Below are 57,090 nucleotides of genomic sequence, written 5' to 3'. Positions count from 1 at the left end.
CTTCATCAACCAGTTGCGTGAGAAGATCGGCGTGTTCTTTGGATCCCCGGAAACCACTACGGGTGGTAAGGCGCTGAAGTTCTATGCGTCAGTGCGCATCGACGTTCGCCGTATTCAGACCTTGAAGGAAGGCGCGGACTCCGTAGGTAACCGCACCAAGGCAAAGATCGTCAAGAACAAGATGGCTCCGCCCTTCAAGATCGCCGAGTTCGACATCATCTACGGTCAGGGGATCTCCCGCGAGGGCGGCATCATTGACATGGGTGTGGAACACGGCATCATCAAGAAATCGGGTTCGTGGTTCACCTACGATGGCGATCAACTGGGCCAGGGCATGGAGAACTCGCGTCGCTTCCTGCGCGACAACCCCGAGCTCGCCCAGGAACTGGAGCGCCTGATCAAGGAAAAGCTCGGCGTGGGCGTTGCCAAAGTTGAGGAAGACTCCCCGAAGCTGAAGGCCGTTGACGGCTAGACGAGGGCCGGATCCGGATTCTTCCGTAGCGGCTGATCCAGAACCTGATCCCGAATCCGTGGCGCGTGCCATCGTCTTGAGGCAGTTGACGATGGCGCCGCGGAGCCGGCTGCAGTTGTCTCGGAAGCTCGCGGAGCGGAATGTTCCCGAGCACGTGGCTGAAGCAGTCTTGGATCGCTTCGAAGAAGTTCAGCTGATCGATGATGCCGAGTTTGCCAGAATGTGGGTCCGAAGCCGCTCGCAAAGCAAAAAGCTTGCAAAGGGCGCCATCCGTCGCGAGCTGGCAGACAAAGGCATTGAGCTGGATGCGGCTGAAGATGCACTCTCGCAGCTCAGCGACCAAGATGAGGAATTGGCTGCTCGGGAGCTGGTTCAGCGCAAGCTGAGGCCCAGCATGGATCTCAACGACCGGGCAGAGCGGGACAAGTACACCCGCCGGCTGGCCTCCATGCTTGCCCGCAAAGGCTACGCCCCCTCCATGGCGTTCAGAATCGTCGGTGAGGTGCTGGCTGAAGCCGGTACCCTTGAGTAGTGAGTTTGACCATTCCTTCCCCATCAGCTGCCATCTCTCCTTTCGTGGAGCCCAGTACTGGTACAGAGCCCAGGACCTATCAGGTCCGGACTTTCGGCTGCCAGATGAACGTCCATGATTCAGAGCGCATGGCGGGACTTCTAGAAGAAGCCGGTTACGTGCCCGCTGACGGCGAGGTAGCGGATGTAGTGGTCTTTAACACCTGTGCTGTCCGTGAGAACGCAGACAATAAGCTCTACGGGAACCTCGGCCAGCTGCGGCAGGTCAAAGAGGCGAACCCCTCCATGCAGATTGCTGTTGGCGGTTGCCTGGCCCAGAAGGACCGCGAAACCATCGTGAAGAAGGCGCCGTGGGTTGACGCCGTGTTTGGAACCCACAACGTGGGGGCGTTGCCGGCATTGCTCAAGCGTGCACGGCACAACAATGAGGCACAACTGGAGATTCTCGAATCTTTGGACGTCTTTCCGTCAACGCTGCCCACCAAACGTGACTCCGTTTATGCAGGGTGGGTTTCCATCTCCGTAGGGTGCAATAACACCTGCACCTTCTGCATTGTGCCGTCTCTTCGCGGCAAGGAGAAAGATCGGCGCCCAGGGGAAATTCTGGCCGAGATCCAGGCACTCGTTGATGACGGCGCTGTTGAAGTCACGCTGCTCGGCCAGAACGTGAATTCGTACGGCGTGGAATTCGGAGACCGCCAGGCATTCTCCAAACTCCTGCGTGCCTGCGGTGAAATCGAAGGATTGGAACGCGTTCGTTTCACCAGCCCACATCCCGCAGCATTCACCGACGATGTCATCGATGCCATGGCTGAGACACATAACGCCATGCCTCAACTGCACATGCCGCTGCAATCCGGCTCGGACAAGGTGCTGAAGGACATGCGCCGTTCCTACCGTTCCAGCAAGTTCCTGGGCATCCTGGACAAGGTGCGTGAACGCATCCCCCACGCCGCCATCACCACGGACATCATCGTTGGCTTCCCGGGCGAAACCGAGGAGGATTTCCAGGCAACCCTGGATGTGGTGGAGAAATCGCGGTTTGCCTCCGCCTTCACATTCCAGTATTCAAAGCGGCCAGGCACGCCCGCTGCTGACCTTCCGGAGCAACTTCCCAAGGCTGTGGTGCAAGAGCGCTACGAGCGCCTCACGGCGTTGCAGGACCGTGTAGCTGCTGAGGAGAACGCCAAGCAGTTGGGCCGCCAAGTGGAGGTCTTGGTCACGGCACAGTCAGGTCGTAAAGCAGGCGAGACACATAGGCTGTCAGGTCGATCCAAGGACCAAAGGCTGGTGCACTTCTCAGTGCCAGCGGGTGCCGGGACTCCGCGGCCTGGTGACTTCGTCACAGTGACCATTACAGAGGCCGCTGCATTCCACCTCGTCGCCGATCCGGCACGTCCGGAGGATTACCTTCTGCGCCGCTCCCGTGCAGGCGACGCCTGGGATCGTTCACAGGCTGATTCCTGCGGAGTCCCTGCAGCAGGAGCGGCGTCAGGCAAGACGGGTGTGTCGTTGGGCATGCCGTCGCTGCCTGTTCGGCGCGCGTAGGCGGACCACAGGATCGTATGTCGTTCTCCAGCCAGGAACTTTCGCAGCCTGTCATTGCAGTTGTCGGTCCCACGGGTTCAGGTAAGTCGGATCTGGGGGTCAACCTGGCGTTGGCCTTGAACGGTGAAGTCATCAATGCCGATGCCTTGCAGTTCTACCGTGGCATGGACATTGGAACCGCCAAGATCAGCATGGATGAGCGCAGGGGTGTTCCGCACCATTTGCTGGACATCATGGAGGTCACCCAGGAAGCCAGCGTGGCGGACTTCCAACGTGCATGCCGCTCCGCCATTAGTGATATTCACTCGCGGGGAAAGCGTGCCATCCTTGTGGGCGGCTCCGGCTTGTATGTGCGCGCCGCCCTGGACGTCCTGGAGTTCCCTGGCACAGATCCCGAACTCCGAAAGCGCCTGGAAGAAGAGCTCGAAGCGCAAGGGCTTGCGCCGTTGCGTGCCCGGCTTGAGGAAGTGGATCCTGTGTCCGCGGCTCGCCTTGGCGACGCCCGGCGCGTGATCCGGGCGCTGGAGGTGCACGGTCTCACCGGCCGTCCCTTTAGCTCGTTCATGCCACAGCGCCAGTATTTCCAGCCCGCCCTACAGATCGGGCTGGAGGTGGATCGCGAGCAACTGAGGCAACGTCTGGCACTGAGGGTGCACCGCATGGTGGAGGAAGGACTCCAAGAGGAAGTTCGACGGCTCGACGCCAGTGGCTTGCGAAGGGGCAAGACGGCTTCGCGCGCTTTGGGTTACGCCCAGTTCCTGAAAGTCCTGGACGGCGGGATGACCGTCGATGCTGCCGCCGAGGAAACCATCGTGGCTACCCGGCAGTTCGCGAGGCGCCAGCTGACGTGGTTCAGGGCAGACCCTCGGATCACCTGGCTCGATTGGCAGGATCCGGCGCTCGTGGCTAAGGCGGTCGAAGCAGCACTGGCGGCCGGAAAGTAACCCACGCAATTTCTGGCCGAAGACGCGTGGCGGGTAGCCTAGGTCCATGGATGAAACCGCCGCAGTTCCCGCCCGGCAGCCCGCAACTGCGGATGCTCCGGTAACACTTTCCAGCCTTGCCGGTCTGGCGTTCTCGAAGGGCCACGGAACGGGCAACGACTTTGTCCTGATTGCTGATCCCGGTGACGCCCATGAAATAACCGCCGAGCACGTGGCACAGTTGTGCGACCGCCATGTGGGCATCGGTGGCGACGGACTCATTCGGGCGGTGCCATCCCGTTTTCTCCCCGAAGGCCGCGTTGCGCTGGAACAGGATCCCGGGGCTGAGTGGTTCATGGACTACCGCAACGGTGACGGTTCACTCTCGGAAATGTGTGGCAACGGAGTGCGTGTCTTCGTCCATTTCCTCATTGCCGAGGGTTTGGTGGACTTGGGCCCCGGGCAGACACTTGCCATCGGCACTCGCGGTGGAGTCAAGAAGGTGGTGCGGACAGCCAACGGCTACGCCGTGGATATGGGGCCGTGGGAGTTCATCTTCCCGGACGAGGCCAAGAGCAAGGCCATGGATGCGCTGGTCAGCGCGGACGGCTTGGAAGTGGCCAGGCCCGGTCTCTCCGTCAGCATGGGCAATCCTCACACGGTGGTTGCACTCGCCGAACTCAGCGAGCTCGCTGCCACGCAGCTTTTCAAAGTCCCCGTGGTGGATCCCAAGCCCGTCAACGGAACCAACGTCGAGTTCGTGGTTCCCGCTGAGCCATTGGTGGCGGACGGCGTCGGAACCATCACCATGCGCGTTCACGAGCGCGGTGTGGGGGAGACACAGTCCTGTGGCACCGGCGCGTGCGCCGCCGCCGTCGCCATTCGTCACTGGGCCGGTGACTCGGCTCCCAACGACTGGCACGTCAACGTACCGGGCGGCGTCGTGGCCGTGAAGTTCATCCCCGGTGCAGGCGGACGCGAGCATGTGGAACTCAGTGGTCCCGCAGTCATCGTGGCTACAGGGACGCTTTCCTGACCCGGATGATCCTGAACGTTTTGGAGGTACTTTCGCGGGAGACCGTGTAAGTACTGTCCAGCTCGGTAGCGAGCCACCGTTGGAGCGAGTCCGAGCCCAGGTTCTTCTGAACTACCAACCAGGCACTGCCACCTGCCGCCAGCCGGGGCAGCCACGTCAGCAGCAGCGTGTGAAGTTCGTCCTTGCCGATGCGGATGGGCGGGTTGGACCAGATGGTGTCGAACTCGACGGCGGGATCCACCTCGTGCGGGAGGCTGGCGGTGACGTTGGTCAGGCCGAGCGCCGCAGCGTTCTCGTTGGTCAACGTGATGCATCGGTCATTGACGTCAACGGCATGAACATGGGCATGGGGTGCCATCAAGCCCAAAGTGAGGGCAATCGGACCCCATCCGCAGCCGATGTCCAGCAAGTGCCCCTTCGGTGATGGCGGGGGAACTTCGGCGAAGAGAACCGCGGTACCTTTGTCCACGCCGTCGGGGCTGAAGATACCCGACGAGGTCTGCAGCCGGCGCGTTGCTCCAGCAAGTTCCACTGTCAGTGGCTTGCGGGTGAACGGTCCGGCCGGTTGGGCGGTGAAATAATGTGCAGACTCCATAATTTGCCAGATTAGTTGGCTATCGTCAGCAAGGGAAACCGCCTCCTTCCCCTCCTTGCTTGACAGCGGCTGCTAAAGTTGAGCCCATGTTCTTGATCTTTGAGTAATCAGCCGAAATGCCTGAGTCATCAGGCGTTTAATGGCACCGCCCGCGACGCAGGCCCGGTTTGGCATATTGCCCGTCCCCGCCCTTCCGCCCGGCAGGTCCCCAAGGCTAGGTCCGTAGTTCCTCTCCGAGGAGCTGGACACTCTGAAGATCCCGAACCGCTCCTTCGCAGTGAACCGCCATGGTGTACGTGGCCCCTGCGTTGTCACCGGAACAGCATCCTCACCTTGGCCCAAGGACCCTCCCGCGGAGTCCAACACGCCATCGTTTACAGCAGCCGCCTCCCTGACGAGAGGTTGCCGTTCAGCCCATAGGAGGCCCTTTTGGCCGATGCCCGTCAGCCCAGCGCGAATAGCGCCCCATCGAGCAGCAAACAGCACTATTCTGGAATTGCCGAACAGTCTAAGGAGACCATGACCACCCAGAAGCACTCCGGATCCGATTCCGACGCCCAGGACATGAGTCCTGAACAAATCCAGGCCGTCATCGACCGGATTCTTTCCAAGGATGTACCTGCGCAGGCATCCGACGACAACGACGCCAATGGTGTGTTCGGCAAGGCGCAGGCGATTTCCACGCTGGACCAGGAACACAGCATTTACGACGGCGACCAGGAAGACCTGGCTGAACGCCGCGCCCTTCGGCGTACCGCGGGACTGTCCACGGAGCTTGAGGACGTCACAGAGGTCGAATACAGGCAGCTGCGCCTTGAGCGCGTTGTGCTGGCGGGCTTGTGGACCGAGGGGACCCTGGCTGATGCGGAGAACTCCCTCCGTGAGCTCGCCGCACTTGCCGAGACGGCTGGATCCGAGGTGCTCGACGGCCTGGTTCAGCGGCGTCAGAAGCCGGACCCCGGGACGTTCCTTGGTTCCGGCAAGGCCCAGGAGCTCAAGGACATCGTCGCCGCCACGGGCGCAGACACCGTGGTGGTTGATACCGAGCTCGCGCCCTCTCAGCGACGTGGACTTGAGGACATCGTGAAGGTCAAGGTAGTTGACCGCACCACACTGATCCTTGACATCTTTGCCCAGCATGCCAAGAGCCGTGAAGGTAAGGCACAGGTTGAGCTCGCGCAGCTCGAGTACCTGCTCCCGAGGCTTCGTGGTTGGGGTGACTCCATGTCCCGCCAGGCTGGTGGCCAGGTGGGTGGCGCAGGCGCTGGTATGGGCTCCCGTGGTCCCGGTGAAACCAAGATCGAACTTGATCGGCGGCGGATCCGTACCCGTATGGCAAAGCTGCGTCGCGAAATCGCCGCAATGAAGCCTGCACGGGAGACCAAGCGGGCCAACCGCCGTCGTAACGCTGTTCCCTCAGTAGCTATCGCCGGGTACACGAACGCCGGCAAGTCCTCCCTCCTGAACCGCCTCACCGACGCCGGTGTCCTGGTGGAGAACGCCCTGTTCGCCACCCTTGATCCCACGGTCCGTAAGGCACAAACGCCGGACGGCATCGGGTACACCCTCGCAGACACTGTCGGCTTCGTTCGCTCGTTGCCGACCCAATTGATTGAGGCCTTCCGGTCGACGTTGGAAGAAGTTGCGGATGCGGACCTGATCCTTCACGTCGTGGATGCATCGCACCCCGATCCTGAGGGCCAGATTGCAGCAGTCAGGTCAGTTTTCACCGAAGTGGATGCCCGCAAGGTTCCCGAGATCATCGTCCTCAACAAAGTTGATGTAGCTGATCCCTTTGTGGTGGAGCGTCTTAAGCAGAAAGAACCCCGCCATGCTGTGGTGTCCACCCGTACGGGGCAGGGCATCGCGGAACTGCTCGAAGACATCAGCCGGTCCATTCCCCGGCCTGGGGTGCGCCTTGAACTGCTCATTCCCTACGAGCGCGGAGAAATGATCAACAAGTTGCACAACTCCGACTCGGAAATCCTCAGCCTTGAGCATGAGGAGAACGGGACCCGTGTAGTTGTCATGGTGCGCGAAGGCCTGGCCGCCGAGCTGGAGTCATTCGTCAGTAATGGTTGAGAAGGTGGCGGCGGACGCCGTCAAGTCGGAGGGGGAGAAAGCCACCCTCGAGTTGTTGGACCGGGCTGTTGCCGGCATGGGCGGACAAAGCCGTGCCGGCCAGCACGAGATGGCCAAGCATGTCACCCGGGCCATCGAGACCGGGGAACATCTGCTGGTTCAAGCGGGAACCGGAACGGGTAAGTCTCTGGCGTACCTGATTCCCTTGATCGCTCATTCCATGGACAGCAACAAACCGACCCTGGTGTCCACCGCCACCTTGGCACTCCAGACCCAGATTGTGGGCAGGGACCTTCCCCGCCTGCTGGAGACCATCAACCCTGCCCTTGAGCGGCCCGTTAATGTGGCGCTGGTCAAAGGCCGGGCCAATTACGTGTGCCTGCAGAAACTCGAAGGCGGGTTCCCCAGTGAGGAGCCCTCCGAAGGACAGCTGTTCTCCTTGGGGGAGGACACCAGCGTCCCTCACTTCGCCGCGTCCATGGGCGGACCACAATCGCAGCTGGGTAAGGAAGTGGTCCGTCTCCGGGAATGGGCGGAGAAGACCACCACCGGAGACCGCGACGAACTCATGCCTGGCGTGACGGACAGAGCCTGGCGGCAAGTATCCGTGACGTCCATGGAGTGCCTGGGTGCCCAGAAGTGCCCCGTGGCGGAAGAGTGCTTCAGCGAGCTGGCCCGCTCAAGGGCCGGCGAGGCCGACGTCGTGGTCACCAACCATGCCATGCTGGCTGTTAGTGCCTTCGAAGGCCTGGCTGTATTGCCCGAGTATGACGTGGTGGTGGTTGATGAGGCGCACGAGCTTCAGGATCGGGTCACCGGTGCCGTTTCAGGGCAGTTGTCAGTTGCCATGGTCCACGCGGCAGCATCCAGTGCCCGCAAGCACACGGCCATCCCCGTGGACGCCCTCAACGCCGCTGCGGACAGCTTGGACATGGCAATAGCCGGAGTACCCAACGGTTTGTTGCCCAACGGACTCAACGACGAACAGCTCGATTGTCTGGACCAATTGCGGGACGCCACACGCGCGGCGCTCTCGGATTCGAAGACCGATTCCTCCAACGCCGTGGACGGCGGACGCCAGCTCGCCCGTTCACGGCTCATGCTCATCCTGGAACTGTGCGAGCGGATGCTGGCCGCCAAGGAGAACCGCGAAGTGGTCTGGTTCTCGCGGAACAGCACGTTCGACCCCCAGCAGGGTTACTCGCCACCGGACGAGACGGCTCCGGCCCTGATTAACATCGCCCCGCTCAGTGTTGCAGGGCGGCTTCGTGAGGGACTCTTTGCCGGACACACCGTAGTGCTGACCTCCGCCACGCTGGCCATCGGCTCGGCCTTTGAGCCAGCCGCGGGTGGTCTGGGCCTGATTGGCGAAGGCGCACCGAGCTGGACCGGGATCGATGTCGGATCGCCCTTTGATTACCCCAAACAAGGGGTCTTATACGTCGCAAAACACCTGCCCAAGCCAGGCCGTGGTACCTCGCCTGAGGCGCTGGACGAGTTGGAAGACCTCATCCGCGCCTCCGGGGGCGGAGCGCTCTGCCTGTTCTCTTCACGGCGTGCAGCCGAAGAAGCCGCCGATGCCATGCGGCTCCGGCTGGACGTGGATATCCTCTGCCAAGGCGAATCCACCATGGCGGCCTTGGTGAAGCAATTCGCGGACGAACCTGACACGTGCCTCTTCGGAACGATGTCACTATGGCAAGGTGTCGACGTACCGGGTGGTTCCTGCCGTCTGGTGGTCATTGACCGCATACCCTTCCCACGTCCTGATGATCCCCTGATGACCGCCCGTTCCCGGGCAGTGGCCCAATCGGGCGGTAACGGGTTCATGGCCGTGTCAGCCACCCACGCTGCCATTCGATTGGCTCAAGGCGCAGGCCGGCTGATCCGCTCTACAGGAGACAAAGGGGTTGTGGCCGTACTGGACTCCCGGCTGTCAACAGAGCGCTATGGGGGCTTCCTGCGTGCTGCCCTGCCGCCGTTCTGGGCTACGACGGACCGGACAGTGGTGCGTGGTGTCCTGGAGCGTCTGGGGTCAGCCAAGGCCCCCTAGGAAGGGCAGCAGTGAAGCCCCGCAGGGAAACCCTGCGGGGAAAGTTCTGAGGCGAAGCCCCGTAGGGCGCCTAGAGGGAACGCAGTACGGAAACGACCTTGCCCATGATGGTGGCCTGATCTCCGAGGATGGGCTCGTACTGGGTATTTTGTGGGAGCAGCCACGTGTGGCCATCCCGCTGGCGGAAGGTCTTCACCGTTGCTTCGTCATCCAACAAGGCGGCAACGATGTCGCCGTTGATGGCATCGTTCTGGCGCCGGACCACTACCCAGTCGCCATCACAGATAGCGGCATCAATCATGGAATCGCCGGCCACCTTCAGCATGAACAGTTCGCCATGTCCCACAAGTTGGCGGGGGAGTGCAAGTACGTCTTCAACCGTCTGGTCAGCCAGGATGGGGCCACCGGCCGCGATGCGGCCCACCAACGGGACCATGGCGGTATCACTGGCGCTGGCGAGTTCGGTAACGGCAAGACCGCCCGCGCTTCGAAGGGTGGTAGGAGCTTCCACGCCGGGAATGGATCCGCCATCAAGGGTCAAGGGCATCAGTACTTCCATGGCGCGTGGACGCTTGGGATCCCTGCGGAGGTACCCAAGCTTCTCCAGTTGGGACAACTGATGCGTGACGCTGGACAAACTGGCTAGACCCACGGTGTCGCCGATTTCACGCATGCTGGGCGGGTAGCCGTTGTCATTGACCGATCGCTGGATGGTCTCCAGGATCTTTTTCTGCCGGACAGTCAGGCTTTTGGGACTCTTTTGAGGCTGTTGGCTCCGCAGGGGTGCCCCGCCGCCTGTGGCTTTCGCTGCCATGTTCGCCAATGCCTTTCATTCCGCCCGGATGAGTGCCCGGGGTTGTCGGGTCTGCAAAAAATGTCAGACCCTCCTGTTCCACTGAAACAGTGCTGTTTCTTCCCTCAAACGTAGGGCAGGCACAGGCGTTTATCAAACATTTGTTCTAGCGAGTCTCGACACCGTTCGTTGATAAGTGCTAAAAATGTCATAGCAAGGTTCGAATATGTGTTCTATAAACCTGATGCTGAAGTCCGATGTTCGAACAAAGCGTTCGAACATCGGGGGTCAGGGGACGGGAACACCAAGAATTGGCAGCCGAGCACCGGTACTCCGGAGCCTGGCAATAGCTCAGAAGGGCTCAGCTCATGTCCGCAGTCACTACGTTCGCTGATTTTCGTACTACTCAGGCGCCTGCCCGCCTGCGTCTCACCCGGCGGGGACGGATCGTCTTCTTCGGCATCCCGGCCATGCTGTTGGTGGCGGCGTTGCTGAGTCTCGCCGGTTTCATCAACTCCCCGGCAAAGGCCGCGGACTCGCAGTCCCAACTGCGTCCGCCTGTTGCGGTCACGGTCACGGTGCAGCCGGGCCAGTCACTGTGGGGCATCGCCGGTGCAGCTGCTCCGGAGCGGGACCCCCGTGATGTCATCGCCGAGATCATCCAGCTGAACGACCTCCGGGGCGGCCGCATTCTGCCCGGCCAGCAGCTGTTCGTCCCTGCAAACTGATCCGTTCAGCATCCGCGAAAGCCGATGGTCGGGCGTCACAGTTAGTCGCCAGTCCCGGCCGCCCCTTAAACTGGGTTGGTGAGTGACCAGCTTGAGCGACTTGACCGACTTCCCCTTAGGACCAACCTGCGTGGATTGAGCCCTTACGGCGCACCGCAGCTTGATGTCCCCATCCTGCTCAACGTCAACGAGAACACTCATGGTGTCCCTGCCGATGTCCAGGCCGCTATTACGGAGGCGGTGGCCGCCGCAGCCACGGGTCTGAACCGCTACCCGGATCGAGAGTTCACTGAACTCCGTCAAGCCCTTGCCGAGTACCTGGGCCACGGGCTTTCTCCGGATAACATCTGGGCCGCCAACGGCTCCAACGAAGTTCTGCAGCAGATCCTCCAGGCTTTTGGTGGACCAGGCCGCAAAGCCCTGGGTTTCCCTCCCACGTACTCCATGTACCCACTGCTCGCCAGTGGCACTGACACCGAGTATGTCCGCGGAGTCCGCGCGGACGACTACGGGCTGGACGCCGAATCGGCCGCTGCTCAGGTCCGGGAAACGGGCGCCAACATTGTTTTCCTGTGCTCGCCCAACAACCCCACAGGTACGGGCTTGGGATTGGACGTCGTCGAGGCTGTGTACGAGGCCGGCGAAGCCAGCCAGGCCATAGTGATCGTGGACGAGGCTTATCACGAGTTTGCGCACGACAATACTCCAAGCGCCCTGACCCTGTTGCCCGGCCGTGAGCGGCTGATTGTCTCGCGCACCATGAGCAAGGCCTTCGCTCTTGCCGGTGCCAGGCTCGGGTACATGGCGGCGGCTCCTGAAGTCACCGACGCCATCCGTTTGGTTCGCCTTCCGTACCACCTGTCTGCTGTTACTCAGGCAACCGCCCTTGCGGCGCTGAACCACCGCGAAGCCCTCATGGCCGACGTCGAAGACATCAAGGTCCAACGCGACCGGATTGTGACTGAACTGCTCCGCATGGGCCTGAAGCCTGCCGCTTCAGACTCCAACTACGTATTCTTCGGCGGGCTGGAGGAGCCGCACGCGATTTGGCAGGGCCTGCTCGACGCCGGTGTGCTGATTCGTGATGTCGGTATCCCCGGGCACTTGCGTGTCACTGCAGGAACCGAGCCGGAAACCACTGCCTTCCTGGAAGCTTTGGAAGCCCTGCTGGACGGCGCCGCGCCACACCGCGCCTAAACTTGTTCCTAGACCCAACCCACCCTTCGTGTATAAGGACGTCCCAATGAGCGAAACCGGCGCTACGCCGACCGCTGCCCGCACCGCGCGCATGGAGCGCACCACCAGTGAATCGTCGGTTCTGGTGGAGATTAACCTGGACGGTTCAGGTATCTCGGATATCAGCACCTCGGTTCCGTTCTATGACCACATGCTGACGGCCCTGTGCAAGCACTCCCTGATTGACATGACCGTCAAGGCCACTGGCGACACCCACATTGACGCGCACCACACCGTGGAAGACGTTGCCATCACGTTTGGCGAGGTCCTGCGCACGGCCCTGGGCAACAAAGCCGGCATTCGTCGCTTCGGTGAAGCAACGGTTCCTTTGGACGAAGCCTTGGCGCACGCCGTCGTGGATGTCTCCGGACGTCCCTACCTGGTACACGGTGGCGAGCCGGCCGGACAGGAATACCACCTGATCGGCGGACACTTCACGGGATCGTTGACGCGCCACGTCTTTGAAGCCATTACGCTGCACGCCGGAATCTGCCTCCACATGAACGTGCTGGCCGGCCGCGACCCCCACCACATCGTTGAGGCCCAGTTCAAGGCCTTTGCGCGCGCATTGCGTGCAGCTGTTGAGTCTGATCCCCGTGTGGAGGGCATTCCCTCCACTAAAGGCGCACTATGAGCGGCCAGATTCTGAATAACGGGGCTGTGGCTGACGCCATAGCGTCCGTCAAGCCGGAGTCGCCTGAAGGCAAGCCCACAGTCACTGTGCTGGACTATGGTTCGGGCAACGTCAGGTCCGCTGTTCGCGCCCTTGAACGTGCCGGCGCCCACGTGGTGCTTAGTTCCAAGCCCGAAGACGTCCTGAATGCTGATGGTCTGGTGGTGCCCGGAGTCGGTGCTTACGAGACCGTGATGAAGGAACTTAAGTCTGTTGATGCCATCCGTATGATCGGACGCAGGGTTGCCGGTGGTCGTCCTGTGCTGGCCATCTGCGTGGGCTTGCAGGTTCTCTTTGAGGCCGGCGTTGAGCATGGCACCGAATCCGAGGGTATGGCCGAGTGGCCCGGCAAGGTTGAGCTCCTTCCCGCCCCCGTGGTTCCGCACATGGGCTGGAACACCGTGGACGTCCCGGAAGGCTCCAAGCTCTTTGCCGGGGTGGAACAGGAACGCTTCTACTTTGTGCACTCCTACGGGGTTCAAGAGTGGAACTTCGACGTCGTTCAGCCCCGCATGGCCCCTCCCATGGTGACGTGGTCCGAGCACGGCGCACGCTTCATTGCCGCAGTGGAGAACGGCCCCCTCTGCGCTACGCAGTTCCACCCGGAGAAGTCAGGCGATGCCGGAGCGCGGCTTTTGCGTAACTGGGTGGACAGTCTCCGTAAGCCCGCTGCGGAAGCATCCGGAAGCGGTGCCGCCTAGATGTGGTGGTCGGTAATGCTGATGGGCCTGGCCGGCCTGCTGGTGGGTGGGGGTATCTCCTTCCACCAACAGAAGAAGCCCCGGTGGGTCTCCATTTCTTTCTATGTGCTGGCCGGGATGTCCCTGCTGGCCGCTTATCTCTTGACGCTGGGTAACTGAACCAGCCGTTCTGCGAACCGCGTCACTTTCGAACCCCAAGGACACACATGACCTCCTCCGCCCAGTCCGTTCTGGAACTCCTGCCTGCCGTTGACATTGTTGACGGCCAGGCGGTCCGCCTCCTGCAAGGAGAAGCCGGCTCGGAAACCAGCTACGGGACACCTCTGGAAGCAGCATTGAACTGGCAGAACGCTGGCGCCGAATGGGTTCACATGGTGGACCTCGACGCCGCATTTGGCCGGGGGGACAACGCCGCGCTCATCAGCGAGGTGGTCTCGCAGCTCAACGTCAAGGTGGAGCTCTCCGGCGGACTGCGGGATGACGAGTCTCTTGAGCGTGCGCTGGAATTGGGTGTTGCCCGCGTGAACCTTGGCACGGCAGCGTTGGAGAATCCCGAGTGGACCCGGCGTGCAATTGAGCGCTTCGGTGACAAGATCGCCGTCGGCCTTGATGTCCGCGGCACAACGCTTGCTGGACGCGGTTGGACCAAAGAGGGCGGCGACCTCTGGGAGGTTCTGGCACGCCTTGAGGATGCGGGTTGTGCCCGCTACGTCGTCACCGACGTCACCAAGGACGGAACGCTTCAGGGCCCGAACGTGGAACTCCTCCGCCAGATGGTGGAGAAGACCGGCAAGCCGGTGGTCGCCTCCGGCGGTATCTCCAGCCTGGAAGACCTCCGTGTTCTCCGCGAATTGGTACCGCTGGGCGTTGAAGGCGCGATCGTTGGCAAGGCTCTCTACGCCGGTGCCTTTACGCTGCCCGAAGCACTGGACGTTGCCGGCCGCCGCTGATGCACCACAACGGAGGTCATCAGCCCGAGGATCATGGCCACGCCCGGCGTGAGCTTCCCGGCCATATCGCGGCCGCATTGGCCGGTGCAGGGGGAGGCACTGACTCCGCCGGCCAGCCGTGGTCCGGTAGGAGCCTCAGCGGTGATGACGCGAAGATCCATAACTTCGAAGACGACGACGGCTCTGCGGATCCTGGCTATGTTGCTGCCGTTGCGGCGTTGATCAAGGGGACAGGCAGTGAGGCTGACGTTGTCGCCTCCCTGGCTACGGCACGGGTGTTCGTTCCCGTCGTTGCCCAGCTGGCTGAGGAAGCCGAAGGCGTCGATGGCCTGCACGCTGACAAACAAGCCGATATGGCATTGGTCACACTCAAGGCTCCTGACGGTCGCACGGCCATGCCGGTCTTTACCTCCGCTGCCGCCCTTGAGGCATGGCATGCGCAGGCGCGTCCTGTGGCTGTTTATGCCGCGCGCGCAGCCCTCTCCGCGGTATCGGAGGGCGCGCAGCTGCTGGTCATGGACCCTGGCTCGGACTTCGCGTTCGTGGTGCGGCGCCCTGCCATGTGGGCCCTCGCCCAACAGAAGAACTGGACGCCGTCATACCTTGATGATCAACTGGAGGCAGCTCTCGCTTCAACGGTCTCGGCATTTCGGACGGTCCGTCGCCTTGAGACGCAGCACGGTGGTGGCGTTGCGTCGCTGACGGCTGACGGCCGCCAAGTTTCCGGGGGCGGTGCAGGGCCGGAACTGCGTGTGGTGCTCTTCCTCGAAGATGGACTCGACGCCGTGGCTGTGCAGACCCTCGTTGCTCAACTGAACGAGGCTTGGGCGCGGATGGATTCCTTTGCCGAAGGCGTTGATTCCATGGAAGTAAAACTGCAGCGCGCCGCACAGGAGCCCGCGCGGCATTAATGGCGGTGCCGGTTCCCGGGGCTGCCCTGGGGAACAAGAGGAATTAGCCAGTGAACTTCGCTCTCTACAAAGAGATGCTGTCCATACGCCCTGTCCGGCGTTTGCTCGTAGTGGGCATGATTGCCCGTATTCCACACTCGGCGGCAGGCGTGCTCCTCACCTTGCACATCGTGTTGACCCTTGGCCAGGGATACGCCGCCGCGGGCGCAGCAGCTGCCGTCATGACCATTGGCATTGCGCTGGGCGCCCCCTGGCGTGGCCGCCGGGTGGACATGGTGGGCCTGAGGAAGGCACTGATCCCTTCAGTTGTCTCGGAGACCGTCATCTGGTCCATAGTCCCGCACGTTTCGTATGAGTGGCTGCTGCCGCTGGTGTTCGTCGGCGGCCTTTTCACGCTGCCGATCTTCAGTGTCGTCCGCCAGTCTCTGGGCGTCATGGTCGATGGCGAGCAGCGGCGTTCGGCGTTCGCCCTCGACTCCATCGCTACCGAGCTGGTCTTCATGATTGGGCCCGCTGTTGGGGCAATCGTCGCCACCAGCGGTTTCTCGGCGATCGGACTAACGGCCGTTGGCGTTTCCGTCTCTGTGGCCGGGCTGTTCCTGATGTGGTTCAACCCGCCCACCCGCAGCGAAGTGGTGTGCACCCCGCAGGAGTCTGCGGACCGGGCGGCGGCCGATCTCGCTGCTGCTGAGGCTGCCATGGTGGCGTCAGCACCGGCCCATGTCCAGGAAGCGGCGTCGGAAATGGCGTCTTCGACGTCCAGAACAGCAGCTCTGCGGAGTCGCGTCGCCAGGAACTTCACGTGGTTCACGGTCTCTGTTGCGGCTCTTTTTGCGGTGGCCGCCGGATCCGGCATGGTTCTGAGCGGTTCCGATGTCAGCATCGTGGGGCTCTTGGAACGTGGTGGGCACGAGAATGAAATCGGCATCGTGTTCTTCTTCTGGTGCGCAGCGTCAGTGGTGGGTGGCCTCATCTACGGGTCAATGAAGCGGTCCATCTCGCCCATGCTCCTGCTGCTGGGCATGGCCGCACTCACCATCCCGATGGGCTTTGCCCAGGACACCTGGACACTGGCGTTCCTCTCACTCCTGCCGGGCCTGCTGTGCGCCCCCGTTCTGTCTGCATCTTCCGAGAAGGTAGCCGACCTCGTCGAGGAGGAGCGCCGGGGTGAAGCCATGGGCTGGTACGGCTCCGCACTGACAGCTGGCGTCGCACTCGGCGCACCTCTGGCCGGGGTCTTCATCGACACCGTGGGTCCTTCCGGTGGTTTCGCTGCCATCGGAATCGCCGGCGTCGTGCTCTGCGCAGCCGGACTTATCCTGACGTCCCTGCGCCGCCGGGCAGCGCGGGTCTGAAAATCTCACCTAACGACGACGGCGGGTCGACCATCTGTGGTCGACCCGCCGTCGTTGGTTCTTACCGTAGTTGGGGCTAGTTCACCGGTCCGGTGAACTTTTCGCCCGGACCCTTGCCCGGAGCGTCAGGAATAAGTGAAGCTTCGCGGAAAGCCAGCTGCAGGGAGCGCAGGCCATCGCGCAACGGGCCGGCATGCTGGGAACCGATCTCCGGGGCTGCTGCGGACACCAGTCCGGCGAGGGCCGTGATCAGCTTGCGGGCTTCGTCCAAGTCCTTGAGGTCCTCGGCATTCGGGTCATCGGCCAGGCCGACTTTGACGGCTGCCGCACTCATGAGGTGAACGGCGCCGGTGGTAATGACTTCCACAGCCGGTACTTCAGCGATGTCGCGGATCTGCTGGGACACACCGGCATCGGCGGCAGGGGCGGCGTTTTCGCTGTAGGAGTTGCGGGAATTGCTGTCTTCAGTGCTCATACTGGTAAGCTTGTCACAGACCGACTGGAAGTCGTTATTCAGGGTTAATATCCGCAGTCAACGTTCCCGCCTTCCGCAATGTGCGCTTGGCGGGATGTTTCTGTAGAATTGTCTTTCAGTTTGCAAGCGGAGTTCTCTCCCACCCGCGTCAGCCGTTCCCTCAGGGGACAGGATCCCTTTTGGGACAAGAGGTTGCCGGGTACCTGGTCGGACACTTGTGGAAGCATGGCTTCCGGAAGTGCGTGCTTCCTTGATGGAAGTGCAGCCGATCTTCGAGGCCTTCGATTGCACCAGCAATTGGGGGCCTTCTCTATTTGCCGGTGACATCACCACAACCACAGGAGCTTTAACATTAGCGAGCCAAGAATCAATGAGCGTATCCGCGTCCCCGAGGTGCGGTTGGTCGGTCCTGCCGGCGAACAGGTAGGAATTGTCCGCATCGAGGACGCCCTGCGTCTTGCTGCCGAGTCCGATCTCGATCTCGTTGAAGTTGCCCCGCAGGCTAAGCCTCCTGTTTGCAAGTTGATGGACTTCGGTAAGTACAAGTATGAAGCCGCAGTGAAGGCCCGCGAGGCCCGCAAGAACCAGACAAACACGGTTCTTAAGGAAATCCGCTTCCGCCTTAAGATCGACAAGCACGACTACGAAACCAAGCGCGGACACGCACTTCGATTCCTGGGCGCCGGCGACAAAGTCAAGGCCATGATCCAGTTCCGTGGCCGCGAGCAGCAGCGTCCCGAGATGGGCATCCGCTTGCTGCAGCGTTTCGCTGAAGACGTTGCCGAGGTTGGCATCATCGAGTCCAGCCCGCGCATCGATGGCCGCAACATGGTCATGGTGATCGGCCCGCTGAAGAACAAGGCTGAAGCCAAGGCCGAAGCCCGCCGCGCTACGCAGCGTGCTGAAGCCAAGGCACAGAACGAGGCCAAGGCATCCGGACGCGTTGACACCACGGGCGAGCAGGCTCCGTTGACTCAGAGCCTTGCTGACCTTCTTCCCGAGGGTTTCAAGGTCACTGAAGAGGAGACCAAGCAGGAAACTGCTGAAGCCCCCGAGGCTCAGGCACCGGTTGCTGAGGAAGCTCCGGTTGCTGAGGAATCCGCACCCGTTGCTGAAGAGGCTCCGGTTGCTGAGGCAGCTCCGGTTGTGGAAGAAGCTCCCGTTGTTGAGGAAGCCCCCGTGGTCGCAGCTCCTGTTGCCAAGGCAGCACCGGCTCCGGCGAAGGCTGCACCGGCCGCCAAGGCAGCACCCGCTCCGGCGAAGGCTGCACCGGCCGCCAAAGCAGCACCCGCAGAGGCAGCTCCGAAACCAGCTGTACCGGCAGCAGCCCCGAAGCCTGCAGTTCCTTCGGCTCCGAAGCCCGTCGCCAAGCCGGCAGCTCCCAAGCCGGCAGCTCGGCCTGCGGCCCCCAAGGCTGCACCGAAGCCTGCATCACGCAAGACCAACTAGTTCAACGCCGCGGAGGCCCCGCTTCCATCGGCAAGCAACCAGCATGCCGGCCCTTGTAGGCCGGCTGCGCGAAAGAATCGCGGACTCGTCCGTGGATACGTAAGGAGATCGGTTCCCATGCCGAAGATGAAGACCCACAGCGGTGCTAAGAAGCGCTTCAAGCTGACCGGTACCGGCAAGCTGAAGCGTCAGCAGGCCAACCGCCGTCACTACCTGGAGCACAAGTCCTCCAGGCTGACCCGCCGCCTCGCCGGCGACAAGCTCGTCTTCAAGGGCGATGCCAAGGTCATCAAGAAGATGCTCGGCGTCTAAGTTCCAAGTTCTTTGGTTACTGCCATCCGGCAGGGACCGACTACACCAAAAGCCTTCTCAGGCCGGCCGGGTTTCCGGCAGTAGCAGCTTGGGATAAAGATTTCTGAAGGAGTACGCACGTGGCACGTGTGAAGCGGGCGGTAAACGCCCACAAGAAGCGCCGGGTTGTCCTTGAACGCGCAAAGGGTTACCGCGGACAGCGTTCGCGCCTGTACCGCAAGGCCAAAGAGCAGCTGCTGCACTCGTTTGTGTACAGCTACGGTGACCGTCGCAAGAAGAAGGGCGACTTCCGTCGCCTCTGGATCCAGCGTATCAACGCTGCATCCCGCGCCAACGGCCTCACCTACAACCGTCTGATCCAGGGCCTCAAGGCCGCTGAGGTTGAGGTTGACCGCCGCATGCTGGCCGAGCTGGCCGTTTCCGACGCCAACGCTTTCGCCGCTCTGGTGAACATCGCCAAGGCCGCACTTCCGGCTGACACCTCCGCTCCGGCTGCGGCTGCTGCAGCTCCCAAGGCTGCCGCTCCCAAGGCTGCCAAGGTTGCTCCGGCCGCTGCCACCGCAACGGCTGTCAAGGCTGCAGTTTCCGACAAGCCGGCTATCGACGGCGCAGTTGCTGCTGATGGCGACGAAGCTCCGGAAGGCTACGCCATCAAGGGCAACGCTGAGTCCAAGAAGTACCACGTTCCGGGTTCCACCTGGTACAACACCACTGCTGCTGAGTACTGGTTCTCCACCGTTGAGGCTGCAAAGGCTGCCGGCTTTGAGCCTGCAGGTGGCGAAGCCCGCCAGCAGATCAAGAACTAGTCGCAACTGCCACTAAAGTTCTTTATATGAACGAAACCGGGCGCCCGCAAGACTTTCCGATGACCAACCCCCGAGCTGATCGGGTGAGGGACGTCGCCAAGCTTGCCGGGCGCCCGGCCCGTTTAAAGCGCGGACGCTTTCTTGCAGAGGGCCCGCAAGCGGTCCGTGAGGCGTTGACCCTGCACCGTGAGCGCATGGCGGCGGGAGGTCCCGCCGTCGTACATGAAGTTTTTGCCAGCGAAGCGTGCCTGGAGCGTCTTCCTGAGCTTGCCGACCTCGCGCAGGCAACGTTGCTCCGGCTAGCCAGTGACGAAGTCCTTGCCGCCATGGCCGACACCGTGAATCCGCAGGGGATCGTGGCCGTGTGTAGCTTCGTGGACGTCAGCCTGGATTCGGTGTTGGACTCCAGTCCCCGCCTGATAGCGGTCATGTGCCAGGTGCGCGACCCCGGTAATGCCGGGACGGTACTGCGCGCGGCGGACGCCGCAGGCGCTGATGCGGTTGTCCTCACCGGCTCAAGCGTGGACATCTACAACCCTAAAGCTGTCCGTTCCACGGCCGGTTCCCTCTTCCACCTGCCGGTTGTGCTTGGTGCCGATGTTGAGGAGCTTGTTGGGTACTGTCGGGAGCGCGGCATCGGCATCCTTGCTGCGGACGGTTATGGGACCGTCAACCTGGACACACTGCAGGATGAGAACGCTGCGCGTCGACTGGGGAATGAGTCAGTGACCTCGGACTATGCCCTGGAGTCTCCTACGGCGTGGCTGTTCGGCAATGAGGCGCAGGGGTTGTCTGAAGCTGAGCTTGCGTTGGCTGACCACAGGGTGGCCGTGCCTGTCTACGGGGCAGCCGAGAGCCTGAACCTGGGCACCGCAGCTACTGTGTGCCTCTACGCCAGTGCGCGTTCCCAGCAGGGCGCCAGAGTGGGGAATGCGTAAACAGCACGTCCGCGGGTACGGTATTGCTTGCAAGATCAGCCGATGACGACTCTTCTTGGTAAATTCCAGTCTTTCCCAAACCCGAAGAGGTGAAGCTTTCGTGGCTGCAGGTGGCGGTACCAAAGCGATTGTGGCGGCCCTTGCTGCCAACTTGACCATCGCTGTATTGAAGTTTGTTGCCTTCTTCCTGACGGCGTCATCGTCCATGCTCGCCGAGGCCATCCACTCGGTGGCTGACTCCGGCAACCAGATCCTGTTGCTCGTGGGTGGTAAGCGCGCCAAGAAGGCCGCGAGCCCGGAGCACCCCTTCGGCTATGGCCGCGAGCGTTACATCTACGCGTTCATCGTTTCCATCGTGCTGTTCAGTGTTGGTGGCCTGTTCGCCTTGTATGAGGCCTGGGAAAAATTCCAGCACCCGCACGGTATAGAGGGCGCCTTCTGGTGGGTCCCTCTCGCGGTCCTGGTGGGTGCCATCATTGCTGAGTCGTTCTCGTTCCGCACGGCGATCATCGAGTCGAACCACACCCGCGGCAAGCAGTCATGGGTCAAGTTTGTCCGCAACGCCAAGCAGCCGGAACTGCCGGTTATCCTCCTGGAAGACTTCGGCGCTTTGATTGGCCTGCTCTTCGCTCTCTTCGGCGTCAGCATGACATTGGTGACAGGCAACGGTGTCTGGGATGCCATGGGTACCGCCATGATCGGCTTCCTCCTGGTGGCCATTGCTGTGATCCTGGCTCTAGAAACCAAGTCTTTGCTTCTAGGGGAGTCTGCCACGAAGGAAGACGTCCAGCGCATTACAGCCGCCCTGGAAGCTGACGGAACGCGCATCATCCACCTCAAGACCCTGCACTTGGGACCGGAGGAATTGCTGGTGGCCGCAAAAATCTCCATGGGAGCCTCCCAGACGGGCGAGGAGATCGCCAGGGGGATCGACGACGCCGAGCAGCGTATCCGGGCGGCCGTCCCCATTGCGCGGGTCATCTACCTCGAACCAGACATCGAGCGCGTTCAGGCACCGCAGCTTTAGGTTCTTGGGCAAGTAAATCTGACGAAAAAAGATGGGCTCCGCTGCGGCGGAGTCCATCTTTTGTTCCAGCTGTCACTCTCACCGCTGGCTGATCAGCGATACAGCGGCCTGCGGCGCAGCTGTTTCGTGATGCCAGCGGTGATCAGGTGGCCAGCGGCTTTTTGCGTTCCAGCAGGCCGCTGAGCAAAGCTACTCCGAGGCCCAGAATAGCCAGCACCGCGCCTACCAAGGCAGGAGCCACATAGCCCCAACCCCAGGCAATCACGGTGCCGCCGAGGAAGGCTCCGAGCGCGTTGGCGATGTTGAGGGCTGAGTGATTCAGCGAGGATGCCAGCGAGGCAGCGCCCGGTGCAGCGTCCAGGAGCCGGGTCTGCAGTGCAGGGGTCAACATGGAGCCCACACCGCCCACCACGAACGCCATGATGAAAGCAGCCCACGCCCAGTGCGCGGCAATTGCGTAGACCACCAGGGCTACCGCGATTCCGGGCATGACCCAGTAGATGGTGCCCATCACGGACTTATCAGCAAGGCGTCCACCGAAGATGTTGCCAACCACCATTCCCAGTCCGTAGAGGGCCACCACGGCGGGGATCAGGTTTTCCGGTATGCCGGCTACAGAGGTCATGGTGTGGGCGATGTAGGTGTAGACGGCGAAGAAGCCACCGAATCCAATGATGCCGATCAGAAGCGCCAGCCACACCTGGAGCCGCTTGAGGGCACCGAGTTCGCGCCGGATACTCGCCTCGGGGTGGGCTGCTTCGAAGGGAACGAACTTCCACACCATGGCAACGGTGAGTAAGCCGATGGCTCCCACGATGACGAAGAGGAGGCGCCACCCGAAGGTCTGGCCCACCCACGTGGCTGCCGGGACGCCGATGACGTTGGAAACGGTCAGGCCCGCCATCACCATGGAGATTGCCCACCCCCTTTTGGTGGGGGCCACGAGGCCGGCCGCTATGACGGCTGCCACTCCGAAGAAGGCCCCGTGTGGCAGGCCTGAAGCAAAGCGGGAGAGCAGCATGAAGCCGTAGTCGGGGGCGATGAAGGATGTCAGGTTTGCCAGGCTCAGGAACAGCATGAGGCCCAGGGCCAGGTGTTTCCTTGGCAGCTTTGCCCCGAAAGCGGCGAAGACCGGGGCTCCGATAACAACACCCAGGGCATATGCGGAGATAAGGTTCCCGGCCTCGGGAGTGCTGATGCCCAGCCCTTCTTCGATTTCCTTCAGCAGGCCCATCATGGCGAACTCGGTGGTGCCGATGGCGAACCCGCCCATGGCCAACGCCAGTATGGCCAGGCCAAGGTGCTTCTTGGCTGCTTTGGCGGTGGCGGAAGGGGACACGGTGGTAGTCATAAGCCTGCTTCTTGAAGGTGCCTTGTGGGCCGGGGAAGTGCGGAGAAAATCCGATAACAAGCTTAGTCCCGCGCCGGCGACTTGACGCCGGTTTGTGACGATGCCCATTGCCCGGACCCCCATAGACTGTTGCGGTGACTGCACTGATTAACGTCGTGGGCGCCGCCGTCGTCGACTCCCTGGAAGCTCCTACCCGCCTGCTGGCCGCTCGCCGCACAGCACCACCCCAATTTGCGGGGATGTGGGAATTTCCGGGCGGCAAGGTGGAAACGGGAGAAACTGCGGAGGCCGCCCTGCACCGTGAACTCGCCGAAGAACTGGGAGTTCACGTGGACCTGGGGCCGGAGCTTGAGTCCGGCAACGCCGCCGGGTGGACGCTCAATGAGCGCGCGTCCATGCGGGTATGGTTTGCCGAACTGACCGCGGGGGAGCCGCGGCCCCTTGAAGATCACGACGAACTGCGCTGGGTGTCGTTGGCTGACCACGACCAGGTTTTAGGCCTTCGGTGGATCCCGGCGGACCTGCCGATAGTCCGGGCACTACTGGATCGGGTTGCCGCTCCAGCGTGACAACGGAAACTTAGAAGAGCGGCTGCTGCCCCGGGAGGGGAGCGGAGGCGGCTGCAGGGGCCGCTGTGGGGCCCGTAAGGGTGCGGGCATTCCGATGGCTGAATCCGGACGTCCCGGTAAAGCCATACTTCGCCTTGAAAAAGGTGATCCTTCCGGTGAGCCAGGTGCGGTACTCCTTGGAAGCATAGGATCCTTGGCCATAGAGCCGCCGGTACTTGCCCACCAGTTCCGGGTGCTGTGCAGCCAGCCATTGCATGTACCACTCGCGTGTTCCGGGCTTGAGGTACAAAGCGCCGGCGGTGACTCCTGTGGCGCCCGCCTTGGTCAGTTCAGTGAAGAGGGAATCGAGAGCTTCGTCCGAGTCCGTGAGCCACGGCAGGATGGGCATGGCCATGACCCCGCACCCTAATCCGGCATCACGCAGCCGTGCGATGAGCTTGAGCCGGGCCTTGGGGGATGGAGTTCCAGGTTCAATGAGCTCCGCAAGATCCTGATTGGTCATGGCCAGCGAGATGCCAAGGTCCACAGGGACCTGGGTAGCGGCGTGCTTGAGCAGGGGGATATCCCGGGCCAGCAGTGTGCCTTTGGTCAAGATGGAGAAAGGGGTTCCGGAATCGGCGAGGGCCCGGATGATTCCGGGCATGAGGGCGTAGCGACCCTCCGCGCGCTGATAGGGATCGGTGTTGGTGCCGAGGGCAACTTGGGGCCGTTCCCATGATGGCTTGGCCAGCTCTTTGCGGAGAACCTCTGCGGCGTTGATCTTGACCACCACTTGCGAGTCGAAGTCTCGTCCGGCGTCGAATTCCAGGTACGTGTGGCTCTTGCGGGCAAAGCAGTACACGCAGGCATGGCTGCATCCGCGATACGGATTGACGGTCCACTCAAAGGGCATGGCGGAACCGGAAGGCACCTTGTTGAGCACTGACTTTGCGGTGACCTCATGGAAGGTGACTCCGGAGAATTCGGGTGTTGAGATGGAACGCACAAGTCCGGCAAGCGGCAGCAAGGCATCCAAAGCCGGGGCAGGGCCCGGAGCCTTGATTCCACTTGTTTCTGACGCCGGTCCACGCGTTGGTGAAAGTGCTTGTGCGTCCCATCTCATGGACTCCATTCGAAGGTATGTTCGAATAAATGTCAAGGCCGTCCTTACAAGGCCGGTGATTGAGGAGCCGGGCGTTGCTAAGGTTGGCCCATGATTCTGCTGACTGGCTTCGAACCGTTTGGCGAGGACACTGTGAATCCTTCGTGGCTGGCAGTCCGTCGGGCGAGCGAGTTGCTAAATGCGCAAGGCATTGCTGTTGAAGCCGTGGAGCTACCGTGCGTTTTTGGTGAGTCGGCAACAGTTCTCAGCGATGCCATGACCCGCCTTAAGCCGGACATTGTGGTCTGTACCGGCTTGGCCGGAGGTCGTGGACGGATCTCCCTGGAACGTGTCGCCATCAATTGCGATGACGCCCGAATACCGGATAACAAGGGCCAGCGTCCCATCGATGAGGAGGTCATCCCGGGCGGGCCTGCGGCGTACTTCTCCAGCTTGCCCATCAAGGCTGCGCTCCGGAACCTCCAGATCGCGGGAATCAAGGGAGAAGTCTCTCAATCTGCGGGCACCTACGTGTGCAATCACATCTTCTATGCGCTGATGCACTCCTTGGCATCCAAGCCCGGCATCCGTGGCGGATTCGTCCACCTTCCCTATCTGCCGGAACAGCTTCCGGAAGGCACCGCAACGCCGTCCATGCCCCTGGAGACCATGGCGGAAGGAATCGCAGATATTGTCAGGACTGCCCTGCACACGCAGGCCGACGTGAAATTTTCGGCCGGGGCTATCCGCTAAACCAGCTCCCATTCAACCCGGATGCTCGCTGAAACTGAGGATTCTCCTGCTTCCACGGGCATGGCCTCCGCGGTGAAGGACGCCCTCACCATTCCGCCCAAGGGGATGGGACCGCCGTGCAGCGGCTCTTGGGAGATGGAGACCACCTGCCCAAGCCGGGAAGAAGCCAGCGCAGCGTACTGTTCGGCTCGTGCCACAGCATCCTGCCACGCAGCCTCCTGCGCCTGGGCGGTGACGGAGGAAGAGTCAGCAAAGCCCTGTTCGATCCCGTTAATCCGGATGTCGTCTCCGCCGGCTGCCACTGCCGCAGCAATCGCAGCCGGAGCGTCCGCCTGGGAACTGATACCCACCTGCAGATTGGTGGACGCCACATAGGCTGTCACTTTCTGACCTTGCCCCTCCACCCAGACCAGATCGGCGCGAAGGTTCAACCCGCTCGTTCGCAGATCTACGGCGGAAACGCCGGCATCCCGCAAACTGGTTGCAACAGCGTTGGCCGCTTTGCCGGCGTCGTCATAGGCCTCGGCGGCTGTCCCTCGGCGCGTTTCCACCCCGAGAGTTAACGTCACCAGGTCCGGAACAGCCTTTGCGCTGGCGGTCCCGGTAACAGTGATGGTTCGATTCATGAAGAGGCCTCAATTCGCTGGTCCGCAGGGCTGCCCTGCCGGCGGTGGTGAGTGTCAACGTAGCCGCCGGCCACCAAGCCGGCCTGCCGTTCAAAGAAATTCCTCGACGCCGGATTCCCGCTTCGAAGCATGGACCAACCGGCGGCGATGCCGTAGAGGGCAAGAAAGGGAAGGCCGAGGCAGTACGCGTACTGGGTACTGTGCCGCTCCTCATGCCCCAAAAGCACTGTGTTCGTGCCGGCCACGCCCTGCGGCGCCCGGTACAGGATGACGTTTCCCAGGGTGAAGGCGCCGGCGTGGGGGAGTGTCCAGTGGTAGCCGGACGCAATCAGAAGCCCGCGGGGGCCGTGGGCGATCGCGCACCCCGATGCGGCTGCCGCCACCAACCCCAGCGGCGTGGACAGGTTGAGGACGTTTGCGATCTGCCGTAAGCGTTGCGCGGGAGTCATGAAGCAATGCTAGCCCCGTGGCGTATGGCGCGGCACGGGTGGCGGGGATACGCTGATCGGGCACCCGTCGGTGCCGCACTCACATTGGGGGAAGAAGGAAAATGAACGCGAAACGCGCCTTGGGCGTCGTCGGTGTACTGCTCGCACTCATGCTGGCTTTGACAGGTTGCGTCAAGCTCAACATGTCCGTGAAGGTGAACAATGAAAAGAGCGTGGACTACGAGGTGGTCTACGCAATCCAAAAATCCGTGCTGGGAGACAAGTCCTTCGACGAATTCATGGAGTCGAACGGTACCGGAAGCCAGGGGATGGACATCCCGGACGGTGCCACAGTGGTGGATTACGAGGACGAGAAGTACAAAGGCAAGCGGATCACCGCTGCCAACCTGGACCCAGCCAAGCTGGCGGAGTCCTCCAGCTCCGAGAGCCCCTTCGAACTGAAAAGGGATGGGGACTTCTACGTCATCTCCATGGGTGGAGTGACCGGCGGTGAAAGCGGCGACGCCTCATCATCTGCCATGGCGAAGTCCATGTTCGACGAAGCCTCCGTCACGTTCACTTTCCCCGGCAAGGTAGTGGAAGCCAACGGCGCCACCGTGGACGGTAACAAAGCCACTTTCGACATGTTGTCCGTCAAGGACACGGTGGTCCAAGCCAAGGCCGAGGCCAACGCCGGAATTCCCATGTGGATCATTTGGATCCTCGTGGCAGTCCTCGTCATTGCCGCCGCGCTGGTCCTGCTGTTCGTCCTGTTGCGCAAGAGGTCGGCCCAGCAGCAGCCGGCGCTCGCCGGTGCAGCTCCGTATGGACAGCCGGGTTATGCAGCCCAGCCGGGTTATCAAGCACAGCAGGACAACCCGGTCCAGCCGGGGCATATAACCCAGCCGGGCCAGGAGGGCTATCAGTCCCAGCCCCAACCGCCGGCCCAGCGCCCCCAGCAAGACTGGGCAGGGCAAGGTTACACGCCGGGTGCGCCGGCTCAGCAGCCCACCCAACCGCCAGTCCAAAGGCACGACGACGGCCCGGTACCTCCGCCGCCGTCGGCACCTCCCGCTTCCGGCGCCTAGGCGCTGCCGGATTTCTGCGACAGCTACTACCCCTCAGTGGTTCCCGCCGGGTCATGGGCTGTACAAATACACGGCGGTTAAATCCCGACTGTGAGGTTCAACTAGACTGAAGGGTAGTGCCTGCCGTCCGCGGTGAGCACTACCCTTTCGTTTTGCAGGCCTGCCTTGCCGGGCCGTTCCCTACTCGTAGCTAAGAACAGTAGATGACTGACACTTTGCCAGGCGCTGCCATCCCGAATCCGCTGGATGAAGCCGCCATCACCGCCGCCGTCGAGGACGCCATTGCTGCTATTGCGGCTGCGTCCTCCCTTGAAGAACTCAAGGCTGTCCGCCTCGCCCACACCGGTGAGAAGTCGCCGCTGAGCTTGGCCAACCGTGAAATCGGTGGCCTCGCCAAGGAACACAAGGCTGCCGCCGGCAAGCTCATGGGTTCATCCCGTGGCCGGGTCAACCAGGCGCTCGCAGCCCGGACCCAGGTTCTCGAAGCCGAGAACGACGCCCGCATTCTGGTGGAGGAAACCGTGGATGTCACGGCGGGTCCGCGTCGTCGGCGTGCCGGTGCACGGCACCCTCTGTCCACGCTGCAGGACCGCGTCTCGGACATCTTTGTTGGCATGGGTTGGGAAATCGCCGAAGGCCCCGAAGTGGAGTCCGAGTGGTTCAACTTTGATGCCCTGAACTTCAAGCCGGACCACCCGGCGCGCGAAATGCAGGATACGTTCTTCGTGGAGCCGCCCGAAGCCCACTTGCTGATGCGCACGCACACCTCGCCGGTGCAGGTTCGTTCCATGCTGGAACGCGAAGTGCCCATCTACGTTTTGTGCCCGGGCAAGGTGTTCCGCACCGATGAACTCGATGCCACGCACACGCCTGTCTTCCACCAGTTCGAAGGGCTGGCGATCGACAAGAACCTCAGCATGGCGGACCTCCGTGGCACGCTGGAGCACTTCGCCCGCCAGATGTTCGGCGACGAAGCCTCCATCCGCCTGCGGCCCAACTACTTCCCGTTCACCGAGCCGTCCGCGGAGCTCGACATTTGGCACCCGGGTGCCAAGGGCGGTCCGCGGTGGATCGAGTGGGGCGGCTGCGGCATGGTCAACCCCAACGTCCTCCGGGCAGCCGGCATCGATCCGGACATCTATTCAGGTTTTGCCTTCGGTATGGGCATTGAGCGCACGCTCATGTTCCGCAACGAGGTCGGCGATATGCGCGACATGATCGAAGGCGACGTACGTTTCAGCGAGCACTTCGGGATGGAGATCTAACAGTGCGTATCCCACTTTCCTGGCTGCGTGAATTCGCGCAGGTTCCGGCCGATGCAACGGCCGAAGACGTCATGGCTGATCTGGTCAAGGTTGGTTTTGAAGAAGAAGAAGTCCACCGTCCCACGGATGAGCTGAGGGGTCCCGTTGTGGTTGGCCAGGTTCTGAGCCTGGTCAAGGAGCCGCAGACCAATGGCAAGACCATCAACTGGTGCCAGGTCCGCGTGGTTCCTGAGGGCCAGGAGCAGACCCTCACCGGCGAGGGCATTGATCCTTCCGGCGTGCAGGGCATCATTTGCGGTGCCCACAACTTTGTTGAGGGCGACAAGGTTGTTGTCACCCTGCCGGGCGCTGTTCTGCCCGGAAACTTCCAGATCTCGGCGCGCAAGACCTACGGTCACCTGTCCGCGGGCATGATCGCTTCCGTCCGTGAGTTGGGTATCGGCGATGACCACGACGGCATCCTGGTGCTCTCGCGCATCGGACTGGACCCGGAAATCGGCTCAGACGCGATGGAACTGCTTGGTCTGTACGACCAAGCAGCCGAAATCAACGTCACCCCGGACCGCGGTTATGCCTTCTCCATCCGCGGTGTGGCCCGCGAATACGCCCACGCTACAGGAACGTCGTTCACGGACCCCGCGTCCAAGGTCAACGCGCCGGCTTCCCTGCAGGGCGGCTACGGCGTCAAGCTCAACGACGACGCGCCTATCTACGGCAAGCCCGGATGCGACCGCTTCGTGGCCCGCACGGTCCGTGGCGTGGATGCTTCCCGTCCCACTCCGCCGTGGATGTCCTCCCGCCTTCGCCTGGCCGGCGTCCGCTCCATTTCGCTGCCGGTAGATATCTCCAACTACGTCATGCTGGAGCTTGGTCAGCCGAATCACTGCTATGACCTCGATAAGCTTGCAGGCGACATCGTGGTTCGCCGTGCAGTGGCAGGGGAGAAGATCACCACCCTCGATGACAAAGAGCGCACGCTTGACATCGAAGATCTCCTGATCACGGATGACTCGGGTGCCATTGGCATTGCAGGCGTGATGGGCGGTGCGCACACCGAGGTGTCCGATTCCACCACGAACATCCTGGTGGAAGCCGCGCACTTCGATGAGGTCTCCATCGCCCGGTCCCGTCGCCGGCACAAGCTGCCGTCCGAAGCGTCCAAGCGCTTCGAGCGCGGGGTTGATTGGCACGTTGCCAACATCGCTGCGCAGCGCGTCGTTGACCTCTTGGTGGAACTTGCCGGGGGTACGGCAGACGAGGCCGGGACCGACGTCGGAACCGCCCCTGAGGCTGTCACCATTGAACTGCCCGCCGAGTTCGCCGCCGCCCGGATCGGCATCGATTTCACCGAAGAGCAGATCACCACGTCCCTGGTGGACCTAGGTGCAACTGTGGAGAAGACGTCGTCGGGTTACGTTGTGACCGCTCCGAGCTGGCGCAATGACCTCGAAACCAAGGAAGACCTCTCCGAGGAAATCGCGCGGCTGGTGGGCTACGACAACATCCCCTCGACACTTCCGGTGGCGCCTCCGGGCCGGGGCCTCAGCCGCAGCCAGCAGCAGAAGCGCCGTGTTGTACAGGCCTTGGCTGATGCAGGTCTTATCGAGGTGCTGTCCTACCCGTTCGTCTCCAAGGCAGCCAACGACACCTTCGGCGTGGCCGCTGAAGGCGAAGCACGTCCTGCGTTGAAGCTGGCGAATCCGATCAGCGAGGAACAGGGATTCCTCCGGACTTCCATCCTGCCGGGTCTGATCGAGGTTGCCCGTCGCAATCACTCACGCGGTTTCCGCGATTTGGCTGTGTACGAGGCCGGTTCAGTCTTCCTCCCTGGCGAAACGCTGGGCACGGATTCCATCCCGCCGCTGGGCGTCAAGCCTGCCGATGAGGTACTGGATGCACTGTACGACGGCGTCCCTCACCAGCCGCTGCACATCGCCGCAGTCCTGACCGGACATGATTCACCGGCCGCTGCAACGCACACGCCTCGGGCGTGGGATTGGGCAGACGCTGTTGACGTGGCACGCCTGATCGCCGATGTTCTGGGCGTGGAATTGGTTGTCAGCCAGGGAAGCCACCAGGCGTTCCACCCTGGCCGTGCAGCTCAGCTCGCGCTGCGCAACGGCGACGTAGTGGGCTACGCCGGCGAGCTCCACCCGAAGTTGCTGGCTGCGCACGACATGCCGGCCCGCTCCGTGGCGCTTGAGGTCAATGTGGAAGCGTTGTTCGAAGCTGCTGCTGACGTGATCGTGGCCAAGCACATCTCCGGATTCCCCGTTGCGACGCAGGACGTTGCCTTGGTTGTCCCGCAGGACGTGCCGGCGGACCAGGTTCTGGCAGCGCTGCGTGAAGGTGCGGGCGAGCTCCTCGAAGACGTCGCGCTGTTCGATGTCTACGCGGGTCCCGGGATCGACGAAGGTAAGAAGTCACTGGCTTTCGGCCTCCGCTTCCGTGCTGACGACCGCACGTTGACCGCGGATGAGGCTTCTGAAGCCCGTGCCGCAGCTGTTGCTGTTGCAGCCGAGCGCTTCGGAGCTGTCCAGCGCTGATACTGCTCGCGATTGATCATCCCCGGAACCATCTGGTTCCGGGGATTTTCTTTTATTGAGATTGAGCTCCCAGCATCTTGACAGACTATTCACATATGTATGACAGTTCTGTCATGCGCATGTGAAACATGTGTATCACATCCCTCGCACGGTTCCATAAGAGCCGTCCTTTGAAAGGTACTCATGAAGAAGCAGAATGTTGCTTTGCTTGTCGGGGCAGCAGTAATGGCCCTGACGTCCTCATTTGGTGGAGCTGCAGTGGCGTCAGAGTCGACGCCCCAAGTAGCCGCTGCCGAGGTTCAGCCCGTAGGGCACACGGTGGACAAGACGCAGACGTCGGGCTCGGCCGCATCCCCTCTGGCCGACAAGTACACCATTGCCGCACCCACCAAGAGTAGCGGCGCTTCCACGGACTCGGTCATCGGCGCCGATGGCAGGGTAAGAATCACCAACACCACGGCAGCCCCCAATCGCTCCATCGTGCAGATTGAGTTCAATGGCGGCTACATCTGCTCCGGCGCACTGATCTCCGATGACACTGTGCTGACGGCTGGACACTGCGTCCATGAGGGCGGCACCGGCTCCGAGGCCGACTACTCCTGGGGCGTCAAAGTAGCCCCGGGCCGCAATGGTTCAACCGACCCCTACGGTACGTGCGGTGCAACGGAGATCTTCACGGACCAGCGCTGGATCGACTCGGCGAACACCAACGCCGACTGGGGCGTCATCAAGCTCGACTGCACCATCGGCAACACCACCGGCTGGCTCAATTACGCCGGTACTACCGCCAGCCTGAATGGAACCAGCACCACAGTGCGCGGCTATCCGGGAGACAAGGCATTCGGCACCATGTGGTCCATGACCGGACCCATCGAGAGCACGCAGGCGGAAAAGGTGTTCTACAAGATGGACACCTATGGTGGCCAGAGTGGCGCCCCCGTCTACAACAGCTCCAACACCATCGTTGCCATCCACACCAACGGTGGCAGCTCCAACTCCGGCACCCGCATCACTCCCACCCTGGCAAACTACCTGACGTCGGTGAAGTAGCCCAGCTGAGTTAACCCACCCAACAAGTGTTCCCCTCAGTGAGATCCTGGCTGAGGGGAACACTGCTGAGTGAGGCGAGTGGCGCCGGCTACAGACAGCGACGCGGCGTGGAACGTCGTAGGGGAGGGCTTACAGTAGTGATGGGCAGCGTGAAAGGAGTTCTGATGAAGTACTCGAAGGTCAAAGCCGGACTCATCGCCGGCGCTGCATTCCTTGTAGCACAGTTCATTTATCAGGTTGTTCTCGCTGCACCTTACAATCTCGGAATCAGCCTCGTTATGGCGGCCATCGTCGTGGTGGGGTCCATCGTGGGCCGGCACGTGATGAACCGTCGAAGGAGTGGGCTGACAGGCGACGTTTAGCTGGGTGGCCAGGGGCCCGATCAGCTGTTCATTGAGAATGGTGGCTGCGACTCACCAGCAAAGTGCAAGGAAGGCTGAGATGGACAGCCCGGTGCTTGAGCTGCGGAAGCTCAGTGATGTGCCCGGCACAGGCGGTCAGATTCAACAACTCGGCCCGCCCGCCCTCGAGCGTGCCAACAGCTTGGCCAAACCCGAGGATAGGGATGACTTCGTTGCCGGCCGGATCGCGCTGTGGCACTTCGCCGCTTCGCTTCTCGATGTCGATCCCACTCGCCTCGTGCCGGACTATCGCTGCCCGCAATGCGGCCCCGGCCAAGACCACGGCCGCCCAGGGTTCATGCTCGACGGCGGCCCCGCACCTTTGGCGCTCAGCGCCTCCCGGGCGTCGGGCTGGGTGCTGCTGGCCGGCGTCGTACATCCAGCGGATGGTTTCCGGCTGGGAGTGGACCTCGAAGCGATAAGCGGGGTTGGCTTTGACGGCTTTGACGACGTCGCCTTGACCGCAGCCGAGAAGGAATTCCTGGTGTCCATCCGGGAGCAGGATCAAGCCACGCAGCGCGCCCGGCTCTGGGCACGCAAAGAAGCCTGGCTGAAAATGACCGGTGAAGGCCTCAGGCGAAACCCGGCCGAGGTGGACGTACTGGACCGTCCGGGATTGCAGGACGTGAACGCTGTCAAAAATCGTGATCTACCGGAAGGCTTCGTCGCGGCGCTGGCCCTCGGTTAACGCGCTGAAGGCAGCGGCGGCAGCGAAGCTTCGTACAGCCACGGGCGGAGGATCCCGGCGCAATCAAAGTCCGGAATGAACGCGTCCGCGGCCCCAATAAACGTGTCGGTAGACACCGAACCGTGCCGGTTGGTGGCCGTCCAATGCTGCAGGAAACCGAAGAACGCCTCATCCCCGGCAGCCATCCGCACAGCGTGAACGGCCAGGGCGCCGCGCTTGTAGACGCGGTCGTCGAACATCAGCTCAGGGCCGGGATCGCCCACCAGCAGGTCCTGCGGCCCGGCGTCGAGCCTTTTCCACGCAGCTGTTGCCCGCGCGGCAACAGTCATGGTCCTGGATTCTTCGGACCACAACCACTCGGCATAACAGGCAAAGCCTTCGTGCAGCCAGATGTCCTTCCAGGTGCTGACCGTTAGCGAGTTCCCGAACCACTGGTGGGAAAGCTCGTGGGCGATCAGGCGCTGCGAATCCCAAGCATCCCGCATGTGGTTTCGGCCGAAAATGGAGACTGTCTGGGCTTCCAACGGAATCTCCAGCTCGTCCTCCGTGACCACCGAGGTGTACTCGGCGAACGGGTAAGGGCCGAAACAATCCTCGAAGGTGCGCATCATGTCGGGCTGGCGCCGCAGGCCTTGAAGAGCATCCACGGCCATCTCGGGAGTGACTGCGACGAACTGGGGGACCCGGTGATGAGTATCGTCCACGTGCAGCGGAACCCTGGCATACCGGCCGATCTGCACCGTGGCGAGGTACGTCGCCATGGGCTCAACGTGTTCGTAGACCCAGGTTTCCCGGCTGGACTTGCGGGAGTGGGCCACCAACTTGCCGTTGCATACAGGCCGGTAATTATCGTCCGTGGTCACGGAGATGAGGAAGCTGGATTTGTAGCGGGGGTGGTCGTTACAGGGGAACCAGGACGCCGCGCCGTTTGGTTGTCCGGCCACCAGGACGCCGTCGTTCAGTTCCTCCCAGCCCACGTCGCCCCATAGGCCGCGGCGCGGCTGGGGGTTGCCGTCATAGCGGATCTCCAGCGAGAACTGCTGGCCGGGCTTGAGTGCCGACGCCGGGTTCAGCACGAGGTGCTCTGCCCTGTGACTGAACTTCTGGACCTTCTTGCCGTCCAGCTGAACTTTCGAGGCCCGCAGCCCTACAAGGTCAAGGACAATCTGGGCCGAGGGCTCCAAAGCTGTGCAGTGCAGGACCGCTTTGCCGATCAGTTTGTTGCTGCCCAGCCTGACGTCGAGGTCCAACTCGTACCTGTCCACGCGGTAGGCGCTGCTGCCGTGGTTCAAGGCGTAGGGGTCGGCTTCGGTAAGGGGAGTATTGATTGGAGCGGCCATATCCGTCCAATCTACTTGAGGCGCGGCGCTTGTGAGGACGGACCCACCCATGGGCTCACCGGGTTGCCCATCCAGTACGTCCCGGCCGGGACGGTTTCGCCACGCATCACCAACGACGCCGGCCCAACAGTTCCGCCGTCGCCGATGCTCGCCGCGGGGAGGATGACCCCGTGCGGGCCCATAGTGGCGCCGTTGCCAAGTGTCACGGTGTCAAGGCTCATGACACGGTCGTGGAAGAGGTGTGTCTGGACTACGCAGCCACGGTTGACTGTGGAGTTTTCGCCCAGGGTCACGAGGTCGGCTTCGGGGAGCCAATAGCTTTCGCACCACGTTCCGCGTCCGATCTTCGCTCCGAGTCCGCGCAGCCACCACACCAAGGCGGGAGTTCCTGCAGCCGAGCGTGCAAACCACGGCGCGCTCACCATCTCTATGAAGGTGTCCACAACCTCGTTGCGCCAAATGAACGAGCTCCACAACGGGTGTTCACCGGAGCGGATGGTCCCCACAAGCACCCATTTGGCCACGATGGAACTCAGGGCGGCCACAGCCCCAGCTGCCAGCATGACGACGCCTCCCAGGATCGCAGCTATCCAGTAACCCCATCCGCGGGCGATCCAGTCCAGCACCAGCATCACGCCCACGGCGATGGTTACTGTGAGGATGACCGGTATCAGGCGGCACAGTTCCCACAACGCCCGTGCCACCTTCAGTTTGAGGGCGGGGCGGAAAGTTCGGGTTTGGTCAGCATCGACGGCGGTGCGGCGCAACCTTACGGGGGGACTGCCCAGCCACGAAGTGCCCGATTTCGCCTTGAGGGGCGTCGCCGAGAGCACCGCGACGAGGGAATTCTTGGGCACATTCCGTCCTGCAGCCGTCATCCCCGAGTTGCCAAGGAAGGAGCGCTTTCCGATCTTGGCCGGAGCGATCTTCATCCATCCGCCGCCCAACTCGTAGGAGGCCACCATGGTGTCGTCGGCCAGGAAAGCGCCATCGCCGATGGTGGTCATTTTGGGAACCAGCAGCACCGTTGAGGCTTCAACGTTCTTCCCCACTTTCGCTCCGAGGAGCCGAAGCCAGAGGGGCGTGAACAAGCTTGCGTAGACGGGGAAGAGGAGATCCCGAGCCATATCCAAGAGGCGTTCCGTGGCCCAAACCTGCCAACCGATGCGGCTGCGCACCCGGTAGTAGCCTTCTTTGAGGCCCAAACCGAGAAGCCTCGCAACAATCAGAATCAACACCAGGTTGCCGAAGAACCACACCAAAGCGGCAAGTGGCAGGGCAAGGGCGATCTGCGGAAGCGCCGTCTGCAACGACTCGTGCCCCTGGATGAAAGCCAAGACCACCAGCGCGCCGGCGAATGCCGAGACGTACGGTATCAGTGCCAGCAAAGCCGAAGCGCTGGCGAAGGCGGAAAACCAGAGCCGATCAACCACTGGCCGCCGGCTGACTGTTTCCGGCCACTCGTGCTTGGCCTTGCCACGGCGTTCGGCGGGGGATCCTGCAACGAGGTGTCCGGCCTTCACCTTGCCCAGCACGGCCGATCCAGCATCGACGTGGGCACCGGCCCCAATGGTCGCTCCGGGCATCAGGGTGCTTCGTGCTCCCACAACGGCACCCGCTCCCACATGGATTTGTCCGATGTGGACGGAATCTCCGTCCACCCACCAGCCGGAAAGGTCCACTTCCGGTTCGATGTTGGCTCCGCTGCCCAGAGACAGCAGGCCGGTGACCGGCGGCAAAGAGTGCAGGTGGACGTCCTTGCCGATTTTGGCACCAAGAGCGCGTGCGTAGTAGGGGACGAAGGGTGCACTGGCCAGGCCTATGGCACCGGAAAGGTCTTGAATTTGCTCGGCCAGCCACAAACGGAGGTGGGTCTTACCGGAACGCGGGTATGTGCCGGGTTGGATCCTGCCAAGCAGCACTTTGGCCGCAACCACTGAGATCGCCATCCGGCCCAAGGGGCTGACAAAGATCAGCCATGATGCGGCAATCCACCACCACGACACAACGGGTGCGGCGGCAAAGCCAGCGACATCAGCCAGCAGCCTGTTCGCAGCCATGAGGTAGGTCAGCCAGCGCATGCCCACGAGTATGTGGAGCGGGGCGCCCATGAGGACCTGGAAAATTTGCGACTTCAAGGCCGTAGGGCGGACGGTTCGCTCAGCAGCGGGTCCCGGCAAGCCGCCGTCGGGGAGAGATTGCCGGGCGGCGTCGATCAGGGCGCCGACGCGCGGCGTGGCATAGATATCAGCCACCGTGATAGTTGGATAGCGGACACGAAGGGCGGAAACGAGTTGGGCCGCAGCCAAAGATCCGCCGCCATAGGCGAAGAAATCGGCGTCAAGCGAACTGACGGGGCTGCCCAGTACCGCCTCCCACTGCTCCACCACCCAGCGGGCGTCATCGGGCAGATTCAGTGGTGCGTTGCCGGCCTCAGTGGCGCCGGCTCCCGCCAGCGGCCACGGGAGCGCATGACGGTCCACCTTGCCGCTGGTCTTGGTGGGGAGGGAATCCACCACGGTGAGCAAGGGGATCAAAGCAGCCGGGAGACTCTCGCCCAGCAGGCGCCGTGCTTCGTCCATGGATAATTCATAGCCGTCAACGGGGGCCAGGTACCCAACAAGGATCTGGTTGCCGGCCGCCGTCGTCTGCACAGCTGCAGCCGCGCCAGCTATGCCGGGCAAGGACTGAAGTGCGGCATCCACTTCGCCCAGTTCGATCCGGCGTCCACCGAGTTTGACCTGTTCATCGGCCCTGCCCATGAAGATCAGGCCCTCTGCTTCGTAACGCACCAAGTCGCCCGAACGGTACGCACGTTCCCATCCCAGCGTGGCCATAGGGGCATACTTCTCTGCGTCCTTGGCAGGATCGAGGTAGCGGGCCAGCCCAACCCCGCCGATGATCAGTTCGCCGATTTCGCCTTCTGCCACCGGAAGGCCCTGAGGATCGACGACGGCCAGGTCCCAACCGTCCAGCGGCAGGCCGATCCTTACGGGGCCGGGTCCGCCAAGGGGAGCGACACAGGCAACGACGGTAGCCTCCGTGGGCCCGTAGGTGTTCCATACCTCACGGCCGTCCACCGCCAAGCGTTCAGCGAGTTCGGGCGGGCATGCTTCGCCGCCAAAGATCAGGAGACGGACGTTTTCCAACGCTTCGGCGGGCCACAGCGCGGCAAGGGTGGGCACCGTGGAGACAACCGTGATCCCGTGATTGATGAGCCAAGGGCCGAGGTCCATGCCGGTTCGAACAAGGGCTCGTGGCGCGGGCACCAGGCAAGCTCCGTGACGCCAAGCCAGCCACATCTCCTCGCAGGAAGCGTCGAAGGCCACTGAAAGGCCAGCCAGGACCCGGTCATGGGGTCCGATGGGCTCAGCTTGGAGGAAGATCCTCGCTTCGGCGTCAACGAACGCGGCCGAGGACCGGTGTTGGACGGCAACGCCCTTGGGAGTTCCGGTGGATCCCGAGGTGAAAATGATCCAGGAATCGTCGTCCAAGGCGGGGGTGGAGGGCGTGGAGACGGGGTCGCGCGGATCACCGGACAGCTGGATGTCCAGGCCCGCAGCGATGATGGCGCCCACCCTGGCTTCGCCGAACACCAGGCGCGCCCGCTCGTCGGGGTCGTCCGCATCCACGGGAACGTAGGCGGCGCCGGCCATCAGGATTCCCAGGATGGCGATATATAGCTCGTTGGTGCCGGACGGGATACGGACCCCGATTTTGTCTCCCCGGCCAAGTCCGGCCGAGTTGAGCTGGGCAGCAAATGCGCGCACTGCCTTGAGAAGCTCGGTGTAGCTCAACGACTTTTGCCCGTCGTCCAGCGCCGAGGCTTCCGGGAATGACGATGCAGTTTCTTGCAGGATGTCAACGAGAGTGCGCTCGGCGGGGGCGGAGGGGCCTCCCGGTAGCTGGGGACGGTACGTCATCAGGGCAGGCGTCGTGCCGGCCCCAGCGGGATGTTCTGTGCTCACGTTCGTCAGCTTTCCGCAGAAAGATGAACAACAGGTGTCCGGCGTTTCCTGCACGTCACGCTTTGTTGATCAACCGTTCGCTTTTTGCACATGCTGCGTTCAATAAGGGCTCAGGGAACCAAGAGAACTTTGCCGGTGGTACGGCGGCCTTCAAGGTCCCTGTGCGCCTGGGCAGCCTCTGCCAGTGGGTAAGTGGCGCCCACCCGGACACTAAGGGTGCCGTTGGCGGCGGCGTCGAAAATCTCCGCTGAACGCCACCTGCGTTCCTGGGCGTTCTGAACAAAGTGGGCCATGGTGGGCCGGGTCAATGTCAGGGATCCCGCCGCATTCAAACGCTGCGGGTCGAAGGGCGGTACGGGCCCGGACGCAGCGCCGAAGAGCACCATGGCGCCGCGAATGCGCAGGCTCTTCAAGGAATCGTCAAACGTGTCCTTGCCGACGCCGTCGTACACCACGTTGACGCCTTCGCCGTCGGTGAGTTCACGGACCTTGTCGGCGAAGCCTTCGTACCTGAGAACTTCATCGGCCCCGGCCAGAGTGGACAGATCGGCTTTTTCGTCCGAGGACACGGTAGTGATCACGCGGGCTCCGCGGGCCTTCAGCAGTTGCGTCAACAGCAGTCCAACGCCACCGGCACCTGCGTGCAGCAGTACGGTGTGGCCCGGCTCTACCCGGAATGACGAGTTCATCAGGTAGTGGGCGGTGATGCCCTGCAGCGGCAAGGCCGCGGCCGTGTGATCGTCGACGCCGTCAGGAACCGGAAGTGCTTTGCTCGCCTCCACCAGGGCGTACTCTGCGTACGTCCGGGATCCCTCGGCCGTGGCAACCCGGTCGCCAACGGAAAATTCCGCGACCCCATCGCCCACGGCCTCCACCGTTCCGGCGGCCTCAGCGCCCGGGGTGAAGGGGTACTCCACTTTGTAGGTGCCGCTGCGTTGGTAAGTCTCAATGAAATTGACCCCGGCAGCTGCGACCTTGATCAACAGCTGGCCGGGGCCAGGCTTCGGTATTTCCACAGATGCGTACTCGAGGACCTCGGGTCCTCCGGGCTGCTGTGCAACGATGGCGTGCGACATGGTGGCTCCTCACTCCGGGGCGGTCCTTCCGGTGCCCGGTTTCAGATTCCATCCTAGGGAAGGTAGGGCTTCCCTTGTGAAACGCCTAGAAGCGTCCGTGCGTCGAAGCTACCGGGCAGTCGAAGCCGCGCCCCGCTGCCAGTCCGACGTCGTTCAGGTATCTGACCACAATGCCGTAGGACTGCATCAGCGTGGTTTCCGTGTAGGAAATGGAGTGCTTGGCGCAGAACTCGCGCACGATTTTAGTGGCCTTGTACAGATGGGGGCGAGCCATGTCCGGGAACAAGTGGTGCTCCACCTGACGGTTCAGTCCACCCAGGAGGAAGTCCATGAAGATGCCACCGGAGATGTTGCGCGAGGTGAGGATCTGGCGGTTAAGGAAGTCCACGCGGCTGTCTTTGGGAAGGACAGGCATGCCCTTGTGGTTCGGGGCGAAGGAGGCGCCCATGTAAAAGCCGTACACCATGATCTGCACGCCCAGGAAGGCGAACGCCATGCCGATGGGCAGGAACGTGAAAGCCAGTACCGGGAGGGCGGCAAGCCTGGCCACCAGAATGGGTGTCTCTACCCAGCGGTGACGTACTTTTTGCTTGCCGAAGACAAAGCGAAGGGAGTCGAACTGCAGGCTCAAGCCCAGGAGCGTCAGGAGCGGGAAGAAGAACCAACCCTGCTTCTTGGTGAGGAAAGCCAGGCGGCCCTTACGTTCAGCTGCAGCATCTTCGTAGAAAACCAGGGCGTTGTTCCGGATGTCCGGGTCCTTGGAGATGACGTTGGGGTGGTTGTGGTGGGCTCCATGCTTCTGTTCCCACCAGGAATAGCTGATGCCGGCGACGCCAGTGGCAAGGAGGCGGGCGGACCAATCGTTGGCGCGGCGGGAAGCGAAGATTTGCTTGTGACCCGCCTCGTGGGCAAGGAAGCTCAGCTGCGTGCACAGAATGCCTACGGCAGCGGCGATCAGGAGTTGATACCAGGAATCGCCGATGAGGGCGAAACCGAGCCAGGTGCCGGCCATGAGCAGCACCAGGGCAACGAAGACCCAGATGTAGAAGCCGCTACGGCGTTCGAGGAGTCCGGCCGACTTGACGGTCTTGAGGAGCTCTGAGTAGCTCTGGACGACGGGGTTTGGTTGAATTGCGCGAGCCTTGGGGCGCTCAGCGGTGGACGTGGGTGACATAAATGTGCCCCGTATCGCTAACGGGCAACGCTGCAGCCGACGTTCGGACTGCACGGTCTGGATCACCCTTCACTAAGCATACGGCTAATCTCCAAAATAATGAGACTGCTCACAACTGCATGCATAAATATCGGACAGCATGAATATTCTTGCTGTACAGTGGGGTCATGACTATTTCTGTTGCCGTCTCCGGTGCCAGCGGCTACGCCGGGGGAGAAGTGCTGCGCCTGCTGGCGGGCCATCCGAACGTCACCATCGGTGCCATCACCGCTCACAGCAACGCCGGTTCCAGACTAGGGGAGTTGCAGCCGCATCTCCACGGTCTGGCCAGCCGGATTCTGGAAGACACCACGGTGGAGAACCTGTCCGGGCATGACGTAGTGTTCCTGGCCTTGCCTCACGGCGCTTCGGCCGAGATCGCTGCACAGTTGCCGGCGGGGACTGTAGTGATCGACGCCGGTGCTGACCACCGTCTGCAGGACGCCGCGGCCTGGGAAAAGTTCTACGGCTCTGCTCATGCGGGCACGTGGCCTTACGGTCTCCCGGAACTCCCGGGACAACGTGAAGCGCTCAAGGGTGCCACGCGCATCGCCGTTCCCGGGTGCTACCCGACGTCGGCCCTGCTCGCCCTGACGCCCGGCTTCGCCAACAACCTCCTCCTCACGGACGACGTCGTGATTGTCTCTGCCTCCGGCACCTCAGGAGCCGGTAAGGCAGCCAAGGTCAACCTCATCGGCGCCGAAGTCATGGGCTCCATGAGCCCTTACGGCGTTGGCGGTGGCCACCGGCACACCCCGGAGATCGAACAGGGACTGTCCAACGCGGCGGGGGAGCCGGTGACGGTGTCCTTTACGCCTACTCTGGTCCCCATGAGTCGCGGCATTCTCACCACCGCCACGGCCAAGGTTGGCCACAGTGTCACGGAAGCCGAACTCCGCCAAGCCTGGGCGGACGCTTACGACGACGAACCGTTTGTGCACCTCCTGCCCGAAGGGCAATGGCCCACCACCAAGTCGGTACAGGCTTCCAACCACGCTGTCATGCAGCTGGCCTTCGACCCCCACACGGGCCGCGTGATCGTCACCTGCGCTATTGACAACCTCACCAAAGGGACCGCCGGCGGAGCCGTGCAGTCCATGAACATTGCCCTCGGCCTGGACGAAACCGCCGGCCTGAACCTGCAGGGAGTTGCACCGTGACCATTACCGCCCCCAAAGGATTCCGCGCCGCAGGCATCAAAGCCGGCATCAAGGCCTCGGGCAACCCGGACCTGGCCCTGGTGGTCAATGACGGGCCGCAAAAGTCCGCGGCTGCCGTCTTTACCTCCAACCGCGTGGCTGCCGCACCTGTCCACTGGTCACGCCAGGTGGTCAGCGATGGCCGTGTGGACGCCGTGGTCCTGAACTCCGGTGGAGCCAACGCCTGCACCGGTCCGCAGGGCTTCCAGAACACCCACGCCACCGCAGAGAAAGTGGCCGAGGTTTTGGGAGTCTCAGCTTCCGACGTCGTTGTGTGCTCAACCGGCCTGATCGGTGAGCAGCTGCCCATGGACAAGATTCTTCCCGGCGTGGACGCGGCCTTCCGCGAATTGTCGGAAGATGGCGGCTCCGCTGCCGCCACGGCGATCATGACCACGGACAGCGTTTCCAAGGAGGCCGTCTTCACCGGCACCGATGCCCAGGGCAAGCAGTTCACCGTAGGTGGCATTGCCAAGGGTGCGGGAATGTTGGCGCCGGGCCTGGCAACCATGCTGGTGGTCCTGACCACCGACGCCGAGGTTCCTGCAAATGAGCTGGACGTCGTCCTCCGCGACGCCACGCGCGTCACCTTCGACCGCGCGGACTCGGACGGATGCATGTCCACCAACGACACCGTGGTGTTGCTGGCATCCGGCGCCTCCGAAGCGTTGCCCTCTGCCGAGCAGCTGAGCGGAGCGGTCACCCACGTCTGCGCCGAACTGGCGCGCAAGCTGATCGGTGATGCCGAGGGCGCCAGCCACGACATCGCTATCCGGACCTTCAACGCCGCCAGCGAACGCGACGCCGAAATTGTCAGCCGCTCCGTGGCCCGTTCCAACCTCTTCAAAGCTGCCATCTTCGGCAAGGATCCCAACTGGGGCCGCGTTCTCTCCGCCGTGGGCACCACTGATGCCGTCTTCGAAGCGGACCAGCTCAACGTCGCCATGAACGGTGTGCAGATCTGCCGCAACGGCGCAATCGGCGATGACCGCAATCTGGTGAACCTCGAGCCGCGCGAAGTAGTGGTCGAAATTGACCTGCAGGCCGGCGACGCCGAGGCCACCATTTGGACCAATGACCTCACGCACGATTACGTGCACGAGAACAGCGCATACTCGAGCTGAGCGGATGACTATGACTGCCCACACCCGCGAAACCACGTCCACGACTGACGCTCAGGCTAAAGCCGGCACGTTGATCGAAGCCTTGCCGTGGATCCAGCGCTTCGCTGGCACCACCATGGTGATCAAATACGGTGGCAACGCCATGGTCAACGACGACCTCCGCCGTGCCTTCGCTGAAGACATTGTGTTCCTCCACCACGTAGGCATCCACCCGGTAGTGGTCCACGGCGGCGGCCCCCAGATCAACTCCATGCTCGGCCGCCTCGGCATCGAGTCGGAGTTCAAGGGCGGCCTGCGCGTCACCACCCCTGAGGCCATGGACGTGGTCCGTATGGTCCTCACGGGCCAGGTGGGGCGCGAGCTTGTGGGCCTGATCAACTCCCACGGACCCTACGCAGTGGGCATGTCCGGCGAAGATGGCGGCCTGCTGCGCGCCGTCCGCACCGGCACCGTGGTTGATGGCGAAGAGGTGGATCTTGGCCTGGTAGGCGAAGTGGTGGGCGTGGATCCCGCCGGCATCACGGACATTCTCGACGCCGGCCGCATCCCGGTGATCTCAACGGTCGCCCCCGAAATTCTCGACGACGGCAACGGCTCCGGTCCCACCACGGGCCAGGTCCTCAACGTCAACGCGGATACCGCAGCTGCTGCGGTGGCGTCTGCCCTGGGTGCCACCAAGCTCGTCATCCTGACCGACGTCGAGGGCCTGTACGCCAACTGGCCGGACAAATCGTCGCTGATCTCTTCGCTGACAGCAACGGAACTCCGCGAAATGCTGCCCCGCCTCGAGTCGGGAATGATCCCCAAAATGGCCGCCTGCCTGAAGGCCATCGACGAAGGCGTGGAGCGCGCACACATCGTGGACGGCCGGCTCCCGCACTCCATGCTGCTGGAAACCTTCACCACGGCAGGCATCGGCACCCAAGTAGTCCCCGACGAGGAAGTGAACGCATGAGCACCGAACTGAGCCATTCCGCCGAAAGCCGCAGCAGCGATGGGGGGCCGGGTGTGGTCGGGCACCGCGAAGCGGGCGGGGCCCCCATCGCTGCGGAGGCTGCCGCGACCACGCTCGTTACCCAGAGCTCAGGTGCTGACTGGCTTGCCCGTTACTCGTCATCGCTCATGGGTGTCTTCGGCACTCCGCAGCGGGTCTTGGTCCGTGGCGCCGGCTGCCTTGTGTGGGACGCCGACGGCAAGGAATACCTCGATCTTCTGGGTGGCATCGCCGTCAACGCGCTGGGCCATGCCCACCCGTTCGTCACGTCCGTGATTTCCAGCCAGCTGGCTACGCTGGGACACGTCTCCAACTTCTTCACCAGCCCCACGCAGATCGCACTGGCCGAGAAGCTCCTGGAACTCAGCAATGCTCCGGCCGGCTCCAAGGTGTTCTTTGCGAACTCCGGTACCGAGGCCAACGAGGCCGCGTTCAAGTTGGCGCGCCGTAACAACGGTGACGGGAAGCGCACCAAGGTCATCGCCCTTGAAGGTGCCTTCCACGGCCGCACCATGGGCGCCCTGGCACTCACCGCCAAAGAGGCTTACCGTGCGCCGTTCGAGCCACTGCCCGGTGGCGTGGTCCACATCCCGTTCGGTGACATCGACGCCCTGCGTGCCGCCGTCGACGATTCCACCGCGGCGGTCTTCCTGGAACCCATCCAGGGGGAAGCCGGCGTCCGGCCGCTCAGCGCCGAATACCTGCAGGCGGCCCGCGAGGTGACCACGGCTGCCGGTGCCCTGTTGATTCTTGACGAGGTCCAGACCGGCATCGGTCGTACCGGGAAGTGGCTCGCCAGCGAAGACGCCGGAATTGTGCCCGACGCCATCACCCTCGCCAAGGGACTCGGCGGCGGCTTCCCCGTGGGTGCCCTGGTCACCTTCGGAAGTACGACGTCGGCCCTGCTCACCGCAGGTCAGCACGGCACCACCTTTGGTGGAAATCCGGTGGCTACAGCCGCCGCGCTGGCCACGCTGCACGCCATCGAAAGCCAAGGTGTCCTGCATAACGTGCTGACCGTCGGAGCGCATCTGCGCGAGGGGCTGACAGCCGTGGAAGGCGTTACAGAAGTCCGCGGCGAGGGTCTGTTGATTGGCTTTGATGTGAACGCCGACGTCGCACCCGCCATGGTGACCGCGGCGTTGGATGCCGGCTTCATCATCAACAGCCCGGGCCCGCGGACCATCCGCCTCGCTCCGCCGCTGATCCTGACCATCGATCAAGCAGACCGCTTCCTGGACGCTCTTCCCGCCTTGATCGCCACAGCTACAAACAACACCGCTAAGGACGCACAGTGACTTCTTCCCTCACCACCCGTCACTTCCTCAAAGACACGGACTTGAGCCCAGCCGAGCAGGCTGAGGTCCTCGAGCTCGCCGTCCGGATGAAGGCCGCACCGTACAGCGTGCAGCCTTTCGCCGCAGAGGGCAATGGCCGTAAGACGGTGGCCGTGATCTTTGACAAGACCTCCACCCGAACGCGTGTTTCTTTCGCCACGGGCATTGCGGACATGGGTGGCAATGCACTGATCATCAACCCGGGTGAAGCGCAGATTGGCCACAAGGAATCCGTGGAGGACACGGCGAAAGTCCTTGAGCGCATGGTCTCCACCATCGTGTGGCGGACCGGTGCCCACTCGGGCCTGGTGGCCATGGCGGAGAACTCCAAGGTGCCCGTGATCAACGCATTGTGCGATGACTACCACCCCTGCCAGCTCCTTGCGGACCTGTTGGCCGTCAAAGAGCATAAGGGCGAGCTGGCCGGGTTGAGCATGGCCTACCTCGGAGATGCCGCGAATAACATGGCCAACTCGTACCTCCTCGCTGGCGTTACTGCGGGAATGCATGTGCGGATCTCGGGCCCCGAGGGCTACCTGCCCGCGCCGGAGATCGTGGCAGCGGCAGAGGAAAGGGCGGCTGAAACCGGCGGCTCTGTGCTGATTACCAGCGATGCCGCTGAAGCACTCAAGGGCGCGGACGTGGTGGCGACGGACACGTGGGTTTCCATGGGCCAGGAAGCCGAGAAGGAAGCCCGGCTGCAGCTTTTCCACGATTACTCCGTGGACGAGGCCGCCATGGCGCAGGCCGCGCCGGACGCCGTGGTACTTCATTGCCTTCCCGCTTACCGCGGCTACGAGATTTCGGCCGGGGTCATCGATGGCCCGCAGTCGATCGTCTGGGACGAGGCCGAGAACCGCCTGCACGCCCAGAAGGCCCTGATGGCGTGGCTGATGCACCGCTCCGGGCTGGCCTTTGTGGAGGGACTTTCTCCTGTTGAGGGCACCGGGGAGAGCACGTTCTAGTGTCCACCAATCCGTCCGTGCCGGGCGCGAGCCCGGCCACCAAGACTGCCCGCCAGGCACGCATCACTGCCATCCTGACGGGTGAGTCCGTGCGTTCCCAAGCAGAGCTTGCAGCTCTGCTGGCGGACGACGGCGTCCAGGTCACCCAGGCCACCCTGTCCCGCGACCTCGTTGAATTGGGCGCGGTCAGGGTCCGGGGGAAAGAGGGCGCCCTCGTTTACGCTGTCCCGGGCGAGGGCGGAGACCGCAACGCCAAGAGCGGCGTGACCCAGGAAATCCTGGATGCACGGCTCTCACGGCTTTGTGGAGAACTCCTGGTGACCGCGGAGGCCTCGGGCAACATCGTGGTGCTGCGCACGCCGCCCGGAGCAGCGAACTTCCTGGCCCTGGCCGTCGACCACTCGGTGATGCCGTCTGTATTGGGTACGATCGCAGGCGACGACACTTTGCTGCTGGTCGCGCGGGATCCTGATGGCGGGGCTGAACTGGCAGCACGTTTCCTGCGCATGGCCGAAGAAGCCGGGCCTGGCAACTAATTGATCTTTTTCACCATGAATTCACACAGCATTGATTCGAATGAACCAAGCAACAACAAAGGAGCACTCTCGTGACTGAGCGCATTGTTCTGGCCTACTCCGGTGGCCTCGATACTTCCGTAGCCATCGGCTGGATCGGTGAAGCCACCGGCGCCGAGGTCATTGCTGTGGCCGTCGACGTCGGACAGGGCGGCGAGTCCCTGGAGACCATCCGCCAGCGCGCACTCGGTTGCGGCGCCGTTGAGGCCTATGTGGCCGACGCCCGCGACGAGTTCGCCAACGAGTACGCCATGCCCACCCTGAAGGCCAACGCCCTCTACCAGGGCCACTACCCGTTGGTTTCGGCCATCTCGCGCCCGGTCATCGTGAAGCACCTCGTGAAGGCTGCCCGCGAATTCGGCGCCACCACGGTTGCCCACGGCTGCACCGGCAAGGGTAACGACCAAGTCCGTTTTGAAGTTGGCATCCAGACCCTCGGCCCGGACCTGAAGTGCATCGCACCCGTCCGCGACCTCGCCCTGACCCGCGACAAGGCCATCGCCTTCGCCGAGGAAAAGGGACTGCCGATCGAAACCACCAAGAAGAACCCGTACTCGATCGACCAGAACGTCTGGGGACGCGCCGTCGAAACCGGTTACCTTGAGGACATCTGGAACGCTCCCACCAAGGACATCTACGACTACACCGCCACCCCGGAATTCCCGCCGGCACCGGATGAGGTCACCATTTCCTTCCAGGCCGGTGTTCCGGTGGCCATCGACGGCGTGAAGGTCACCCCGCTGCAGGCCATCCAGGAACTGAACCGCCGTGCAGGCGCCCAGGGCGTTGGCCGCATCGACGTCGTGGAGGACCGCCTTGTGGGCATCAAGTCCCGCGAAATCTACGAGGCCCCGGGTGCCATGGCGCTGATCACCGCCCACAAGCACCTCGAGGACATCACCATCGAGCGCGAGCAGGCCCGCTTCAAGGCCACGGTTGGCCAGCGCTGGGCCGAGCTGGTGTACGACGGACAGTGGTTCTCCCCGCTGAAGCGCTCCTTGGATGCCTTCATCGAAGACACCCAGCAGTACGTTTCCGGTGACATCCGCATGGTTCTCCACGGCGGCCAGGCAATCGTCAACGGTCGTCGCTCCGAGACTTCGCTGTACGACTTCGATCTCGCCACCTACGACACCGGCGACACCTTCGACCAGTCCATGGCACGTGGCTTCATCGAGCTGTGGGGGATGTCCTCCAAGGTTGCCTCGGGCCGCGACCTGCGCGTCGCAGGGCAGTAATGACGTCCGCAACTAACGAAGGTGCACTGTGGGGCGGCCGGTTCGCCGGCGGCCCGGCAGATGCGCTGGCTGCTCTGAGCAAGTCCACCCACTTTGACTGGCGGCTTGCCCGCTATGACATCGCCGGTTCCAAGGCCCACGCCCGCGTGTTGGCCAAGGCCGGTTTGTTGGACGACGCCGAGCTCGAAGGCATGCTTGGCGCCCTCACCCAGTTGGATGAGGACGTCGCCAGCGGCGCCTACCTCCCGGCTGAGAGCGATGAGGACGTTCACGGGTCACTGGAGCGTGGCTTGATCGAGCGGGCTGGTACCCAGCTGGGCGGCAAGCTGCGTGCGGGCCGTTCCCGCAATGACCAGGTGGCCACGCTGGGCCGCATGTTCCTGCGTGATCACGCCCGGATCATTGCCGGCGGTGTCCTTGCCACCATCGACGCCCTCGTTGAGCAGGCCAAGGCGCACCACGGTGTGGCCATGCCGGGCCGCACCCACTTGCAGCATGCCCAGCCAGTCCTCCTGAGCCATCACCTGCTGGCCCACGCCTGGGCGCTGCTGCGCGACGTTCAGCGGCTCCAGGACTGGGACAAGCGCGCTGGTGTATCGCCATATGGTTCGGGTGCGTTGGCTGGTTCGTCCCTCGGCCTGGACCCTGAGGCTGTTGCCGCTGATCTGGGCTTCTTCTCTGCCGTCCACAACTCGATTGATGGCACCGCTTCCCGCGATGTCTTCGCTGAGTTCGCCTGGGTCTGTTCCATGATTGGCGTGGACTTGTCCAGGATCTCCGAGGAAGTCATCTTCTGGGCAACCAAGGAGTTCTCCTTCGTCACGCTGCATGACTCGTACTCCACGGGGTCCTCGATCATGCCGCAGAAGAAGAACCCGGACGTTGCCGAACTCGCCCGTGGCAAGGCAGGTCGCCTGATCGGCAACCTGACCGGGCTGCTCGCGACGCTCAAGGGACTGCCGCTCGCGTACAACCGCGATCTGCAGGAAGACAAGGAACCGGTATTCGACGCTGCGGACACCCTGGAGCTGTTGCTTCCTGCGGTGTCCGGGATGATCGCCACGCTGAAGTTCAACACCGAGCGCATGGAATCCCTCGCTCCCCAGGGATTCGCGTTGGCCACGGACATCGCAGAGTGGCTCGTCCGGCAGGGCGTTCCCTTCCGGGAAGCCCACGAACTCTCCGGCGCTGCCGTCAAGCAGGCCGAAGGCCGCGGTGTGGAGTTGTGGGATCTGACGGACGAGGAATACGCAGCAATCTCGGAGCACTTGACTCCCGAGGTCCGCAGCGTCCTCAGTACTGAAGGTTCGCTCAACAGCCGTAATTCGCAGGGCGGAACGGCACCGGCCGCCGTCGAACGCCAACTGGCGGCGCTTGAAGCGGAACTGGACGCAGCGCGCTCCTACGTCAGCTAAAAAGCCGGGCGGGACGGTACATCGCAGCAATGCCTTAGGGCAGAGCAGGGCGAGGTGCCGTCCCGCCGTGCGTTAACATGGCGCTATGACTCAGATCACCCCTGAGACGTTGCCCGCAGAGCTTCACAAAGCCGCCGACACCGTCACCCGCCTCGTATCCAAGATGGACGAATCCTCCGTCGCCGAACCGTCGGAACTTCCTGGCTGGACCAAAGGCCACGTCCTTGCCCACCTGACCGGCATCGCAAACGCAATGGCCCGGCAACTTGAGTACGCGCGGCGCGGTGAGACCGTGGAGCTGTACGACGGCGGCATGGACGGCCGAACCAAAGCCATCGAACTGGCGGCAGGGCACAGCCTCGCCCGGCACACGGAATCCGTCACCGCCGCGCTGGGGTCCGCCATCGCCGCCTTTGACGCTGTGGGACCGGAGGATTGGGAAGCGCGCATCGCCTACAGGGACGGAACAGTCTTCGACGGCGGGCTGGCGCTGTGGCGTGAACTCACCATCCACGCCTCGGACCTGGGTTTGGGGTTTGGGCCGGAAACGTGGAGCCGACCCTTCTGCGAGCACCTGATCGGCTTCCTGTCGGCGCGCGTTCCGGAGCACTACAAGTTCGTCCTTCAGCCCACGGGTCTTCCCCAAATGAGCATCGGCAAGGGCGGCACTTCCATAGCCATCACCGGCATGCTGACCGACATCGCCGCGTGGCTTGCAGGCCGCGAACCCAGCCTTGGAAGCCTCAGGGCCACTGCGGCCGCTGATGGCGTGGACCTGCCGGAACTCCTGCCGTGGCCGGCCGCGCAGCCCGCGGCCCGCTAACCGGACGCTCTCTCACGTCCCTCGTGTTTGGGGCGGACGCTCTCTCACGTCCCTCGTGCTTGACCGCTGCTGCCCGCCACAGGTGCATGGTGGCGTAGGAGCGCCAAGGGCTCACTTCGCGGAAGTCGTTACTGAGCCCTGCGCCTGCGGGCAGGACCTTCAGTCCGTTCCGCACCGCAGCATCATTAGCCAGGAAGACGTCGGGAGCTCCAAGAACCCGCATGCCGACGTATCCAACCGTCCACGGTCCCACGCCCGGCAATGGCAGAAGCTTGCGTTCCAGGCTTTCAAGGTCGTCGCCATATCCGAACTCGAGTTCACCTGTGGCCATGGCTTCGGCCGCAGCCACGATGGAGTCGATCCGGCGCTGTGGCCCACGGAGCAACGCACGCCCATTTTCGGCGAGTTCCGCCGCCGTCGGAAACAAGCTCTCCAAATCGGGGGCAGCGCTATCCACTCGGGTTCCGGCCGCGGATAGATGCGTGAGGGCTGTTCGGGCGGCAGCCACGGTAATTTGCTGTCCGATCATGGCCCGGATGAGCAGTTCGTGGGGATCCACGGCCCCCGGCACACGCATCCCTCGGATCGCTGTCACGCTGGCCGTCAGCCTCGGATCCTTTGCCAAGGCGTCATCGATTGCCAGAGGGTCCGCGTCCAGATCGAACAACCTCCGGACCCGGCTCAACAGGGCCGGGAGATCGTGGAGGTCCACCACTGCAGCTGTGAGTTGCAGCGGTTTGCCGGGAGCTGAGGGGTTGTACGAGACAGAGAAGGAGGCGTTGCCCCGCGGCAGGCGCAGGGTGCGGGCGTACGTTCTGGTTTCAAAGGTCCCAGTTCCATCCGACGAGGTGCTCGCGGCCTCGATGCCGGGCACCGCGCGAACTGCCAGGAAGTCGAAAATGCCAGGATCGAAAGGTTCCCGGTAGGGCAGATTCAGGGTCAGCGCTGCTGGCGCCATGCCGGCTGGCACTGAAGTTCCCCGGCGTTGGCCGGACTTGGCCGCGGTGGCGCGCACCGCCGTCGGGGTCATCGCAAAAACCTCGCCGATGGTGTCATTGAATTGCCGCACGCTGTTGAACCCGGACGCGAACGCAACGTCGGCCAGGAGCATGTCGGTGGAGACCAACAGGGTCCTGGCGGTTTGTGCCCTGCTGGCCCGTGCCAGCGAGAGCGGTCCGGCGCCGAGTTCGTTGCTGAGGATGCGGTTGAGTTGTCTAGCGGAGTAGCCCAGGCGATGCGCCAGGCCGTCAACGCCCTCGCGGCTGATCACGCCGTCGTTGATCAGCCTCATTGCGCGCCCGGCGATGTCCGAACGGATGTTCCACGCCGGCGTGCCGGGGACGGCCTCGGGCAGGCAGCGCTTGCAGGCGCGGTATCCGGCTTCATGAGCGGCTGCGGAGGTTTCGTAGAAAGTGACGTTCTCAGCCTTGGGCGTGCGGGCGGGGCACGACGGCCGGCAATAGATGCCGGTGGAGCTGACGGCAGTGAAGAACTGACCGTCAAAACGGGTGTCGCGGGCGTCGATCGCCCGGTAGCGCTGCCAGAAGTCCATGGCTACATCCTGCCAGCCGCCCGAAACCCGTGCTAGCGGAAATCGGACATGGTCGTTCAGGGCTTTTTTGCTAGTGTCTGGTCATGAGTTCGTCCATGGAGAACGGGGTCAGCAACCCTGAAAAGGTGCGCGCGTTCCTTAAGGGAGACCCCCGTGTCATCGCTCCGCAGATTCTTGGAGCGGTTCTTACCCACCACTCGGAAGCCGGTCCGGTCTCGGTCAGGCTTACCGAGGTTGAGGCCTACATGGGACCGCGTGATTCAGAACATCCGGATCCCGGCTCTCACACTTTCGGTGGTCCTACCGCCCGGAATGCGCCCATGTTCGGGCCGCCGGGATTCCTGTACGTCTATTTCACCTACGGGATGCACTACTGCGCCAACATCGTCTGCGGTCCCGATGGCTCCCCGTCAGCGCTGCTCCTTCGCGCCGGCGAAATAGTGGAAGGTGAAGGGCTGGCTGCCCTTCGCAGGCCGGCATCCAAGGCGCACAAGGACCTGGCGAGCGGACCTGCCCGGCTCGCCTCCGCACTGGGGCTTACGACGGCGGATACTGGCCGTGACGCGCTGGCCGCACCGTTCAGTTTGTGGTTGCCGAAGACGCCCGCAGCTGCCGTGGCCAGTGGCCCGCGTGTGGGCGTTGCGGGTCCGGGCGGAAGCACTGAGTATCCGTGGCGTTTTTGGGTTGAAGATGATCCAACGGTGTCCAAGTACAAGGCTGCCAGGCCGCGGACGCGTAACACTGCCGGGTGACGTTCACCGTACCCCCCACGTTTACCAAAATCGCTGTAGAATGGACGGTCTGTCTTTTGCGATAGGGGTTACGGTTCGATGCACGACGCTGATTTGGTCCACGAGCAGGAATATGTTGCCGGGCTGTACGCCCGGCTCGATGAGCTGCGCGCTGAAAAGCGCGCCCAGCTGGCGCAGGTGCGCAAGGCCGGCGCGGTGGGAACCATGCAGAACGTCTCGGAACGGGATGCCTTCGCGGCACTGTACGAAGACCGCCTGGCCCAGCTCGACGCCGTCGACGACCGCCTGGTCTTTGGGCGCCTCGACCTCGATTCGGGTGAGGCGCAATACATCGGCCGAATTGGGCTGTCCACGGCCGATCTACAGCGGCTCATGGTCGACTGGCGTGCGCCCGAAGCGGGCCACTTCTATCAGGCGACTGCGTTCGATCGCCAAGGCGTCCGTCGTCGTCGCCACCTGATCCTTCAAGGCCGCGACGTCAAAGCGATCGAAGACGACGTCCTGGACGCCGGGATGCTCGCTGACAACGACTCCCTCCAGGGCGAAGGCGCGTTGCTGGCTGCGCTTAATTCCAAGCGCACCGGCCGTATGTCGGACATCGTGGGCACCATCCAGTCCGAGCAGGACCGGATCATTCGTTCCTCCATTTCGGGCGCGTTGGTAGTTCAGGGCGGTCCCGGAACGGGCAAAACCGCCGTGGCCCTGCACCGTGCCGCCTATTTGTTGTATACCCACCGCGAGCGGCTCAAGAGCGCTGGTGTTCTGCTCGTTGGGCCGTCGTCGTCCTTCATGCACTACATCGAACGAGTGCTGCCCTCGCTCGGTGAGACCGGTGTGGTCATGGCCAGCCTCGGCCGCCTCATGCCCGGGATTCAGGCCATTCCCGAGGACGACGCCGATGTTGCCGCGCTCAAGGGCAAGCTGGACATGGCAACCGTGGTGGCAAACGCCGTAGCCAATCGGCAGCGGACGCCTGCAGAGGACCGCATCCTCGAAGTTGATTCGCGGAAGCTGACACTGACGGTCCGCCAAGTACGCCGTGCCAGGGAAAAAGCCCGCGCCACTGGAAAGCCTCACAACGAAGCACGGCTCACGTTCGTCAAGATCCTCCTGCGTGAGCTCACGGAGCAGTTGACGGACCTCGTTGAGGAAGGAAACATCGGCAACAACGCCGACCGCGCCTACCTTGCCGAGGACGTCCGGTCCGCCCGCGATGTACGCATCGCGCTGAACCTCTGCTGGATGCCGATGACGCCCGAGAAACTCATTTCAGAGCTTTTCAGCAAGCCGGCCATCCTTGAAGCCTGCACGCCGCACCTGACGTCCGCCCAGCGGGCCCTGTTGCAGCGCCCGGTGGATGCACCATGGACTGAAGCGGACGTTCCGCTGCTGGACGAGGCCGCCGAGTTGCTGGGTGAACTGGACCCGGCCGCCGGCAGGGGACTGGCCCAGCAGGAAGCGGACCGGGCCCGCGATCTTGCCAACGCAAAGCAGACTCTCGCCAACATGGAAGCCATGGGCGTCGACGTCCTGGTCACCGCTGAAGAGCTCGCCGAGCAGAACCAGGAGCGTGAAGGGCGGTTGACCGCTGCCGAGCGCGCCACCAGCGACCGTTCGTGGGCCTTCGGACACATCGTGGTTGACGAAGCCCAGGAACTCTCGCCCATGCAGTGGCGGCTCCTCGTGCGGCGCTGCCCGCTGAAGTCCTTCACCATTGTGGGCGATATCGCCCAAACGAGTGCAGCAGCCGGTGCCAATTCGTGGCAAAGCGCGCTGGCGCCGTCGTTCGGTGACCGCTGGACGCTGGAAGAACTGACCGTCAACTACCGCACACCGTCGCAGATAGCCGAAGCGGCGGTCCGCATGGCCAATCGCGCAGGCTTGGTTGTTTCGGCACCCAAGGCCGTCCGCGAAGGTAAATGGTCGCCAATCGTGGACCATGTGGAGGCGGATGGCATCGTCAAGCGTCTGGTTGACGTCCTGCCGGAGGAAGTGGAAGCGATCGACGGCGGCCTGCTGGCTGTGATCGCCGACGGACCATTGCTTCCGCAAGCCACCGCTGCGCTGCGTGAGGTCTACGGACGCCGCATCGGCAGCGGCGCAGGCAGCTACCAGCAGGACATCGTGGTGATCAGTCCCAAGGAAGCCAAGGGCCTGGAGTTCGACGGCGTCGTGGTCCTGGAACCAGCTGCCATGTTGAACCACGAGCACGGGAAGGTGGGCGACCTCTACGTCGCCATGACCCGTGCCACGCAGCGTCTGCGCCTCATCGCGGCCGCACCGGTACCGGCCGGCATCGAGCGCTAGGAAAAACGGACCCCGCAAGCCTGCTAACTTAGATCTCGTGTCACACGTAAACAACCTCGAGTCCCAGCACAACGATCCCGCCTTTGCCAACGTCTGGCAGGAGCTCAAATGGCGCGGTCTGGTCCACGTTTCCACCGATGAAACTGAACTGGAAAAACTGCTCGCCGGGGACCCGATCACGTATTACTGTGGCTTCGATCCCACCGCGCCCTCACTGCACCTGGGCAACCTGGTGCAGTTGCTGGTGATGCGTCGGCTCCAGTTGGCCGGTCACAAGCCGCTTGGTTTGGTGGGTGGGTCCACCGGCCTGATCGGCGACCCGCGACCGACGGCGGAACGTACCTTGAACACCAAGGACACCGTCGCGGAGTGGGTCGGCTACCTTCAGGGTCAGGTGCGCCGTTTCCTTAGCTTCGAGGGCGAGAACTCTGCCCGCATGGTCAACAACCTCGACTGGACTGCGCCGCTCAGCGCGATCGATTTCCTCCGCGAGATCGGCAAGCACTTCCGTGTCGGCACCATGCTCCGCAAGGATGCCGTGGCCTCGCGCCTGAACTCAGACGAAGGCATCAGTTACACGGAGTTCAGCTACCAGATCCTGCAGGGCATGGACTACCTTCAGCTCTTCCGCGATTACGGCTGTGCGTTGCAGACCGGTGGTTCGGACCAGTGGGGCAACCTCACCAGTGGAACCGAACTTATCCGCAAGGTGGAAGGCAAGAGCGTGCACGCCCTGGGCACGCCGCTGATCACCAACTCCGACGGAACCAAGTTTGGCAAGAGCGAAGGCAACGCCATCTGGCTGGACCCGGACATGTGCAGCCCGTACACGTTCTACCAGTTCTGGCTGAACACGGCCGATGCTGATGTGGTTGATCGTCTCAAGGTGTTCACCTTCCTGTCCCGCGCCGAGATCGAAGCACTTGGCCAGGCTGTGGACGAGCGTCCCTTTGCCCGTGAAGGTCAGAAGAAGCTTGCCTTCGAAGTGACCTCCCTGGTGCATGGTGTGGACGCTACCGAAAAAGTCATCGCCGCTTCGGCTGCGCTCTTCGGCAACGGCGACCTCACCGTACTTGACGAGCGGACACTCGAAGCTGCCACGGCCGAACTTCCCTCCGCCACCGTTGATGCTGATGGCCTCGGCATCATCGACCTCCTGGTCGCCTCGGGGCTCTCTGACAGCAAGTCGGCCGCCCGTAGGACAGTGGGCGAAGGTGGTGCCTACGTGAACAACGCCAAGGTGTCCGATCCTGACGCCGTTATTGCCCGCGAGCAGCTGCTTCACGGACGCTACTTGCTTCTTCGTCGCGGGAAGAAGAACTTGGCCACCATTGAGGTCTCGGCCTAGGTTCACTTTTCCATCCCGTTCCGAAAGGGCCGGCACCTTCATGGGTGCCGGCCCTTTCTGCGTTCCCAGCCTGATAGCCGCCACCCCCTTTTGGACGTTCTCTCACATCCCTCGGGTTTGGACTCATCGCTCTCTCACGTCCCTCGGGTTTGAACTCATCGCTCTCTCATTTTTGGCGGGGGTGGGTTGGTGTTTTAGGGGTTTGACGGCGGCGTGTTGGGTTGTTGGGTTTGCGGCTGGTGTCTGGTGGTTGGTTGGTGTGACGGGCTTCACTGGAACTTGTCGTTGTTGTTTTGGGGTGGTTTTGGGGTGTGGTGGGGTTGTTTTCCTTGTGTTGGCGGGGTTTTTGGGTGGTGTTGGTGTGGATTTGGTGTGGGGGTTGGGCGCGTGTAAAGTTATTCGAGTCGCCGCCGCTGATGCGGAA

General features: G+C 62.8%; 52 protein-coding genes (1 of these 52 only partly in view). 40 read left to right on the top strand and 12 right to left on the bottom strand.

Going from position 1 to position 57,090, the window contains the following annotated elements; genetic code table 11:
• The 5 genes in view from recA to dapF are tightly spaced (at most 46 nt apart) and all read left to right on the top strand, a layout consistent with a single transcriptional unit that may run on beyond the window.
• Window positions 1-472 carry the 3' end of a recombinase RecA gene (recA, locus tag ACIQH5_RS18580; RefSeq protein ID WP_062067643.1) on the top strand. The gene continues 572 nt to the left of window position 1, outside the view, so the window shows 472 of its 1,044 coding nt (coding positions 573-1,044); its start codon lies beyond the left edge, outside the window; it ends in the stop codon at window positions 470-472.
• Window positions 462-1,004 (top strand): regulatory protein RecX, encoded by a 543-nt coding sequence (locus ACIQH5_RS18575; RefSeq protein ID WP_400406254.1) that lies wholly within the window; start codon window positions 462-464, stop codon window positions 1,002-1,004. Before recA ends, ACIQH5_RS18575 begins: the two co-directional genes overlap by 11 nt.
• A complete protein-coding gene (miaB, locus tag ACIQH5_RS18570; RefSeq protein ID WP_400406251.1) occupies window positions 1,004-2,551 on the top strand; it encodes a tRNA (N6-isopentenyl adenosine(37)-C2)-methylthiotransferase MiaB in 1,548 nt (515 codons plus the stop codon). The genes ACIQH5_RS18575 and miaB overlap by 1 nt, the downstream gene beginning before the upstream one ends.
• Window positions 2,552-2,568: 17 nt before the next feature.
• Complete coding sequence (miaA, locus tag ACIQH5_RS18565) at window positions 2,569-3,495, top strand: tRNA (adenosine(37)-N6)-dimethylallyltransferase MiaA (protein WP_400406248.1); 927 nt, start codon at window positions 2,569-2,571, stop codon at window positions 3,493-3,495.
• Window positions 3,496-3,541: 46 nt separating this feature from the next.
• Complete coding sequence (gene dapF / locus ACIQH5_RS18560; protein ID WP_400406245.1) at window positions 3,542-4,510, top strand: diaminopimelate epimerase; 969 nt, start codon at window positions 3,542-3,544, stop codon at window positions 4,508-4,510.
• On the opposite strand, the gene ACIQH5_RS18555 is transcribed toward dapF, so the two are convergent.
• The gene (locus tag ACIQH5_RS18555) at window positions 4,491-5,105 is read right to left on the bottom strand and encodes a class I SAM-dependent methyltransferase (RefSeq protein WP_400406242.1); all 615 of its coding nucleotides are present in this window, start codon (window positions 5,103-5,105) and stop codon (window positions 4,491-4,493) included. The two genes, dapF and ACIQH5_RS18555, sit on opposite strands and share 20 nt — an antisense overlap.
• Window positions 5,106-5,624: 519 nt before the next feature.
• On the opposite strand from ACIQH5_RS18555, the gene hflX reads away from it, so the two are divergent.
• Both hflX and ACIQH5_RS18545 read left to right on the top strand, forming a co-directional pair.
• A complete protein-coding gene (gene hflX, locus ACIQH5_RS18550; protein WP_400406239.1) occupies window positions 5,625-7,187 on the top strand; it encodes a GTPase HflX in 1,563 nt (520 codons plus the stop codon).
• A complete protein-coding gene (locus ACIQH5_RS18545) occupies window positions 7,180-9,240 on the top strand; it encodes an ATP-dependent DNA helicase (RefSeq protein WP_400406236.1) in 2,061 nt (686 codons plus the stop codon). The genes hflX and ACIQH5_RS18545 overlap by 8 nt, the downstream gene beginning before the upstream one ends.
• A 70-nt stretch (window positions 9,241-9,310) precedes the next feature.
• Here the strand turns inward: ACIQH5_RS18545 and lexA are convergent, their stop codons facing one another.
• Window positions 9,311-10,054, bottom strand: a complete 744-nt coding sequence (gene lexA / locus ACIQH5_RS18540; protein ID WP_400406233.1) for a transcriptional repressor LexA — start codon at window positions 10,052-10,054, stop codon at window positions 9,311-9,313.
• 347 nt (window positions 10,055-10,401) lie between these two features.
• Between lexA and ACIQH5_RS18535 the strand changes: the two genes are divergently transcribed.
• The 8 genes from ACIQH5_RS18535 to ACIQH5_RS18500 all read left to right on the top strand — a co-directional run bounded on the left by ACIQH5_RS18535 (window position 10,402) and on the right by ACIQH5_RS18500 (window position 16,587).
• Complete coding sequence (locus ACIQH5_RS18535) at window positions 10,402-10,761, top strand: LysM peptidoglycan-binding domain-containing protein (protein ID WP_024820374.1); 360 nt, start codon at window positions 10,402-10,404, stop codon at window positions 10,759-10,761.
• 78 nt (window positions 10,762-10,839) lie between these two features.
• Window positions 10,840-11,958 carry a histidinol-phosphate transaminase gene (locus ACIQH5_RS18530; RefSeq protein WP_400406229.1) on the top strand — a complete coding sequence of 373 codons (1,119 nt, stop codon included), beginning with the start codon at window positions 10,840-10,842 and terminating at the stop codon, window positions 11,956-11,958.
• 46 nt (window positions 11,959-12,004) lie between these two features.
• Complete coding sequence (gene hisB, locus ACIQH5_RS18525) at window positions 12,005-12,631, top strand: imidazoleglycerol-phosphate dehydratase HisB (RefSeq protein ID WP_400406226.1); 627 nt, start codon at window positions 12,005-12,007, stop codon at window positions 12,629-12,631.
• On the top strand, window positions 12,628-13,371 hold the full coding sequence (hisH, locus tag ACIQH5_RS18520) for an imidazole glycerol phosphate synthase subunit HisH (protein ID WP_062067668.1): 744 nt from the start codon (window positions 12,628-12,630) through the stop codon (window positions 13,369-13,371). Before hisB ends, hisH begins: the two co-directional genes overlap by 4 nt.
• 15 nt (window positions 13,372-13,386) lie before the next feature.
• Entirely contained in the window at window positions 13,387-13,530 is a 144-nt protein-coding gene (locus tag ACIQH5_RS18515; RefSeq protein ID WP_400406370.1) for a hypothetical protein, read from the top strand.
• 47 nt (window positions 13,531-13,577) lie between these two features.
• Window positions 13,578-14,321: a bifunctional 1-(5-phosphoribosyl)-5-((5-phosphoribosylamino)methylideneamino)imidazole-4-carboxamide isomerase/phosphoribosylanthranilate isomerase PriA gene (priA, locus tag ACIQH5_RS18510; protein WP_400406222.1), complete on the top strand. Its 744-nt coding sequence runs from the start codon at window positions 13,578-13,580 to the stop codon at window positions 14,319-14,321.
• Complete coding sequence (locus ACIQH5_RS18505; protein WP_400406219.1) at window positions 14,321-15,232, top strand: SseB family protein; 912 nt, start codon at window positions 14,321-14,323, stop codon at window positions 15,230-15,232. The genes priA and ACIQH5_RS18505 overlap by 1 nt, the downstream gene beginning before the upstream one ends.
• Before the next feature lie 50 nt (window positions 15,233-15,282).
• A complete protein-coding gene (locus ACIQH5_RS18500; RefSeq protein ID WP_400406216.1) occupies window positions 15,283-16,587 on the top strand; it encodes an MFS transporter in 1,305 nt (434 codons plus the stop codon).
• Window positions 16,588-16,663: 76 nt separating this feature from the next.
• Here the strand turns inward: ACIQH5_RS18500 and ACIQH5_RS18495 are convergent, their stop codons facing one another.
• Complete coding sequence (locus ACIQH5_RS18495; protein WP_105692384.1) at window positions 16,664-17,062, bottom strand: DUF1844 domain-containing protein; 399 nt, start codon at window positions 17,060-17,062, stop codon at window positions 16,664-16,666.
• Window positions 17,063-17,455: 393 nt separating this feature from the next.
• Between ACIQH5_RS18495 and infC the strand changes: the two genes are divergently transcribed.
• The 5 genes from infC to ACIQH5_RS18470 all read left to right on the top strand — a co-directional run bounded on the left by infC (window position 17,456) and on the right by ACIQH5_RS18470 (window position 21,594).
• Window positions 17,456-18,511 carry a translation initiation factor IF-3 gene (infC, locus tag ACIQH5_RS18490; protein WP_400406212.1) on the top strand — a complete coding sequence of 352 codons (1,056 nt, stop codon included), beginning with the start codon at window positions 17,456-17,458 and terminating at the stop codon, window positions 18,509-18,511.
• A 117-nt stretch (window positions 18,512-18,628) separates the two neighbouring features.
• A complete protein-coding gene (gene rpmI / locus ACIQH5_RS18485; protein ID WP_011774324.1) occupies window positions 18,629-18,823 on the top strand; it encodes a 50S ribosomal protein L35 in 195 nt (64 codons plus the stop codon).
• 119 nt (window positions 18,824-18,942) lie between these two features.
• Complete coding sequence (gene rplT, locus ACIQH5_RS18480; protein WP_400406209.1) at window positions 18,943-19,629, top strand: 50S ribosomal protein L20; 687 nt, start codon at window positions 18,943-18,945, stop codon at window positions 19,627-19,629.
• A 26-nt stretch (window positions 19,630-19,655) separates the two neighbouring features.
• Window positions 19,656-20,567, top strand: coding sequence for a TrmH family RNA methyltransferase (locus tag ACIQH5_RS18475; RefSeq protein WP_400406206.1), 912 nt, complete (start codon window positions 19,656-19,658; stop codon window positions 20,565-20,567).
• A 100-nt stretch (window positions 20,568-20,667) separates the two neighbouring features.
• Window positions 20,668-21,594: a cation diffusion facilitator family transporter gene (locus tag ACIQH5_RS18470; protein WP_400406203.1), complete on the top strand. Its 927-nt coding sequence runs from the start codon at window positions 20,668-20,670 to the stop codon at window positions 21,592-21,594.
• Window positions 21,595-21,736: 142 nt separating this feature from the next.
• Here the strand turns inward: ACIQH5_RS18470 and ACIQH5_RS18465 are convergent, their stop codons facing one another.
• The gene (locus ACIQH5_RS18465; protein WP_400406200.1) at window positions 21,737-22,945 is read right to left on the bottom strand and encodes an MFS transporter; all 1,209 of its coding nucleotides are present in this window, start codon (window positions 22,943-22,945) and stop codon (window positions 21,737-21,739) included.
• 134 nt (window positions 22,946-23,079) lie between these two features.
• Between ACIQH5_RS18465 and ACIQH5_RS18460 the strand changes: the two genes are divergently transcribed.
• The gene (locus tag ACIQH5_RS18460; RefSeq protein ID WP_400406197.1) at window positions 23,080-23,514 is read left to right on the top strand and encodes a (deoxy)nucleoside triphosphate pyrophosphohydrolase; all 435 of its coding nucleotides are present in this window, start codon (window positions 23,080-23,082) and stop codon (window positions 23,512-23,514) included.
• Between the two features lie 10 nt (window positions 23,515-23,524).
• Here the strand turns inward: ACIQH5_RS18460 and ACIQH5_RS18455 are convergent, their stop codons facing one another.
• Window positions 23,525-24,616 carry an Rv2578c family radical SAM protein gene (locus ACIQH5_RS18455; RefSeq protein WP_400406194.1) on the bottom strand — a complete coding sequence of 364 codons (1,092 nt, stop codon included), beginning with the start codon at window positions 24,614-24,616 and terminating at the stop codon, window positions 23,525-23,527.
• A gap of 90 nt (window positions 24,617-24,706) precedes the next feature.
• Here ACIQH5_RS18455 and pcp point away from each other — a divergent pair, with 90 nt between their 5' ends.
• Complete coding sequence (gene pcp / locus ACIQH5_RS18450; protein ID WP_400406191.1) at window positions 24,707-25,348, top strand: pyroglutamyl-peptidase I; 642 nt, start codon at window positions 24,707-24,709, stop codon at window positions 25,346-25,348.
• Here pcp and ACIQH5_RS18445 read toward each other — a convergent pair.
• Together ACIQH5_RS18445 and ACIQH5_RS18440 are read right to left on the bottom strand one after the other, a co-directional pair.
• Window positions 25,345-25,974 (bottom strand): SIMPL domain-containing protein, encoded by a 630-nt coding sequence (locus ACIQH5_RS18445; RefSeq protein WP_400406188.1) that lies wholly within the window; start codon window positions 25,972-25,974, stop codon window positions 25,345-25,347. The genes pcp and ACIQH5_RS18445 overlap by 4 nt on opposite strands.
• Complete coding sequence (locus tag ACIQH5_RS18440) at window positions 25,971-26,423, bottom strand: hypothetical protein (protein WP_400406185.1); 453 nt, start codon at window positions 26,421-26,423, stop codon at window positions 25,971-25,973. Before ACIQH5_RS18440 ends, ACIQH5_RS18445 begins: the two co-directional genes overlap by 4 nt.
• Before the next feature lie 101 nt (window positions 26,424-26,524).
• Between ACIQH5_RS18440 and ACIQH5_RS18435 the strand changes: the two genes are divergently transcribed.
• From ACIQH5_RS18435 to ACIQH5_RS18410, 6 genes are all read left to right on the top strand, one after another.
• The gene (locus ACIQH5_RS18435) at window positions 26,525-27,490 is read left to right on the top strand and encodes an LppM family (lipo)protein (RefSeq protein WP_400406182.1); all 966 of its coding nucleotides are present in this window, start codon (window positions 26,525-26,527) and stop codon (window positions 27,488-27,490) included.
• A gap of 203 nt (window positions 27,491-27,693) precedes the next feature.
• A complete protein-coding gene (pheS, locus tag ACIQH5_RS18430; protein ID WP_062067709.1) occupies window positions 27,694-28,755 on the top strand; it encodes a phenylalanine--tRNA ligase subunit alpha in 1,062 nt (353 codons plus the stop codon).
• A 2-nt stretch (window positions 28,756-28,757) separates the two neighbouring features.
• Window positions 28,758-31,301: a phenylalanine--tRNA ligase subunit beta gene (pheT, locus tag ACIQH5_RS18425; protein WP_400406178.1), complete on the top strand. Its 2,544-nt coding sequence runs from the start codon at window positions 28,758-28,760 to the stop codon at window positions 31,299-31,301.
• Between the two features lie 183 nt (window positions 31,302-31,484).
• Window positions 31,485-32,351, top strand: coding sequence for a trypsin-like serine peptidase (locus ACIQH5_RS18420; RefSeq protein ID WP_400406175.1), 867 nt, complete (start codon window positions 31,485-31,487; stop codon window positions 32,349-32,351).
• Between the two features lie 164 nt (window positions 32,352-32,515).
• Window positions 32,516-32,713: a hypothetical protein gene (locus ACIQH5_RS18415; protein ID WP_400406172.1), complete on the top strand. Its 198-nt coding sequence runs from the start codon at window positions 32,516-32,518 to the stop codon at window positions 32,711-32,713.
• A gap of 79 nt (window positions 32,714-32,792) precedes the next feature.
• On the top strand, window positions 32,793-33,440 hold the full coding sequence (locus ACIQH5_RS18410) for a 4'-phosphopantetheinyl transferase family protein (protein WP_400406169.1): 648 nt from the start codon (window positions 32,793-32,795) through the stop codon (window positions 33,438-33,440).
• Here the strand turns inward: ACIQH5_RS18410 and ACIQH5_RS18405 are convergent.
• The 4 genes from ACIQH5_RS18405 to ACIQH5_RS18390 all read right to left on the bottom strand — a co-directional run bounded on the left by ACIQH5_RS18405 (window position 33,437) and on the right by ACIQH5_RS18390 (window position 40,998).
• Entirely contained in the window at window positions 33,437-34,780 is a 1,344-nt protein-coding gene (locus ACIQH5_RS18405; protein WP_400406166.1) for a M1 family metallopeptidase, read from the bottom strand. The genes ACIQH5_RS18410 and ACIQH5_RS18405 overlap by 4 nt on opposite strands.
• An 11-nt stretch (window positions 34,781-34,791) precedes the next feature.
• The gene (locus tag ACIQH5_RS18400) at window positions 34,792-38,703 is read right to left on the bottom strand and encodes a Pls/PosA family non-ribosomal peptide synthetase (RefSeq protein WP_400406364.1); all 3,912 of its coding nucleotides are present in this window, start codon (window positions 38,701-38,703) and stop codon (window positions 34,792-34,794) included.
• A 155-nt stretch (window positions 38,704-38,858) separates the two neighbouring features.
• Complete coding sequence (locus ACIQH5_RS18395) at window positions 38,859-39,824, bottom strand: quinone oxidoreductase family protein (RefSeq protein ID WP_400406163.1); 966 nt, start codon at window positions 39,822-39,824, stop codon at window positions 38,859-38,861.
• Between the two features lie 85 nt (window positions 39,825-39,909).
• Entirely contained in the window at window positions 39,910-40,998 is a 1,089-nt protein-coding gene (locus tag ACIQH5_RS18390; protein WP_400406160.1) for a fatty acid desaturase family protein, read from the bottom strand.
• A 167-nt stretch (window positions 40,999-41,165) separates the two neighbouring features.
• Between ACIQH5_RS18390 and argC the strand changes: the two genes are divergently transcribed.
• The 9 genes from argC to ACIQH5_RS18345 all read left to right on the top strand — a co-directional run bounded on the left by argC (window position 41,166) and on the right by ACIQH5_RS18345 (window position 50,707).
• Window positions 41,166-42,197 (top strand): N-acetyl-gamma-glutamyl-phosphate reductase, encoded by a 1,032-nt coding sequence (gene argC, locus ACIQH5_RS18385; RefSeq protein WP_400406157.1) that lies wholly within the window; start codon window positions 41,166-41,168, stop codon window positions 42,195-42,197.
• A complete protein-coding gene (gene argJ, locus ACIQH5_RS18380) occupies window positions 42,194-43,360 on the top strand; it encodes a bifunctional glutamate N-acetyltransferase/amino-acid acetyltransferase ArgJ (protein WP_400406154.1) in 1,167 nt (388 codons plus the stop codon). Before argC ends, argJ begins: the two co-directional genes overlap by 4 nt.
• A 10-nt stretch (window positions 43,361-43,370) precedes the next feature.
• Window positions 43,371-44,315, top strand: coding sequence for an acetylglutamate kinase (gene argB / locus ACIQH5_RS18375; protein WP_400406151.1), 945 nt, complete (start codon window positions 43,371-43,373; stop codon window positions 44,313-44,315).
• Entirely contained in the window at window positions 44,312-45,652 is a 1,341-nt protein-coding gene (locus tag ACIQH5_RS18370; protein WP_400406148.1) for an acetylornithine transaminase, read from the top strand. The genes argB and ACIQH5_RS18370 overlap by 4 nt, the downstream gene beginning before the upstream one ends.
• Window positions 45,649-46,656 carry an ornithine carbamoyltransferase gene (gene argF / locus ACIQH5_RS18365; RefSeq protein WP_400406145.1) on the top strand — a complete coding sequence of 336 codons (1,008 nt, stop codon included), beginning with the start codon at window positions 45,649-45,651 and terminating at the stop codon, window positions 46,654-46,656. Before ACIQH5_RS18370 ends, argF begins: the two co-directional genes overlap by 4 nt.
• Window positions 46,656-47,192, top strand: coding sequence for an arginine repressor (locus ACIQH5_RS18360; protein ID WP_090822559.1), 537 nt, complete (start codon window positions 46,656-46,658; stop codon window positions 47,190-47,192). The genes argF and ACIQH5_RS18360 overlap by 1 nt, the downstream gene beginning before the upstream one ends.
• Before the next feature lie 71 nt (window positions 47,193-47,263).
• On the top strand, window positions 47,264-48,469 hold the full coding sequence (locus tag ACIQH5_RS18355; protein ID WP_166842791.1) for an argininosuccinate synthase: 1,206 nt from the start codon (window positions 47,264-47,266) through the stop codon (window positions 48,467-48,469).
• The gene (gene argH / locus ACIQH5_RS18350; protein WP_400406141.1) at window positions 48,469-49,884 is read left to right on the top strand and encodes an argininosuccinate lyase; all 1,416 of its coding nucleotides are present in this window, start codon (window positions 48,469-48,471) and stop codon (window positions 49,882-49,884) included. Before ACIQH5_RS18355 ends, argH begins: the two co-directional genes overlap by 1 nt.
• Window positions 49,885-49,969: 85 nt before the next feature.
• Window positions 49,970-50,707: a maleylpyruvate isomerase family mycothiol-dependent enzyme gene (locus ACIQH5_RS18345; RefSeq protein WP_400406139.1), complete on the top strand. Its 738-nt coding sequence runs from the start codon at window positions 49,970-49,972 to the stop codon at window positions 50,705-50,707.
• On the opposite strand, the gene ACIQH5_RS18340 is transcribed toward ACIQH5_RS18345, so the two are convergent.
• Window positions 50,628-52,259, bottom strand: coding sequence for an AlkA N-terminal domain-containing protein (locus ACIQH5_RS18340; protein ID WP_400406136.1), 1,632 nt, complete (start codon window positions 52,257-52,259; stop codon window positions 50,628-50,630). The two genes, ACIQH5_RS18345 and ACIQH5_RS18340, sit on opposite strands and share 80 nt — an antisense overlap.
• 95 nt (window positions 52,260-52,354) lie before the next feature.
• Here ACIQH5_RS18340 and ACIQH5_RS18335 point away from each other — a divergent pair, with 95 nt between their 5' ends.
• From ACIQH5_RS18335 to tyrS, 3 genes are all read left to right on the top strand, one after another.
• A complete protein-coding gene (locus tag ACIQH5_RS18335; protein ID WP_400406361.1) occupies window positions 52,355-53,011 on the top strand; it encodes a DNA-3-methyladenine glycosylase in 657 nt (218 codons plus the stop codon).
• A gap of 78 nt (window positions 53,012-53,089) precedes the next feature.
• Window positions 53,090-55,318, top strand: a complete 2,229-nt coding sequence (locus tag ACIQH5_RS18330) for an ATP-binding domain-containing protein (protein WP_400406133.1) — start codon at window positions 53,090-53,092, stop codon at window positions 55,316-55,318.
• Window positions 55,319-55,355: 37 nt separating this feature from the next.
• Entirely contained in the window at window positions 55,356-56,666 is a 1,311-nt protein-coding gene (tyrS, locus tag ACIQH5_RS18325) for a tyrosine--tRNA ligase (protein ID WP_400406130.1), read from the top strand.
• Window positions 56,667-57,090 lie beyond the last annotated feature (424 nt).

The sequence above is a fragment of the Paenarthrobacter sp. NPDC091711 genome, from assembly GCF_044756605.1.
Classification (GTDB): domain Bacteria; phylum Actinomycetota; class Actinomycetes; order Actinomycetales; family Micrococcaceae; genus Arthrobacter.
This window is presented reverse-complemented; position numbering and strand designations above follow the sequence as displayed.

Bases quoted from the DNA above. Each gene is read 5' to 3' on its own strand.
- ACIQH5_RS18535 (WP_024820374.1), top strand. From the start codon at position 10,402: ATGTCCGCAGTCACTACGTTCGCTGATTTTCGTACTACTCAGGCGCCT.
- ACIQH5_RS18420 (WP_400406175.1), top strand. From the start codon at position 31,485: ATGAAGAAGCAGAATGTTGCTTTGCTTGTCGGGGCAGCAGTAATGGCC.
- argB (WP_400406151.1), top strand. From the start codon at position 43,371: ATGACTGCCCACACCCGCGAAACCACGTCCACGACTGACGCTCAGGCT.
- ACIQH5_RS18440 (WP_400406185.1), bottom strand. From the start codon at position 26,423: ATGACTCCCGCGCAACGCTTACGGCAGATCGCAAACGTCCTCAACCTG.
- ACIQH5_RS18455 (WP_400406194.1), bottom strand. From the start codon at position 24,616: ATGAGATGGGACGCACAAGCACTTTCACCAACGCGTGGACCGGCGTCA.
- ACIQH5_RS18495 (WP_105692384.1), bottom strand. From the start codon at position 17,062: ATGAGCACTGAAGACAGCAATTCCCGCAACTCCTACAGCGAAAACGCC.
- dapF (WP_400406245.1), top strand. From the start codon at position 3,542: ATGGATGAAACCGCCGCAGTTCCCGCCCGGCAGCCCGCAACTGCGGAT.
- ACIQH5_RS18445 (WP_400406188.1), bottom strand. From the start codon at position 25,974: ATGAATCGAACCATCACTGTTACCGGGACCGCCAGCGCAAAGGCTGTT.
- pheS (WP_062067709.1), top strand. From the start codon at position 27,694: ATGACTGACACTTTGCCAGGCGCTGCCATCCCGAATCCGCTGGATGAA.
- ACIQH5_RS18345 (WP_400406139.1), top strand. From the start codon at position 49,970: ATGACTCAGATCACCCCTGAGACGTTGCCCGCAGAGCTTCACAAAGCC.
- miaA (WP_400406248.1), top strand. From the start codon at position 2,569: ATGTCGTTCTCCAGCCAGGAACTTTCGCAGCCTGTCATTGCAGTTGTC.
- priA (WP_400406222.1), top strand. From the start codon at position 13,578: ATGACCTCCTCCGCCCAGTCCGTTCTGGAACTCCTGCCTGCCGTTGAC.
- ACIQH5_RS18400 (WP_400406364.1), bottom strand. From the start codon at position 38,703: ATGACGTACCGTCCCCAGCTACCGGGAGGCCCCTCCGCCCCCGCCGAG.
- pcp (WP_400406191.1), top strand. From the start codon at position 24,707: ATGATTCTGCTGACTGGCTTCGAACCGTTTGGCGAGGACACTGTGAAT.
- ACIQH5_RS18405 (WP_400406166.1), bottom strand. From the start codon at position 34,780: ATGGCCGCTCCAATCAATACTCCCCTTACCGAAGCCGACCCCTACGCC.
- ACIQH5_RS18435 (WP_400406182.1), top strand. From the start codon at position 26,525: ATGAACGCGAAACGCGCCTTGGGCGTCGTCGGTGTACTGCTCGCACTC.
- ACIQH5_RS18395 (WP_400406163.1), bottom strand. From the start codon at position 39,824: ATGTCGCACGCCATCGTTGCACAGCAGCCCGGAGGACCCGAGGTCCTC.
- ACIQH5_RS18475 (WP_400406206.1), top strand. From the start codon at position 19,656: ATGAACGAAACCGGGCGCCCGCAAGACTTTCCGATGACCAACCCCCGA.
- lexA (WP_400406233.1), bottom strand. From the start codon at position 10,054: ATGGCAGCGAAAGCCACAGGCGGCGGGGCACCCCTGCGGAGCCAACAG.
- hisH (WP_062067668.1), top strand. From the start codon at position 12,628: ATGAGCGGCCAGATTCTGAATAACGGGGCTGTGGCTGACGCCATAGCG.
- hisB (WP_400406226.1), top strand. From the start codon at position 12,005: ATGAGCGAAACCGGCGCTACGCCGACCGCTGCCCGCACCGCGCGCATG.
- ACIQH5_RS18555 (WP_400406242.1), bottom strand. From the start codon at position 5,105: ATGGAGTCTGCACATTATTTCACCGCCCAACCGGCCGGACCGTTCACC.
- ACIQH5_RS18390 (WP_400406160.1), bottom strand. From the start codon at position 40,998: ATGTCACCCACGTCCACCGCTGAGCGCCCCAAGGCTCGCGCAATTCAA.
- ACIQH5_RS18515 (WP_400406370.1), top strand. From the start codon at position 13,387: ATGCTGATGGGCCTGGCCGGCCTGCTGGTGGGTGGGGGTATCTCCTTC.
- ACIQH5_RS18465 (WP_400406200.1), bottom strand. From the start codon at position 22,945: ATGACTACCACCGTGTCCCCTTCCGCCACCGCCAAAGCAGCCAAGAAG.
- ACIQH5_RS18335 (WP_400406361.1), top strand. From the start codon at position 52,355: ATGGAGAACGGGGTCAGCAACCCTGAAAAGGTGCGCGCGTTCCTTAAG.
- hflX (WP_400406239.1), top strand. From the start codon at position 5,625: ATGACCACCCAGAAGCACTCCGGATCCGATTCCGACGCCCAGGACATG.
- ACIQH5_RS18340 (WP_400406136.1), bottom strand. From the start codon at position 52,259: ATGGACTTCTGGCAGCGCTACCGGGCGATCGACGCCCGCGACACCCGT.
- ACIQH5_RS18545 (WP_400406236.1), top strand. From the start codon at position 7,180: ATGGTTGAGAAGGTGGCGGCGGACGCCGTCAAGTCGGAGGGGGAGAAA.
- argC (WP_400406157.1), top strand. From the start codon at position 41,166: ATGACTATTTCTGTTGCCGTCTCCGGTGCCAGCGGCTACGCCGGGGGA.
- ACIQH5_RS18370 (WP_400406148.1), top strand. From the start codon at position 44,312: ATGAGCACCGAACTGAGCCATTCCGCCGAAAGCCGCAGCAGCGATGGG.
- ACIQH5_RS18505 (WP_400406219.1), top strand. From the start codon at position 14,321: ATGCACCACAACGGAGGTCATCAGCCCGAGGATCATGGCCACGCCCGG.
- ACIQH5_RS18415 (WP_400406172.1), top strand. From the start codon at position 32,516: ATGAAGTACTCGAAGGTCAAAGCCGGACTCATCGCCGGCGCTGCATTC.
- ACIQH5_RS18410 (WP_400406169.1), top strand. From the start codon at position 32,793: ATGGACAGCCCGGTGCTTGAGCTGCGGAAGCTCAGTGATGTGCCCGGC.
- rpmI (WP_011774324.1), top strand. From the start codon at position 18,629: ATGCCGAAGATGAAGACCCACAGCGGTGCTAAGAAGCGCTTCAAGCTG.
- argH (WP_400406141.1), top strand. From the start codon at position 48,469: ATGACGTCCGCAACTAACGAAGGTGCACTGTGGGGCGGCCGGTTCGCC.
- ACIQH5_RS18330 (WP_400406133.1), top strand. From the start codon at position 53,090: ATGCACGACGCTGATTTGGTCCACGAGCAGGAATATGTTGCCGGGCTG.